Source organism: Rhodococcus sp. LB1, assembly GCF_001583455.1.
In the GTDB taxonomy this organism is placed as follows: Bacteria; Actinomycetota; Actinomycetes; order Mycobacteriales; family Mycobacteriaceae; genus Rhodococcus_F; species Rhodococcus_F opacus.
Genome location: NZ_LTCZ01000041.1, coordinates 1 through 48,279 on the forward strand (window position 1 = coordinate 1; position 48,279 = coordinate 48,279).

Annotated in this window: 50 protein-coding genes and 1 pseudogene; 16 read left to right on the plus strand and 35 right to left on the minus strand. The window is 67.6% G+C overall.

Annotated features, from left to right (window positions below; translation table 11 throughout):
- Window positions 1-54 precede the first annotated feature (54 nt).
- The 9 genes from AZG88_RS07915 to AZG88_RS07955 all read right to left on the minus strand — a co-directional run bounded on the left by AZG88_RS07915 (window position 55) and on the right by AZG88_RS07955 (window position 8,500).
- Window positions 55-792, minus strand: coding sequence for an anti-sigma factor (locus AZG88_RS07915; protein WP_005251028.1), 738 nt, complete (start codon window positions 790-792; stop codon window positions 55-57).
- Window positions 785-1,363, minus strand: a complete 579-nt coding sequence (locus AZG88_RS07920; protein ID WP_011595276.1) for a sigma-70 family RNA polymerase sigma factor — start codon at window positions 1,361-1,363, stop codon at window positions 785-787. Before AZG88_RS07920 ends, AZG88_RS07915 begins: the two co-directional genes overlap by 8 nt.
- A 98-nt stretch (window positions 1,364-1,461) precedes the next feature.
- Window positions 1,462-2,262, minus strand: a complete 801-nt coding sequence (locus AZG88_RS07925) for a DUF1295 domain-containing protein (protein WP_061697390.1) — start codon at window positions 2,260-2,262, stop codon at window positions 1,462-1,464.
- Entirely contained in the window at window positions 2,259-3,569 is a 1,311-nt protein-coding gene (locus AZG88_RS07930) for a class I SAM-dependent methyltransferase (protein WP_061697391.1), read from the minus strand. Before AZG88_RS07930 ends, AZG88_RS07925 begins: the two co-directional genes overlap by 4 nt.
- Window positions 3,566-4,948 carry a class I SAM-dependent methyltransferase gene (locus tag AZG88_RS07935; RefSeq protein WP_005251046.1) on the minus strand — a complete coding sequence of 461 codons (1,383 nt, stop codon included), beginning with the start codon at window positions 4,946-4,948 and terminating at the stop codon, window positions 3,566-3,568. Before AZG88_RS07935 ends, AZG88_RS07930 begins: the two co-directional genes overlap by 4 nt.
- Window positions 4,945-5,685, minus strand: a complete 741-nt coding sequence (locus tag AZG88_RS07940; protein ID WP_061697421.1) for a DUF1365 domain-containing protein — start codon at window positions 5,683-5,685, stop codon at window positions 4,945-4,947. Before AZG88_RS07940 ends, AZG88_RS07935 begins: the two co-directional genes overlap by 4 nt.
- Complete coding sequence (locus AZG88_RS07945; protein ID WP_061697420.1) at window positions 5,682-7,022, minus strand: NAD(P)/FAD-dependent oxidoreductase; 1,341 nt, start codon at window positions 7,020-7,022, stop codon at window positions 5,682-5,684. The genes AZG88_RS07940 and AZG88_RS07945 overlap by 4 nt, the downstream gene beginning before the upstream one ends.
- Window positions 7,015-7,662, minus strand: coding sequence for an alpha/beta fold hydrolase (locus AZG88_RS07950; RefSeq protein ID WP_061697392.1), 648 nt, complete (start codon window positions 7,660-7,662; stop codon window positions 7,015-7,017). The genes AZG88_RS07945 and AZG88_RS07950 overlap by 8 nt, the downstream gene beginning before the upstream one ends.
- A 172-nt stretch (window positions 7,663-7,834) precedes the next feature.
- A complete protein-coding gene (locus AZG88_RS07955; RefSeq protein WP_061697393.1) occupies window positions 7,835-8,500 on the minus strand; it encodes a fasciclin domain-containing protein in 666 nt (221 codons plus the stop codon).
- A gap of 193 nt (window positions 8,501-8,693) precedes the next feature.
- Between AZG88_RS07955 and AZG88_RS07960 the strand changes: the two genes are divergently transcribed.
- A complete protein-coding gene (locus AZG88_RS07960) occupies window positions 8,694-9,296 on the plus strand; it encodes a lipocalin family protein (RefSeq protein ID WP_061697394.1) in 603 nt (200 codons plus the stop codon).
- Here AZG88_RS07960 and AZG88_RS07965 read toward each other — a convergent pair.
- A complete protein-coding gene (locus AZG88_RS07965; RefSeq protein ID WP_061697395.1) occupies window positions 9,275-10,756 on the minus strand; it encodes an SDR family oxidoreductase in 1,482 nt (493 codons plus the stop codon). The genes AZG88_RS07960 and AZG88_RS07965 overlap by 22 nt on opposite strands.
- Window positions 10,757-10,815: 59 nt before the next feature.
- Between AZG88_RS07965 and AZG88_RS07970 the strand changes: the two genes are divergently transcribed.
- A complete protein-coding gene (locus AZG88_RS07970; RefSeq protein ID WP_061041266.1) occupies window positions 10,816-12,168 on the plus strand; it encodes a TIGR01777 family oxidoreductase in 1,353 nt (450 codons plus the stop codon).
- Here the strand turns inward: AZG88_RS07970 and AZG88_RS07975 are convergent.
- Together AZG88_RS07975 and AZG88_RS07980 are read right to left on the minus strand one after the other, a co-directional pair.
- Window positions 12,149-12,517, minus strand: coding sequence for an MmcQ/YjbR family DNA-binding protein (locus tag AZG88_RS07975; protein WP_061697396.1), 369 nt, complete (start codon window positions 12,515-12,517; stop codon window positions 12,149-12,151). The two genes, AZG88_RS07970 and AZG88_RS07975, sit on opposite strands and share 20 nt — an antisense overlap.
- A gap of 75 nt (window positions 12,518-12,592) precedes the next feature.
- Window positions 12,593-13,708, minus strand: coding sequence for an acyl-CoA dehydrogenase family protein (locus AZG88_RS07980; protein ID WP_061697397.1), 1,116 nt, complete (start codon window positions 13,706-13,708; stop codon window positions 12,593-12,595).
- Window positions 13,709-13,876: 168 nt separating this feature from the next.
- On the opposite strand from AZG88_RS07980, the gene AZG88_RS07985 reads away from it, so the two are divergent.
- From AZG88_RS07985 to AZG88_RS07995, 3 genes are read left to right on the plus strand one after another with little or no spacing between them, the layout of a single operon-like run.
- Window positions 13,877-15,109, plus strand: a complete 1,233-nt coding sequence (locus AZG88_RS07985) for an aminotransferase class I/II-fold pyridoxal phosphate-dependent enzyme (RefSeq protein ID WP_156517446.1) — start codon at window positions 13,877-13,879, stop codon at window positions 15,107-15,109.
- On the plus strand, window positions 15,109-16,680 hold the full coding sequence (locus AZG88_RS07990; RefSeq protein ID WP_061697398.1) for an NAD-dependent epimerase/dehydratase family protein: 1,572 nt from the start codon (window positions 15,109-15,111) through the stop codon (window positions 16,678-16,680). The genes AZG88_RS07985 and AZG88_RS07990 overlap by 1 nt, the downstream gene beginning before the upstream one ends.
- 43 nt (window positions 16,681-16,723) lie before the next feature.
- Window positions 16,724-17,143 carry a carboxymuconolactone decarboxylase family protein gene (locus AZG88_RS07995; RefSeq protein ID WP_025433264.1) on the plus strand — a complete coding sequence of 140 codons (420 nt, stop codon included), beginning with the start codon at window positions 16,724-16,726 and terminating at the stop codon, window positions 17,141-17,143.
- Between the two features lie 16 nt (window positions 17,144-17,159).
- Here the strand turns inward: AZG88_RS07995 and aztD are convergent, their stop codons facing one another.
- The 4 genes from aztD to aztB form a co-directional block, all read right to left on the minus strand.
- Window positions 17,160-18,323 carry a zinc metallochaperone AztD gene (aztD, locus tag AZG88_RS08000; protein ID WP_269455033.1) on the minus strand — a complete coding sequence of 388 codons (1,164 nt, stop codon included), beginning with the start codon at window positions 18,321-18,323 and terminating at the stop codon, window positions 17,160-17,162.
- A 66-nt stretch (window positions 18,324-18,389) separates the two neighbouring features.
- A complete protein-coding gene (gene aztC, locus AZG88_RS08005; RefSeq protein WP_061697423.1) occupies window positions 18,390-19,301 on the minus strand; it encodes a zinc ABC transporter substrate-binding protein AztC in 912 nt (303 codons plus the stop codon).
- A 5-nt stretch (window positions 19,302-19,306) separates the two neighbouring features.
- Window positions 19,307-20,581 carry a hypothetical protein gene (locus tag AZG88_RS08010; RefSeq protein ID WP_061697400.1) on the minus strand — a complete coding sequence of 425 codons (1,275 nt, stop codon included), beginning with the start codon at window positions 20,579-20,581 and terminating at the stop codon, window positions 19,307-19,309.
- Window positions 20,582-20,594: 13 nt separating this feature from the next.
- Window positions 20,595-21,449, minus strand: a complete 855-nt coding sequence (gene aztB, locus AZG88_RS08015; protein ID WP_061697401.1) for a zinc ABC transporter permease AztB — start codon at window positions 21,447-21,449, stop codon at window positions 20,595-20,597.
- 18 nt (window positions 21,450-21,467) lie between these two features.
- Between aztB and aztA the strand changes: the two genes are divergently transcribed.
- Window positions 21,468-22,103 carry a zinc ABC transporter ATP-binding protein AztA gene (gene aztA / locus AZG88_RS08020; RefSeq protein ID WP_061697402.1) on the plus strand — a complete coding sequence of 212 codons (636 nt, stop codon included), beginning with the start codon at window positions 21,468-21,470 and terminating at the stop codon, window positions 22,101-22,103.
- Here the strand turns inward: aztA and AZG88_RS08025 are convergent.
- From AZG88_RS08025 to AZG88_RS08035, 3 genes are all read right to left on the minus strand, one after another.
- Window positions 22,084-22,476: a VOC family protein gene (locus AZG88_RS08025; RefSeq protein ID WP_061041277.1), complete on the minus strand. Its 393-nt coding sequence runs from the start codon at window positions 22,474-22,476 to the stop codon at window positions 22,084-22,086. The two genes, aztA and AZG88_RS08025, sit on opposite strands and share 20 nt — an antisense overlap.
- A 26-nt stretch (window positions 22,477-22,502) precedes the next feature.
- The gene (locus AZG88_RS08030) at window positions 22,503-22,979 is read right to left on the minus strand and encodes a VOC family protein (RefSeq protein WP_061697403.1); all 477 of its coding nucleotides are present in this window, start codon (window positions 22,977-22,979) and stop codon (window positions 22,503-22,505) included.
- A gap of 91 nt (window positions 22,980-23,070) precedes the next feature.
- Window positions 23,071-24,348 (minus strand): MFS transporter, encoded by a 1,278-nt coding sequence (locus tag AZG88_RS08035; protein ID WP_061697404.1) that lies wholly within the window; start codon window positions 24,346-24,348, stop codon window positions 23,071-23,073.
- A gap of 194 nt (window positions 24,349-24,542) precedes the next feature.
- On the opposite strand from AZG88_RS08035, the pseudogene AZG88_RS08040 reads away from it, so the two are divergent.
- The 3 genes and pseudogenes from AZG88_RS08040 (at window position 24,543) to AZG88_RS08050 (ending at window position 28,608) form a co-directional block, all read left to right on the plus strand.
- Window positions 24,543-26,584, plus strand: a pseudogene (locus tag AZG88_RS08040) (acyltransferase family protein).
- 16 nt (window positions 26,585-26,600) lie between these two features.
- The gene (locus AZG88_RS08045) at window positions 26,601-27,338 is read left to right on the plus strand and encodes an IclR family transcriptional regulator (protein WP_005251080.1); all 738 of its coding nucleotides are present in this window, start codon (window positions 26,601-26,603) and stop codon (window positions 27,336-27,338) included.
- A gap of 91 nt (window positions 27,339-27,429) precedes the next feature.
- Window positions 27,430-28,608, plus strand: coding sequence for a 4-hydroxybenzoate 3-monooxygenase (locus AZG88_RS08050; RefSeq protein ID WP_005251081.1), 1,179 nt, complete (start codon window positions 27,430-27,432; stop codon window positions 28,606-28,608).
- Here AZG88_RS08050 and AZG88_RS08055 read toward each other — a convergent pair.
- From AZG88_RS08055 to AZG88_RS08080, 6 genes are all read right to left on the minus strand, one after another.
- Window positions 28,584-29,231, minus strand: a complete 648-nt coding sequence (locus AZG88_RS08055) for a TetR family transcriptional regulator (protein WP_061697405.1) — start codon at window positions 29,229-29,231, stop codon at window positions 28,584-28,586. The genes AZG88_RS08050 and AZG88_RS08055 overlap by 25 nt on opposite strands.
- Before the next feature lie 10 nt (window positions 29,232-29,241).
- Entirely contained in the window at window positions 29,242-30,507 is a 1,266-nt protein-coding gene (locus AZG88_RS08060; RefSeq protein WP_061041257.1) for an NAD(P)/FAD-dependent oxidoreductase, read from the minus strand.
- Window positions 30,508-30,512: 5 nt separating this feature from the next.
- Complete coding sequence (locus AZG88_RS08065; protein ID WP_061697406.1) at window positions 30,513-30,698, minus strand: rubredoxin; 186 nt, start codon at window positions 30,696-30,698, stop codon at window positions 30,513-30,515.
- 1 nt (window position 30,699) lies between these two features.
- On the minus strand, window positions 30,700-30,864 hold the full coding sequence (locus AZG88_RS08070; RefSeq protein WP_197487797.1) for a rubredoxin: 165 nt from the start codon (window positions 30,862-30,864) through the stop codon (window positions 30,700-30,702).
- Window positions 30,864-32,096, minus strand: coding sequence for an alkane 1-monooxygenase (locus AZG88_RS08075; RefSeq protein ID WP_061697424.1), 1,233 nt, complete (start codon window positions 32,094-32,096; stop codon window positions 30,864-30,866). The genes AZG88_RS08070 and AZG88_RS08075 overlap by 1 nt, the downstream gene beginning before the upstream one ends.
- A 324-nt stretch (window positions 32,097-32,420) precedes the next feature.
- Complete coding sequence (locus AZG88_RS08080; RefSeq protein ID WP_061697408.1) at window positions 32,421-32,909, minus strand: hypothetical protein; 489 nt, start codon at window positions 32,907-32,909, stop codon at window positions 32,421-32,423.
- A gap of 120 nt (window positions 32,910-33,029) precedes the next feature.
- Here AZG88_RS08080 and AZG88_RS08085 point away from each other — a divergent pair, with 120 nt between their 5' ends.
- A complete protein-coding gene (locus tag AZG88_RS08085; protein WP_061697409.1) occupies window positions 33,030-34,112 on the plus strand; it encodes an NAD(P)H-dependent amine dehydrogenase family protein in 1,083 nt (360 codons plus the stop codon).
- A gap of 32 nt (window positions 34,113-34,144) precedes the next feature.
- Here AZG88_RS08085 and AZG88_RS08090 read toward each other — a convergent pair whose 3' ends face one another.
- The 7 genes from AZG88_RS08090 to AZG88_RS08120 all read right to left on the minus strand — a co-directional run bounded on the left by AZG88_RS08090 (window position 34,145) and on the right by AZG88_RS08120 (window position 38,897).
- A complete protein-coding gene (locus AZG88_RS08090; protein WP_061697410.1) occupies window positions 34,145-34,843 on the minus strand; it encodes an HAD family hydrolase in 699 nt (232 codons plus the stop codon).
- Window positions 34,844-34,895: 52 nt separating this feature from the next.
- Window positions 34,896-35,219 (minus strand): putative quinol monooxygenase, encoded by a 324-nt coding sequence (locus AZG88_RS08095; protein ID WP_005251095.1) that lies wholly within the window; start codon window positions 35,217-35,219, stop codon window positions 34,896-34,898.
- A 41-nt stretch (window positions 35,220-35,260) separates the two neighbouring features.
- Window positions 35,261-35,833, minus strand: coding sequence for a TetR/AcrR family transcriptional regulator (locus AZG88_RS08100; protein ID WP_005251097.1), 573 nt, complete (start codon window positions 35,831-35,833; stop codon window positions 35,261-35,263).
- A gap of 20 nt (window positions 35,834-35,853) precedes the next feature.
- Window positions 35,854-36,324: a nuclear transport factor 2 family protein gene (locus AZG88_RS08105; protein WP_005251099.1), complete on the minus strand. Its 471-nt coding sequence runs from the start codon at window positions 36,322-36,324 to the stop codon at window positions 35,854-35,856.
- 142 nt (window positions 36,325-36,466) lie between these two features.
- The gene (locus AZG88_RS08110; protein WP_061697411.1) at window positions 36,467-38,071 is read right to left on the minus strand and encodes a solute symporter family protein; all 1,605 of its coding nucleotides are present in this window, start codon (window positions 38,069-38,071) and stop codon (window positions 36,467-36,469) included.
- Window positions 38,068-38,421, minus strand: coding sequence for a DUF485 domain-containing protein (locus AZG88_RS08115; RefSeq protein ID WP_061697412.1), 354 nt, complete (start codon window positions 38,419-38,421; stop codon window positions 38,068-38,070). The genes AZG88_RS08110 and AZG88_RS08115 overlap by 4 nt, the downstream gene beginning before the upstream one ends.
- Entirely contained in the window at window positions 38,418-38,897 is a 480-nt protein-coding gene (locus tag AZG88_RS08120; protein ID WP_061697413.1) for a nuclear transport factor 2 family protein, read from the minus strand. The genes AZG88_RS08115 and AZG88_RS08120 overlap by 4 nt, the downstream gene beginning before the upstream one ends.
- A gap of 203 nt (window positions 38,898-39,100) precedes the next feature.
- Between AZG88_RS08120 and AZG88_RS08125 the strand changes: the two genes are divergently transcribed.
- The 6 genes from AZG88_RS08125 (at window position 39,101) to AZG88_RS08150 (ending at window position 45,615) form a co-directional block, all read left to right on the plus strand.
- A complete protein-coding gene (locus AZG88_RS08125) occupies window positions 39,101-39,706 on the plus strand; it encodes a TetR/AcrR family transcriptional regulator (protein WP_061697414.1) in 606 nt (201 codons plus the stop codon).
- 136 nt (window positions 39,707-39,842) lie between these two features.
- Window positions 39,843-41,036 (plus strand): acyl-CoA dehydrogenase family protein, encoded by a 1,194-nt coding sequence (locus tag AZG88_RS08130; RefSeq protein WP_061697415.1) that lies wholly within the window; start codon window positions 39,843-39,845, stop codon window positions 41,034-41,036.
- Complete coding sequence (locus tag AZG88_RS08135) at window positions 41,033-41,839, plus strand: hypothetical protein (protein WP_061697416.1); 807 nt, start codon at window positions 41,033-41,035, stop codon at window positions 41,837-41,839. The genes AZG88_RS08130 and AZG88_RS08135 overlap by 4 nt, the downstream gene beginning before the upstream one ends.
- Window positions 41,836-42,684, plus strand: coding sequence for an alpha/beta fold hydrolase (locus AZG88_RS08140; RefSeq protein ID WP_061697417.1), 849 nt, complete (start codon window positions 41,836-41,838; stop codon window positions 42,682-42,684). The genes AZG88_RS08135 and AZG88_RS08140 overlap by 4 nt, the downstream gene beginning before the upstream one ends.
- On the plus strand, window positions 42,681-44,387 hold the full coding sequence (locus tag AZG88_RS08145; RefSeq protein ID WP_061697418.1) for an AMP-binding protein: 1,707 nt from the start codon (window positions 42,681-42,683) through the stop codon (window positions 44,385-44,387). The genes AZG88_RS08140 and AZG88_RS08145 overlap by 4 nt, the downstream gene beginning before the upstream one ends.
- Window positions 44,380-45,615: an acetyl-CoA C-acetyltransferase gene (locus tag AZG88_RS08150; protein WP_061697419.1), complete on the plus strand. Its 1,236-nt coding sequence runs from the start codon at window positions 44,380-44,382 to the stop codon at window positions 45,613-45,615. Before AZG88_RS08145 ends, AZG88_RS08150 begins: the two co-directional genes overlap by 8 nt.
- 4 nt (window positions 45,616-45,619) lie before the next feature.
- On the opposite strand, the gene AZG88_RS08155 is transcribed toward AZG88_RS08150, so the two are convergent.
- From AZG88_RS08155 to AZG88_RS08165, 3 genes are all read right to left on the minus strand, one after another.
- A complete protein-coding gene (locus AZG88_RS08155) occupies window positions 45,620-46,414 on the minus strand; it encodes an alpha/beta fold hydrolase (protein ID WP_061041248.1) in 795 nt (264 codons plus the stop codon).
- A gap of 72 nt (window positions 46,415-46,486) precedes the next feature.
- The gene (gene catA, locus AZG88_RS08160; protein WP_005251124.1) at window positions 46,487-47,335 is read right to left on the minus strand and encodes a catechol 1,2-dioxygenase; all 849 of its coding nucleotides are present in this window, start codon (window positions 47,333-47,335) and stop codon (window positions 46,487-46,489) included.
- Between the two features lie 21 nt (window positions 47,336-47,356).
- A partial coding sequence (locus AZG88_RS08165; RefSeq protein WP_331712251.1) for a 4-hydroxyphenylacetate 3-hydroxylase C-terminal domain-containing protein occupies window positions 47,357-48,279 on the minus strand: 923 nt, incomplete at its 5' end.

Genomic DNA, 48,279 nt, shown 5'->3' on the forward strand with positions numbered 1-48,279 from the left:
GTCGCCCCCACGTGAGTGGCGAAGCGTGCCCCGGCACGCTTCGCCACTCACGTATCAGGTGAGGTTCACCGTCGCGAAGATGTCGCCGGTCGGCTGGGTGGAACCGCCGGGCGGCTCCACACTGAATCCGAGCGCCGTCGACTGGTCGATGTCGTTCACGACCGCGGTGGTCGACGGTGACACGTCATCGGCTTCCATGATTCCGGCAGACACCGGCTCGTGGGATGGTCCGAGCAGCCACATCTGATAGACGGAACCGGACTCGGGCGGTGGGACGTCGTTCATCACCAGCACTCCGGCGTCGACGTCCTTGGAGTACACGACGGTGGCCGAACCGCCACCGGCGATCGGTGCCACCGCAGTGCGGACGTCGTCGGCCGCGAGGATCTGCGCGGGCACGGGTTGGCCGTCCTCGCTCTGCAACTGCTGAGCGACGGTGATGCCACCCACGGCGAGGACGACGACCGCGGCCGCCGCACTCAACGCCGCCACGAGACGCCTGCGCTTGCGCGCACGAACCTCGTCCAGCGCTATCGGTGCGGGCGCAGCGGCAGTGCCGGGCAACGCATCGAGGATTCGCCCGAGCAGGTGAACGGGCGGCTCGACCGCGGTGGACGCCGACTGGGCGGCCATCGTCTCGTGCACACCGCGGACGGCGGTGTCGAATTCGAGACGAACGTGGGGCGGTGCGTTCTGGACGGCGGTGTCGATCTCGAGGCGCTGCTGATCGTCGACGGCGTCGAGGGCGTACACCTGAGCGAGGTCGAGGATTTCGTGCTGGGACTCATCCATCGAACTGCACCCCCAGACATTGCTTGAGCCTGATCAATCCGTCTCGAATTCGTGATTTCACCGTGGGAAGCGCGACGGACAGCCGTTCCGACACCTCTCGGTACGTCAGTCCCCCGTAATAGGCGAGGACCACCGTTCTCTGCTGGACTTCGGTGAGCGTGCCGAGGCAGTCGACGACGTCGCTGGTGTCGCCGCGTCGGGTGACTTCCTCCGACACCGCGTCGAACGGTCCGTACCAACTCGAGGCGCCGTAGGCGGCTTCCCGTTCGGTGCCGGACTGCTCCGACCGCACCCGGTCGACGGCACGGCGATGTGCGAGGGTGATCAGCCACGACAGCGGCGACCCCTGCTTCGGATCGAATTTGTCCGCGTTGTTCCAGACCTGCAGGTACACCTCTTGGGTGGTTTCCTCGCTGTATCCGGGATCGCGCAGGACCCGCAGCACCATGCCGTACACCCGCGCGCTGGTGCGTTCGTAGAAATCGCTGAAGGCATCCCGCTCGCCCTGCGCGATACGCGCCAGCAACGCCGTCAGCGTCACGTTCTCCGTGTCCCTGTCGACACCGGTCATCGGCCCATTCCGTTCATCGATCCACAGCCTAATAGCAGGTTGCGGCCGGTGTGACCACGATGGGATCCGAGGGGATGCGAGCGATGCCGGCATGGCACTCACCGCTTCGGCGGCAAGGGGAGGAAATAGCTGGTGCGCTGCTGGTATTCGGGGTAGCCGGGACGCTGCGACATCGACTTCTCGAGCAGCCTCGCCCCGGTTGCGAACACCAGGAAATACGTCATGACCACGGGAGACAGCACGGTGACGGGGCCGGGCCACACGCTCGCCGCGATGAGCCACAGCCCCCACCACACGCAGGAATCGCCGAAGTAGTTCGGGTGCCGCGTCCACGCCCACAGGCCGACGTCCATGATCGCGCCCTTGTGGGACGGGTCCGCCTTGAACGCCTTCAACTGGTGGTCTCCGACCGCTTCGAACACGACACCGACCACCCACAGGAGGGCGCCGAGCACCCCGACGACCGCGCCGAGCCCGGATGCGGGACCGAGCACGGCCGACACCTGCAGCGGCAGCGACACGAACCACTGCGCGAGGCCCTGGGTGAGAAAGATCTTCCTGACGACGACACCGGGCGAGTCGCCGCCCGCCCGGTCGAGCATCTCCACGTAGCGCGGGTCCTCGCCCTTGCCCGCGGACTTGGCGTACATGTGCCAGGTCAGCCGCAGACCCCACACCGCGACGAGCACCACCACCAGCCAGCGGCGCAGTGTGTCGCCGTCGCCGATGACGGCGGCCACGAGCGCCACCAGGACGAAACCGAGGCCCCAGGACACGTCGACGACGTTGTAGCGTCCGATCCGCCGGCCGACGAGGAACGTCGCGGCCTGGAGGACGGCGAGCACGAGAACGCTCGCCGCGGTGACGGCGCCGAAGTTCGACCAGTCGAATCCGTTCATCGGAGCACGCCGGATCCCGCGGAGTCGACCCGCACGGCGGGCATCAGAGACCGACCCGCCACGGTCGGCTTCACGGCCAGAATCTGATCGACACCCATGCGGCCCTGCTCGAAGCTCATCCCGCCGCCGACGAGGTACAGCCGCCACACCCGGGCCATCTCGAGCCCGACCATCTCGACGACGTCGTCCCAGCGGGACTCGAACTTCTCCAGCCACGCGTCGACCGTCCAGACGTAATGCTCACGGAGACCATGCACGTCGCGCACCTCGAGCCCGGCTCGTTCGAGGTACGCGACGCTCTCACCGACGGGACGCATGGTCATGTCGGGAGCTATGAACGACTCGATGAACGGGCCGCCTCCGGGATGGCGTCCGGTGCGCGACATCTGCTGGATCAGCACCCGGGCACCGGGCTTCGCGTTGTCGTGGAGGGCCTGCGCGTACCGGGTGTAGTTCTTCTCGCCCACGTGCTCACCCATCTCGAGGGAGGCGACGGCGTCGAACGGGCCGTCGGGGACCTCGCGGTAATCCTGCAGACGGATCTCGACGCGGTCCTGCAACCCGCGCTCGGCGATCCGCTTGTCGATGAATGATTTCTGCTCACGGGAGATGGTGACACCGACGACGTGTGCGCCGTATTCGGCTGCGGCGTGGAGGCTCAGCGATCCCCAGCCGCATCCGACGTCGAGTAGTCGCATGCCGGTTTCGAGTCCGATCTTGCGGCACACCAGGTCGAGCTTGTCCCGCTGGGCGTCCCCGAGTCCGTAGTCCGCATCCTGCGGCGTTCCCGGCGCATTCCGGGTGAAATAGGCGCACGAGTAGGCCATCTGCGGGTCCAGGATCAGGGCGTAGAAATCGTTGGAGAGATCGTAGTGGTGACTGATCGCGGCGCGGTCGCGCAGCAGACTGTGCAGCCGCCCGCGGATGTTCGCCTGTGTGGCGGGTGCGGGGAGCGGCCCGCCCACGACGCCCAGCTTCGCGGCGACGCGCAGCACCTTCGCGACCGTCGTCGGGCTCGGCCGGACTCCGCTGAGCCCCCGCTCGCGGGCCACCGCCCACACGTGTGCCAGGGCCTCGCCCAGGTCGCCCTCGACGTCGATCTCACCCGTCACGTAGGCCTGCGCGGCCCCGAGTTCGCCGGGGTTCCAGAGCAATCGGCGCAGCGCATCGGGACTGCGCAGCACCACCTTCGGCGCCGTGACCGGGCCTGCGGTGCTGCCGTCCCACGCGGTCAGATGCACGGGCAGTTCGCCGCGGACGAGCGGACGCAACGCCTTGTCGAGTTCGGCGGCAACGGTCACGGTCATGCTCCCGTCTTGTCGAGGACGAGCTGCTGGACGTCGATGTAGCCGGAGCGGAACCCGGCCTCCGAGTAGCAGAGGTAGAAATGCCACATGCGGCGGAACGTCTCGTCGAATCCGAGTTCCTCCGCCTGCGCGCTGTGCGCGGCGAACCGCTCCTTCCACAGCCGGAGCGTCTCCGCGTAGTGCTGTCCCATGCTCAGACGTTCCCGCACCCGTAGTGCGGTGTGTTCGGCGGTGACGGATTCGATCGCCTCGGTCGACGGGAGGAATCCGCCCGGGAAGATGTACTTGTGCACCCAGGTGTAGGTGTTGCGGGTCTGCAGCATCCGATCGTGCGGCATGGTGATCGCCTGCAGCGCAACCTTTCCGCCCGGAGCGAGAAGTTTGTCGAGCACCCGGAAGTAGGTGGCCCAATACTGATGTCCGACGGCCTCGATCATCTCGACCGACACGATGGCGTCGTACTCGCCGTCGACGTTGCGGTAGTCGAGCAGGTCGATCTGCACGGTGTCCGAGTGGCCGGCCTCGGCGACGCGCAGACGGGCCAGGCTCTGCTGTTCGCTGGACAGCGTCACCGAACGGACGACGGCGCCGCGTTCCGCCGCCCGGATGCACAGTTCTCCCCAGCCCGTCCCTACCTCGAGCAGCCTGGTGCCCGCACCGACGCCGGCCTCGTCGAGCAGCCGATCGATCTTGCGGCGCTGCGCGTCCGCGAAGTCCTCCCACTTCGGGGTGATCTGTGGGACGGGTGCCCGCAGGACCGTCACGTCCCGGACCTGCCCCACGCGGGTCGGGGTCGACGAGAACAGCGCGCTCGAGTACGTCAGCGTCTCGTCGAGGAATGTCTCGAACATCTCGTTGGACAGGTCGTAGTGGCGGGAGATGTTGGAGCGGGTGTTCTGCTCGGTGTTGCGTTCCTGGGCGGGGTGTTTGGCGACATACAGTGCGCGCAACCGTTGCAGCGGGCGGGGAATGAGGGTCGCCATCCGTGAGGCGAACACGCTCAGCACCGCGGCGAGATCCGGCGACGTCCAGTCGCCGGCCATGTACGACTCGCCGAAGCCGATGAGGCCGCTCGTCCCGACCCGCCGGGCGAATGCGTCCGGGTTGCGGATGATCATGCGAGGCAGTATTTCCTGCTCCCGGCGTGCCCCCACCAGGGTGCCGTCGGGGTACTCGATGCGGACGTCGAGGTCGGCGGCCGCGCGGCGGAACAGGCGGTCGGCAACCTTCGCCGACACCGAGGCACGCGGACCTGTTGGCACGTCGGCCAGGCCAGGCCAGATCCGGTTGTCGATCCGCGGATCCTCCCCGGTGAACGCGAGGTCGGCGGTACTCACGGCAGGCGATGCGTCCATGTCGGTGTCCTTGTTCCTTCTCACTGAACTGTCTCCTTCTGCCGGCCGTCGGGCCGAGCCGTGACGGGGAGTCCACGGGCCCACAAAGTGATTCCCTGGATACGAATGCGAGCCGACACCACGAGAGGTGCCAGGGGAGTGCGTAGTTGAGTCCTCAGGACCGTCCGGCGGGTGGCGGGCTGCCGCGTTCCCCGCACCGTCGCGGTGAACGGGGCGTGCCCGTCCCGGTGGAGCACCACGTTCAGCGAGAGCGTGTCGCCGGGCTCGGGGAACCGCATCTCGTAACGGCCGCTCACGTCGTTGAACGGGGAGACGTAGAACTGCTTGTCCACCTCGGCGCGGTCGCTGCCGTCGGGCCGGATCAGGTAGCTGTGCCGCTGACCGTAGGTGTTGTGCACCTCGGCGATCACGCAGCGGAGGGTGCCGTCGACGTCGTGGCACCAGTACACGCTGAGCGGGTTGAACACGTAGCCGAGCACCCGCGCGTTGAGGAGCGCCGTCACCGTCCCGCCGCGGAGGTCGACTCCGTGGGTGGCGAGGAACGCATCCACCCTCGCGCGCAGCGTGTCCGCGCCGGCACCGGAACCGGGTTCGAAGTGGTCCTCGGCACGGAAGCGGGCGAACGGACCGAGCCACCCGGGTAGGTGCGGAAGGTCGTCGACGTCGACGTACCAGCTGTAGCTCGAATACTCGAAACTGTTGCGGACAGGTTCGGTGCGTGCGTGCCGGATCGTCGTCGAGTAGATCGCCGGCGCGGTCACGACACCGTCTCCCGTTCGCGGTGTCGTCCGGCGTGCGTATCCCACGATCCGCCGATCCGTTCGGCGGCGCGCAGGCCCGAGAGCGCTCCGTCCTCGTGGAACCCCCAGCCGTGGTAGGCGCCCGCGAAAGCAAAGGTGCTGGAACCGAGTTCGCGTAACCGCGACTGCGCGGCCACGGAGTCGGGGGTGTAGACGGGGTGCTCGTACGTCATCTCGGCGACGACCTTCGACGGGTCGACGAGGTGCTTGCCACCGAGTGTGACGAGGAACCGCCGGTCGTGCACCGTGTCCAGGCGCATGAGCCGGGTCATGTCGTAGGTGACGATGACGCCCGTCGCGTCCGTGCTGTCGGCGGGAGTCAGGTAGTTCCAGGACGCCCGGGCGTTCTCCGCGCGGGGGAGCAGCGACTCGTCCGTGTGCAGCTGGGCGTGATTCACCGAGTACGGCATGTCGCCGAGGATCTCGGTCTCGCGGTCCGAGGCGTCGCCAAGCAGGGCGAGCGCCTGACGGGGGTGGACGGCCACCACCACGGCGTCGAAGTACCGGACGTCGCCGCTGCCGTCGACGACGCACGCGCCGCCGTCCAGGGTGCGTTCCACCTGCTGCACGGGGGTGTCGAGAAGTATCTCGTCGAGGTGTGCCGCCACCTTCTCGACGTAGCGGGCGGAGCCACCTGTCACGGTGCGCCACGTGGGTGACCCGAAGACGGTGAGCATTCCGTGGTGCTCGAGGAACGTGAACAGGTAGCGGGCCGGATAGCGCGCGGCTGTCGTGGGATCGCACGACCACACCGCCGCGACGAGCGGAGTCATGAAATTTTCGACGAAGTACAGACTGAAACCGTTGCGGCGCAGAAACTCGCCCAGCGGTTCCTGCGCGCCCGCCTCGTCGGCCGGGGTGTCGAGCACGGCGCGGGCGCAGCGGTGGAACCGGAGAACCTCGCCGAGCATCCGCCAGTAGCGCGGCCGGGCCAGGGTGCGCGCGGTGGGGAACAGTCCGCGGATCCCCTTCGCGCCAGCGTATTCGAGCCCGCTCGCATCGGATCGGATGGACATCGACATGTCCGAATCCTGGGTTGCCACGTCGAGTTCGGCGAACAGGCGCAGCAGGGTGGGGTACGTGCGGTCGTTGTGCACGATGAAGCCCGTGTCGACGTCCACTTCTGCGCCCGAGTCGAGTGTCAGGTGGTGCGTGTGGGCGTGACCGCCGAGACGGGCGTCGGCCTCGTAGAGGGTGACGCGGTCGCGGCGGGACAGAACGTAGGCGGCGGTCAGCCCTGCGACGCCGCTACCGATCACTGCGACGTTCCTGCGTTCGAGCTTCTCCGAATCATGCATGGCGACCTGCTTTCCGGTCAGTCGGTGCGGCGACGACACCTTCCGCAGCGAAGGCGTCGAGAACGAAATCGGCGGTCATGCGATGCCACCAGCGAGGCCGGGTGAGCATGAAGTGTCCGGCTCCCGTCAGGGGAGTCCACGAGGCGTTCACCCCACGAGCCAGCGCCTGCTCGGTCTGGACTCGGGAAGAGGTGGGATCCGTCCAGCGGTCGGCGGTTCCGTGCGCGACCATCAGGCTGCGGTCGGCGGGCACCAGTTCGCCGTCGGACTCGGGCCACCAGGGTGCGAGCGCGGCGATCGCCCGGATGGTGTCGAGCGCAGCGAGGTGAGCGGCGACGCGGCCGCCCATCGAATGTCCGACGACGGCGACGGGGACGTCCCCGAACCGCAGCCGGGCCCGCTCGACGGCCACCCGGGCGTCCTGCACCGGGCTGGCCTCGGGGGCGTTCCATCCGCGGACCCGGTACTGCAGCCGCTCCACGACGATTCCGTGCCGCCCGAGCGTGGACCTCAGAGACCAGGTCATCCAGGTCATGCGCAGATTCGACAAGTGCCAGAACCGCGAGTGTGCCTGACTGCGTGGTTTGCCGCCGGGCAGCACGAGTACGTACGCCGGGGCGGTGGGTGAGCCTTTCTCCATATCAATTATTCGGAGCTGACTTTGCGTCGGATGGGCGGACCCGCACCCGCTCACGTGAGTGGCGAAGCGTGCTCGAGCACACCGTGGCACTCACGTGGGAGCACGCAAGAACCCGGCGGCATCGGTGTGGGACCGATGCCGCCGGGTGCGGAGAACTGTGAGACGAGCGTGCTTACTGGGGCATCAGGACGGTGTCGACCAGGTACACCGTGGCGTTGGCGGTCTGGACGCCACCGCAGATGACGCCGGCGTCGTTGACCTTCAGATCGTCGCCCGAACCGGTGACGGTGACGGTGCCACCCTCGACGGTCGTGTGCTGGCCGTCGATGTCACTCGGCGCGATCTGGCCGGGCACGACGTGGTAGGTCAGGACCTTGGTCAGCAGCGCCGGGTCGGTCTTCAGGGTCTCGATCGTGGCCGGGTCGACCTTCGCGAACGCGGCGTCCACCGGCGCGAACACCGTGAACTGTCCGCTGTTCAGCGTGTCCACCAGGTTGACCTGCGGGTTGAGCTGACCGGATATGGCGGCGGTGAGTGTGGTGAGCAGCGGGTTGTTGGACGCGGCCGTCGCGACGGGATCCTGCGCCATGCCGCTGACCGAACCGGCACCGTCCGGCACCGTCTTCGCGTACTCGGCGCAGCCCGGACCGACCAGGTTGGCGGCGGGATCGGCCATCGCGGACGAGGTCATCGAACCGGACGACATCGACTCGGACGTCACCGCCTCAGGGGCCGAGCCGCTGCTCGACGAGTCGCTGTCGTCCGACGAACACGCTGCGCCCAGCAGGACGAGGGACGTGCTCGCTGCGACTGCCAGAACTCGTGTGCTGATGTTCATGGGTTATTGCCTCTCTCCGGTGTGGGTGCGGATGAGCACCATCGACAGGCATTCGGAGCGGTCTCCGGAACGGATGGGTCGAAGGTTTTCGAGGATCGACCCATCCGATCCGGAAGAGGCGTCGAATGCCCCGAGAGAGGGTGCTGCGCAGGCCCTCTGCTCCGGCTGCCCGTTTATCGTGAAAGGATCCGAGATGACGCTCTCGAAGGCACGTGGATTCGCCGCAGGACTGCTGACCGCCGCTGCGGCCGTGGTGCTGGCGGCGAGCCCGGCACAGGCTCAGCCCGGTGCGCTCGCACCCGTCCCGTCCCTCGACGTCCAGAGGTACCTCGGTACGTGGTATCAGTTGGCCGCTGTGCCACAGCCGTTCAACCTGGACTGTGCGCGGGACACGAGGGCGACGTACGGGCTCGTCGACCCGTCGAACGTCAGCGTCGCCAACACGTGCACCACCTGGGCGGGAGGGACGAACGGAATCAACGGCAATGCGCGCGTCACCGACCCGGTCACCAATGCACAACTCCACGTGAGCTTCCCGGACGTGCCATTCCAGAGTTCGCCGGACGGTCCCACCAACTATGTGGTCACCTACATCGCCGACGACTACTCGTGGGCGCTCGTCGGTGACCCGGCACGGGCTTCGGGTTTCGTCCTCTCCCGCAACCCCGCGGTCGACGACGCGGGATGGAAGCAGATCCGGCAGGTGGTGGAATCGCGCGGCTACAACTCGTGCCTGTTGCTGACGTCCCCGACCACCGGTGGCCGAGAAGGAATTCAGCCGCTCTGCACGGTGTGACGGGCAGCGGAGCCCGTGATGTTCTCCATCATGCCTTTGAAGATGATTCCGTGGAACGGCATGATCGAGTACCAGTACAGCCGTCCGGCGAGGCCTTTCGGGAAGAAGATGGCTCGTTGATCGAGTCGGGACCGGTCGGAATCGACACTGTGGACTCGCCATTCGAGCCACGCCCCGCCCGGTGCCCGCATCTCGGCGCGCAGCCGTAGCAGGGACCCCCGGTCGATGCGTTCGACCCGCCAGAAATCCAAGGGGTCACCGGTGTTGAGCTGCTTCGGGTTCCGGCGTCCGCGGGTGAGTCCGACACCGCCGACCACGCGGTCGAGCCAGCCGCGCACCGACCACGCGAGTGGGAACGAGTACCAGCCGTTCTCGCCGCCGATGCTCTCGACGACGCTCCACAGCGTTCCGGCGTCCGCGTCGCAGTCCCTGGTGCGTTCGTCGGTGTAGACGACCTCGCCGGCCCAATCGGGATCGGACGGCAACGGATCGGACGGGGCGCCGACCGGCGACGCACTGGCCCATGTCGTCTCCACCTCGCCGTTGTCGATGCGCCGCAACGCCAATCGCACGGCGTCCCGGTACGTGGTCAGGCCGGCCTTCGGCGGTGGGATGACGTCGTCGATGTCGTGTTCGGAGGCGACGGCGTCGTTCTGCAGCGATTCGATCAGGGCCCGCCCGAGCGAGCGGGGGATCGGGGTGACCAGACCGATCCACAGACCGGCGAGCTTCGGGGTCAGTACCGGAAGGACGAGGATGCGACGCTGACGCAGGCCCGCGACCTCGGCGTACGTCTGCATCATCTCGCCGTAGCGGATGACGTCGGGGCCACCGATATCGAAGGTGCGGCTGCGCGGCAACGGCGCCTCGGCCGCGGCGACGAGGTAGTGCAGTACGTCGCGGACCGCGATCGGCTGGATCCGGTTGTTCACCCACCGCGGGGTGGTCATCACGGGGAGCCGGTTGGTGAGGTGGCGGATCATCTCGAACGACGCCGAACCTGAGCCGATGACCACCCCTGCCTGCAGAACCATTGTGGGAACACCGGAGTCGACGAGGATCTGCCCCACCTGTGTGCGGGAGCGCAGGTGCGGAGAGAGGTCCACCGAGTCGGGATGCAGCCCGCCGAGATAGACGATCCGGCCGACACCGGACGTGCTGGCCGCCTCGGCCACGTTCTCCGCGCTGACGCGTTCGGCCTCCTCGAACTCCTCCGAACCACCCATCGAATGCACGAGGTAGTAGACGACATCCACGTCCGTGAAAGCGGCAGAAAGGGATTCGGGATCGCTCAGGTCGCCGCGGGCGATCTCGACGTCGGACGCCCACGGAACGTCGGTCAGTTTCTCGGGTGAACGCACCAGAACCCGCACCCGGTAGCCGGCTTGCGAAAGCCGGGGAGCGAGGCGTCCGCCGATGTATCCGGTGGCACCGGTGACCAGTACACGTAACTGCGTCATTCCCACACGCTACCCGTCGTTGTCACCGCCTCGCCCGCCATCGCGGCTAAGGTCGGGTCATGGGCATCGTGCATTCGAGTGTGGTCGAGGCCTCGCGGGACGAGTTGTTCGCCTGGCACACGAGGGCCGGGGCGTTCACCCGGCTCTCACCGCCCTGGCAGCCACTGAGCCTCACGAAGGAGTCCGAGTCTCTGGAATCGGGTCGTGCCGAACTGCGCATGCCCGGCGGCCTGACGTGGATCGCGCAGCACGACGCGAAGGCGTACGACCCTCCGCACCGGTTCGTCGACTATTCGGCCGCGCTGCCGCTGCGACTGCTGGTGCCGTGGCGGCACACGCACACGTTCGACGTCGTGTCCGAGGGCCGGACCCGGGTCACCGACCAGGTCGCCACCATCGTGCCCGGCCACTTCCTCCGATCGACGTTCGTCTACCGCCATCGCCAGCTCGCCGACGACATGGACCGGCACCACTGGGCGTCCACCCTCCTGCCCGGTCCCCTCACCGTCGCCGTGACGGGAAGCTCCGGTCTCGTCGGCTCCGCCCTCACCGCGTTCCTGAGCACCGGCGGGCACCGGGTAATCCGTCTCGTGCGCCGCGCTCCCAGCACACCCGACGAGCGGCGCTGGAACCCGGACGCCCCTGCCGCGGACCTGCTCGACGGAGTCGACGCGGTGATCCACCTCGCCGGCGCGTCCATCGCGGGACGGTTCACCGACGGTCATCGCCGGGCGATCAGGGACAGTCGTATCGAGCCCACCCGTCGGCTGGCGGAAGTGGCGGCCGCGTCCGGGCAGGGACCGAAGATCTTCGTGAGTGCGTCGGCGATCGGGTATTACGGCCCCGACCGGGGCGACGAGGTGCTGCACGAGCAGGACCCGCGGGGTCACGGCTTCCTCGCCGACGTCGTGGCGGACTGGGAGGACGCGGCGAAGCCGGCCGCCGACGCCGGATTGCGGGTGGTCCACGTCCGCACCGGGATCGTGCAGTCGCCGAGCGGCGGCGTGCTGCGCCTGCAACGGCCGCTGTTCGAGGTCGGACTCGGAGGTCGTCTCGGTGCCGGAACGCAGTGGCTGTCGTGGATCGACATCGACGATCTGATCGACGTCTATCACCGCGCCGTCGTCGACTCGGGGTTGAGCGGTCCGGTCAACGCGGTGGCGCCGAATCCGGTTCGCAACGAGGAGTACACCGCGGTCCTGGCGTCGGTGCTGCACCGCCCGGCCTTCCTCCCGGTCCCCGATTTCGGGCCGAAGCTCCTGCTCGGCGAGCAGGGCGCACGCGAGCTCGCCCTGGCCGATCAGCGCGTCACTCCGGGCAAGCTGCTCGACCGCGGCCACCGGTTCCGGCGCCCCGACCTCGACACGGCGCTGCGCCACCAGCTCGGTCGGTTCAAGACCGACGAGGGGTAGCGTGCCCCGCGTCGTACGCCGCCACGACCCGCTTCGGGGCGGTGAGACGCCACGCCTCCTCGACGAGTTCGGCCAGTTCTTCGGCGTCGACTCGGTCGAGGACGACGTCGATCCAGCCCCACCGCCCGAAGAACGGTGCGACCAGGAAGACGTCGGGATCCTCCTGCAGCAGGGCCGCCTGCGTTTCCTTCGTCGCTTTGAGGCAGACGGTGGGGGCGCCGTAACCGACCAGACCGAACAACTTCTTGCGCACGCGGAACGTCGGCTGGTCGCCCCAGTTGGCGATCACCACCTCGTGCGCCTCCGGCAACGCCAGCATCATCGCGCGCACGTCGTGTTCGGTGGGCATCACAGCTCCTGGGCAGCCGGTCGGTGGTCCAGGACCTTTATATCCCGGATCACCGACAGCCCGGATCGCGGCGGGTCAGACGAAGGCGAATTCGTCTCCGGCGTGGAACTTGGCGAGCGATTCGGAGACCGATCGCCGTGACGGCGGGTGGAAGGCAAATGCGTGGACGGCGGCGGTGAGGTAGCCGATGTCGGAGGATGTGATGAACGCGATCCCGCCGAGTGACTCGACGGCCGCCGCGGACGCGCGGACGAGCGCGTCGCGAATCGCTATGCGCGAGAACAGTAGTCGCACCGAAATATCCTGTCCGCGTTCACCTTCGTCGACGGCGCGGGCGATGTTCTCGATCGCGGCCATCGCGTTCTCCACGTCGGCGGCGGCGCGCACGTAACCCTCGTAGTCGTCCTTGCCTGCTGCCAGTAGCCGCTCGAGCAGTGCGCTCGCCGCACCCAGGTAGTTCGCGGTGACGAGCATGCCGAACCACAGGTACCCGGTCATCTCGTGTCGGCCGTCGGGGTCGTCGGCGCCGTTGAGGAGGACGAGGTCGGCGGGCACCTCGACGTCCTCGAGGTGCACCTCGTCGCTCTCGGCTCCCGCGAGGACCCAGCTCTCCCAGAACGGTCGCACCGAAATGCCGGGGGTGCCGGCGGGGATCAGCGCGATCGCCCGCTCACCGGTGTCGACCTCCACACTGGCGGTGAGCAGGTCCATCGAACTCGACAGGCTGCACGGCTTCTTGCTGCCGTTGACGATGTAGCTCGACCCGTTCCTGGTGGCGGTCATCGTGGGGACGAAGACGTTGCCGCCGGTGACTCCCTCGGAGAAGCCGGAGGCGACGACGGCGCGTTGTTCCACCAGGCTCGTGATCAGCGCGCGGTCCTCGTCCGTCGCCTCCTGCGCGAACTCGTTGAGGGTGGCGAGCGACAGATGGTGCATGGTGGTGGCGGCGCCGAGAGAGGGCGACCTGCTCCCGATCGCCCGCTGGACCCGCACGGAGTCCAGCGCGGAGGCGCCCAGCCCGCCGGACTCCTTCGGGATGGTCAGTGCGGTACCGCCTGCGTCCCGGAAGCGGCCGATCGCCCCGCTGTCTCTGCCCTCCAGGGTGAGCAGTGGTGTCTCGTCCAGGTAGGTGGCGAGGTCGGGCAGATACGACTTCAGTGCTGCGTGTTCACGGGCCATCAATGCGGTCATGACACTCCTCGAATGTGTTCGCGGAAATTCCGGATCTCCAGGGAAATCCATAGGGACATTCGGAGTGGGGAGTAATCCGGTTTGGTCGGTGCCACCAAACCGCATCGGCGGCCGCTCCGAATCAACGGAGAAATTCCGATCATGCACACCGCGAGGAGATTGGTATCGATGGCTGTGAACAGATTGATCCAGAGGCTGGGTGGCGACGACCGGGTAGATCTACTCCGGGCAGTTCGTGAGTCCGACGTGAGTCCGTACTTCCGGGTGATGGAGTCCGCCACCGCACCCGTCGTCCAGGTGGAGGGCGCCGACCGGATCATGCTCGGTTCCAACAACTATCTCGGACTGGCCGATCACCCCGCCATCCGTCGGGGAGCGCAGGACGCCCTCGACACGTTCGGTGGCGCGATCACCGGAAGCCGGCTCCTGAACGGCACCATGGACCTGCACCTCGACCTCGAATCGGAAATCGCCGAATGGCACGGCACCGAGGACGCGATGGTCTTCACCACCGGCTATCAAACGAATCTCGGCACCATCAGTGCCGTCGTGGGCGCGGGCGACGTCGTCGTCGTCGACTCCGCCGCCCACGCGTCGATTCGAGACGGATGTGCTCTGTCCGGTGCCACGGTCCGCAAATTCCGTCACAACGATGTCGCCGACCTGGAGAGCATTCTCGGGGACACGGCAGACGGGGACGGCGCGGTGCTGGTGATCGTGGACGGGTTGTATTCGATGGAGGGCGATCTCGCCCCACTCGGCGCGGTCTCCGAACTCTGTGGCCGCTACGATGCGGCCCTGATGGTGGACGAGGCGCACAGTCTCGGCATCTTCGGCGAGGAGAGGACCGGCGCCGCCGAACTGCTCGGCATCGACGGCGACACCGACATCCGGATGGCGTCGCTGTCCAAGAGTCCCAGTTCCACGGGCGGATTCATCGCGGGGTCGCGTGACCTCCTGGACTCGCTGCGAGTGAATGCCCGTGCCTTCCTGTTCACGACGTCCGGTGTTCCCGCCGCGGTGGGGGCGTCCCTCGCCGCGGTGCGGCTGATCCGCAGCGAGGAGGGGGAACAGCGCGCACGACGCGCGCTGGACAACGCCGCGGTCCTGCGGTCCGGACTGGCGGACAACGGACTCGACGTGGGTGCGCTGTCGCCGCTGCCCGGTGGTGGTGAGACGGTGACGCCCATCGTGTCCGTCCACGTCGGCGACGACCTCGAGGCGATGAACCTCTGGCGCACCCTGTTCGACAAGGGCGTGTTCACCAGCGCGGCACTCTATCCCGCCGTTCCCCGCTCGGGCGCGATGCTCCGGTTGTGCGTCATGGCCACCCACACGGACGCACAGTTGCGGCGGGCGGTGGAAGTGATCTCCGAGACCGTCACGGAGGCCGCCGCGTGATGAAGGTGGCCGTCACCGGGGCGACGAGCGACTTCGGCGCCGCGATCCTCCCTGTGCTGCTGGCGGATCCTGACATCGGCGCGGTGGTCGGGCTCGGCAGGCGGGAACTGCCGATCGAACATCCGAAACTCGAGTCCGTCCGGATGGACATTCGTGACCCGGGCATCGAGGAGGTGTTCCGTGGCTGCGAGGCCGTGGTCCACCTGGCGTTCGTGGTGGAGGAGATCCGGGACAAGACGGCGACCCACGACATCAACCTGAGGGGTTCCCGCAACGTCATCGACTCCGCGTACCGGGCAGGCGTGCTGCGCGTCGTGATCGCGTCGAGCATCAACGCGTACGGACCGGAGTTACGGCCGAAGCCGGTGAACGAAGACGTCTATCCCGCAGGTGATCCCGACCGATACTATTTCCACGACAAGGCCGAGGTCGAGCATTACGCGGAGTGGTGGCTGCGCCGCCACCCGGGGGAGATGGCGATCTCGATGCTGCGTCCCACCTACATCATCGGACCGGACTTCTCCAACGACGGCATCGACCAGCTCACCGGCCCGGTCGGGGCGTTTCCGCGGGCCGACGACGCCGCGTATCAATTCCTGCACCAGCGGGACATGGCGGACGCGTTCCATCGCGCCGTGAAGCAGGATCTGGTGGGCCCGTTCAACCTCGGACCGCGGGACTGGGTGGGTGTCCGCGAGCTCGCGGCAATGCAGGGGCAGCGGATGTTCGACGTGCCCGAACGACCGGCGGTCGTGGCGGCGAACGTCGCGTTCCGGCTCGGACTCACCGCGTTCTCCGGCCAGTGGGTGACCGCGGGCGAGACCGTCGTCGATTCGACGCGCCTGACCGAGGCGACCGGCTGGGCACCGACGCTGACGGCCCGGGAGTCGGCGGCCGTCATGATCCTGCTGCAGGGGAAACCCGTCTTGCGCAGGGAAGATGCCCTGGAACGCCGCATCGCCTGCGAGGCGGCGCTGGAGCCGGCGTCCGAATTCGTCGGCGTCGACGGCCGCGGACTCGAACACGTCCAGATTCCCGCGGCGACCGGGGCCGTGCACGCCGAGATTCACGCGGCGCGGTCGGGCAGCGCAGCCACCGTGAAGTCGGGCGGCGCAGCCACCGTGAAGTCGGGCGGCGCAGCCACCGTGGTCCTGCCCGCGCCACCCGGACTCCACGCACGGTATCTCACCCCGTTCGCCGCCGAGTTGGCGGAGAACGGGGTCGACGTCGTCGTCGTGGACCTCCCCGGGCACGGGTTGAGCACGGGGAAGCGTGGTCGCGCGACGGTGGCCGGGGTGAACGACGCCCTGGCGGTTGCTCTCGGCTACGCCCGCATCCGGTTCGGTGCCACTCCGCTCGTGGTGAGGGTCGGCGACGCGACCGAGCGCGCGTCGCGGCCGGGAAGATGGCGATCGAGAGTGGCCCGCTCGCGGACCCATGCGTCGGTCAACCCGGCCGACGGGTTGCTCCCGCGGAGGCTGCGGTACGAGGGTGGGCTCGGGCACATCCCGCACGCCCACTCCGTCCGCGACGTCGTCGCACTCACCCGCGCCGATCGCGTCGACTCGTAGAGTGACTCCCGAACACGTAGACGCTGTGAACAGGAGTGAACCCATGACCAGTGCAGAACCCGGGAAGCGGAGTCCGGCCGTCGAGGCGGGTCTGACGGTGCGGCGTGAGGTGATGGGCCCCGACTTCGTCGAGCGGGCACTCACCCGAACCGCCGGGACCGACAGCGAGCAGCTGCAGGAGTTCGTCACCGAGCACGTCTGGGACGCCGTGTGGAACCGGCCGGGGCTGGACCGGCGCAGCCGCAGCCTCCTCAACCTCGGCATGCTCATCGCGCTCCGTGCGCACGGTGAGCTGAAGGGTCACGTGCGGGGTGCACTGCGCAACGGTCTGACCCGCACCGAGATCGTCGAAGCGGTGATCCACGCGAGCGCCTACTGCGGCGCCCCCGCCGGGTTGTCGGCGATGACCGTGGTGCAGGAGGCGCTCGACGCGGAACTGGGACCGCTGGAAACCGACGGCTGACGCTGCGGTCAACGAATCAGCCCGTGACGCCGGTGATCTCGTTCGGGGTCTCCGGCAGTTCCGCCTGCCCGGATACGGTCCAGGTGTCGAGGTCTATCGTGTGGATCTTCTTGTTCGCGGGGTCGGTCACGTAGGCGGTGTGGTCCTGCACGTACAGCGCGGGCCGCGGCGACTGCCACTTGTCCGGCTCCGTCCACGGATCGAGGACGTCGACGGTGCGGCTGACCGCCTTGCTGTCCGGGTCGATCACGTGCACGGTGCCGTCGGTGCCGAGGACGAGGGCCTCACCGTGCGGGGCCCGCCCGAGCGAGCGGAACGTGTAGCTGGTACCCAGGTCGACGAGGGTGAGTTGTCCGGTGGCGGTGTCGGTGAGCGAGACCCGTTCGGGGCGCTCGAGTTCGGCGTCGGGGTCGGTCTTGTAGTCGCCCAGCAGTATCGGTGAATCCTCGTCGCCGGCCTGGTTGCCGATGCGCCCGTAGGGATCGGGGCTGGTGACCTTGGTGATGACGCCGTCCCGGTAGATCAGCAGGCCGTTCTGGCATCCCACGACCACCGTCTCGTCGGCGGCGACGGCCTCGCCGTGCACACCGGGGCAGTCCTCGTTGCGTGCGATCTCCTTGCGGTCGCGGTCGAGTACGACGATGCCGGTGCGCTCGTCCTCGTTGCCGACGGTGGTGAGCAGGCTGCCGTCCGAGAGTTCCACGGCCACTCCGTGATGCGCCTCGGGCGTCGTGAACTCGGTGGTGTCGGGTGTGCCTTCGGAGAGTCCGGCCGGATCGAACACGCGCACCAGTCCGGTGCCGTCGTCGAACAGCACCGTCTTGCCGTCGTGCCGGACCACGTGTCCGGGCGTCTTCGCCTCGAACGCGACGTCGGTGAGGGCGGGTTCGGTGGTGTCGAGGGCGGTGAAACTGTTTCCGGTGCTGACCAGCACATGCCGGCCGTCGCCTGCGGGGTTGAGCCGGGTGAAGCCGTCCACCTCGGCCGAACCGACCACGTCGAGGCTCTGCGCGTCCAGAATCAGCACACCGCCGTCGTAGCTCAGTGCCAGCCGCGGTGTGGCCGAGTCTGTGGTGGTCGCTTCGGCCGCGCCGGAGTCGGTGGAGCAGGACGTGAGAAGTGTCGCCGAGAGTGCCACGGCGGCAACGGCGGTGGGGAGAGGTCTACGGGTAAGGGTCACCCAGGAGAATTAACTCTTATTGCAAACGGTTGTCAAAGTCGGAAGTGTGCATGTGTGAATGCATCGCTACGTCAACCCCTCCGCAATCGCCAGGGAATTCGAATCCATCATCTCGATGTACGTGCCCGCGCCCGAGCCGTTCTCGCCCAGTGATTCCGTGAAAAGCGAGACGACGTCGACGGGAACACCGGCCTCCGAGGCCAATACCTGCGCGAGCCGATCGGGCTGGGAGGAGTCGACGAAGATCGCGGGAACCCGCGCCGCGGTGATCGTTGCGGCGAGGTCCGAGAGGTCGGACGCGCTGGGCGACGCCAGGGTGGTCCCGCTGGGAATCACCGCCCCCACGGTGTCGAAGCCGAAACGTTCGGCCAGATAACCGAAGACGTGATGATTGGTCACCAGCTTTCGCCGACCTGCGGGGACGGTCGCGAATCTGTCCGTCATCCGAGTGGTGAGTTCCTCGAGTTGCCGGGCGTAGCTGTCCGAGTTCGTGCGGACACCTCCCGCGTCGATCTCCGGCACGTGCTCGATCACCGCGTCGCGGATCAGTGCAACAGCCTCGCGTACCCGGTCCGGATCGGTCCAGATGTGCGGATCCAGGGTGCCCGTCGACTTTCCGGAACGGTACTCGATCGGCCGCACGGCCTCACCGACCTGCAGGATCGGGACACCCTCGGAGCGTGCGGTGTCGACGGTCTTGCCGATTCCCTCCTCGAGTCCGAGACCGTTCGACACGAGAAGGTCGGCGCGCTCCACCCGCGCGGCGTCCGATGCGGAGATCTCGAACGAATGGGGATCGGCGCCTCTCGGCATCAGCACCGTCACGTCGGCCTGGTCGCCGACCACGTTCTGCACCACGTCGCCCAGAATGTTCGTCGTCACGACCACCACCGGCCCGTCGGATGCGCCCGGCGAACATGCCGTCACGGACAGCGCCGCGAGTGCGGTCAGCAGGGTCAGCGGCAGCAGGCGGCGCATCCCGCTCACAGCCCGACCACGCCGAGGGTGGACGCGGCGACTCCGACGTCGAGAGTCCGCGCCACCCGCGCGTCGTCCCGGAAGTCGATCTCGGTCACCGTCTTCGACGCGGGATCCGAGACGTACGCGCGAGTGCCGCCGACGACGACGGCAGGCGGGGTCGCGAACTCGGTGCTCCAGTCGTAGGGGGCGGCCAGTACGCGCGAGGAGGCGGTCTCCGCGCCGGTCGTGGTGTCGTACACGCGGAAGGTGCCGTCCGCGAGGACCGCGAACACGGAGCGACCGTCGCCCGCCGGTGCGACGCTCAGCGCGCGATCCGGGGTCCGGACGTGCGTCCACCCGCGGGTGCGCGCATCGAAGACCAGCACCCCGTCGTTGGTGGCGGCGGGTCCCGCGGCGGCGACGTGGATCGGCAGGCCGTCGTGTCCGCGGAACGACGTGGGTCGGGTGGCGGCGCCGATGCCTGCCGGGTACGGAACCTTCTCCGACGTCCACGCCCGGGCCGCAGTGGTCGCGAGGAACAGTCCGTCGTCGCACGCGGCCAGCACGTCCGTGTCGGACACCGCCGTGCCGTGCATGTTCGGGCAGGCGGTGTCGAAGCCCTGCTCGACCTGCCCGTCCGCCGTGTGGACCTCGAACGTGCCGGGGCGGGAACCGGTTCCGTCCGCGGCCGAGCGCGACACCACGAAACCGTCGGCGATCGGCAGCGCGACGCCGCGGTGCGGTGCGTCGGCCTCCACGACGGCCCCGACGTCGATGCTGTCCTTGCGGAGCGCGGCGAAGTCGATCACGCGGGCGAGTCCGTCCCCGTCGAAGAACGTCGCCACCTTGTCGTCGCCTTCGATCACGTGCACCGGCTTGCCGCCCTCGAGCACGCCGAGTTCGACCGGTGGCGTGGTGTACGAGTGGCTGTGGTCCCCGTGATCGATGGTCCAGGAACCGGCGTCCACGACATGCACGGCGCCGCCGGCACCGTCCACGGCGAACGCGTAGCGGTCCTTCACCGTCGTCACCCGCGTCGGGTTGTCGAACTCGAACGAATGGAGAGTCTCTGCCGTCGCGAGGTCGAGCACGTCCACGCGGCCGGAGTCGGCGTCCGACACGACGAGCCGGGGTTCGGGCCCCTCGACCTCGGTGGATCCCGCCTCGGCGGCAAGGTCGCTACCCGGTTGGCTCCGGCCGTCGGGGGAGGCGGCCTCCTCCGGTGGGGATGCGCAGGCGCCGAGGGTCAGCGCGGCGACCGCGGCAATTGCTGCGCGGGCGAGGGTCGTGTTCGGCATTCATGGTCTCCATCTATCGAACGGGAATCGGAGTGGGCAAGAGGGCAGGCCGAAGTCGTCGCACCGCCGACCGGGCCAGGGCCGCGACGAAGAACTGGAGCACGGCGATTCCGGCGATCGTCGCGCCCGCGGCGGTGTCGGCATTCCACGACACGATCAGCCCGGCGAACGTGGCGGACCAGCCGAGGAGCACGGCAATCGCCATCGTCGCGCCGATCGACCTGCCGAACAGTGCTGCGATGGCGGACGGGGCGACGAGGAGACCGAACACGAGGAGGGTGCCGACGATGCGGAACGACGCGACCACCGCGAGGACCACCAGAGCGAGCAGTGCGAGGTGCGCCCACCGTGGTTGCAGGCCCAGGGTGTGGGCCTTGCGTTCGTCGAAGACGAGGGTGACGAAGGGGCGGTACGCGATCACCGAGACGATCCCGGCGACCGCGGCCGCCGCCGCGAGCCAGATCAGATCTCCCCGCGTCGCCGACAGGACGTCACCGAACAGGAAGGCTGTGAGATCGACCGCGAACGACCGTGCGCGCGAGACGATCACGACACCCAGCGCGAGCATGCCGACGAACAGCAGGCTGATCCCGGTGTCCTCGGACAGTCGCGAGTTCTTCGAGACCCAGGCGACTCCGAGGATCATGACGACCGCACTCGCGGCCGCGCCGACGAGGAGATTCGCGCCGGCGAGATAGGCGACGGCCACCCCGGGCAGCATGCCGTGTGAGATGGCCTCGCTCATGAAGGCCATGCCGCGCAACACGACCCACGTGCCCACCAGGCCGCAGAGGACGGACACCAGCATTCCCGCGAAGAGCGCGCGCCGGACGAAGGACACCATCAGGGGGTCGAGTAGCCACTGCACTCTGCTAATCTAACGATAATGATTGTCGTAAGCGAAATCGCGGTCCGGTATGGCCCGACCCCGGCCTTGAACGGTGTGAGCGTGCGGCTCGCACCGGGTACCGTCACCGCCGTCGTGGGGCACAACGGTTCAGGGAAGTCGACGCTCCTGCAGTGCCTCGCGGGCATCGCGCGACCGACGACGGGACGGATCGACGGCATGAAGGGGTTGGGAACGGCATATGTGCCGCAACGCAATGCGGTGAGCGATCAGCTACCGCTGACCGTGCGCGAGGTGGCGGCCATGGGGGCCTGGCACCGACGTGGATTGTGGCGGCGGCTCACTCCCGGCGACCGAGACGCCGTCGACAATGCGCTGAACAGGCTCGGTCTCGCGGATCTCGGCCGGCGGCGGATCGGCGCACTGTCGGGCGGCCAGCGTCAACGCGCCCTGCTTGCCCAGGCGCTCGTGCAACGCGGCGACCTGCTGCTCCTCGACGAGCCCACCACCGGTCTCGACGCGGAGGCCCGCGCGGTGATCGGCGACGTCGTCGGCGAAGAGGCGGCGCGGGGTGCGATCGTCGTCGTGGCCACGCACGAACCCCGCGACGCGGAACGCGCCGACCAGGTGCTGACCCTGTCGTCGGGAGTGCAGCTCACCCCACTTCGACGATGACGAGCTTGTTGCCGTCCGGATCTCGGAAGTAGAACATGGGCGGCACGTAGTCGCCCATCCGCATGACCTCCGCGTCCACGTCGACGCCGTTCGCCGACAGCGTCGCATGGTCGGCGTCGGCGTCCGAGGTGGTGAGGCGGATACCGGTCTCGACGCCCGCGGGGACGCCGTCGCGTGCAGGTACGAGCGCGATCGACGTCGCCGATCCCGGTGGCGCCACCTCCACCCACCGCTGTCCGGGGCTGAACTCCGCATCCATGCGACGTTCGAAACCAAGTGTGCCCACATAGAATTCGAGCGCCCGATCCTGATCGGTGACGGGGACCGCCACCGTGTGCACTCCGTTGATGTGCGTCTTGCCGTCCTCGGTCATGCCGTCCACCTCCTCGTCGGCAGGCGTCACGCCTGCTCGAACGCCTTCTCGAGTTCGGCGACGTCGAGTTTGCGCATCTTCAGCATGGCCTGCATGGCGCGCTGCGCCTTCTCGGTGTCCGGGTCGCGCATGAGTTCGTACAGCCGCTCGGGGACCACCTGCCAGGAGACGCCGAAACGATCCTTGACCCAACCGCATTGGCTTTCCTCGCCGCCGTCGCCGGTGAGGGCGTCCCAGTACCGGTCCACTTCCGCCTGATCCTTACAGAGGATCTCGAAAGAGATGGCCTCGTCGAACGTGAACTGCGGGCCGCCGTTGAGCGCGATGAACGGCTGCCCGTTGATCTCGAAGGACACCGTCAACACCGCCCCCTCCGGCCCGGGAGTGTTCGGACCGTAGTGGGTGACCTCCGTGATCCGCGAATTCGGAAACAGGGACGTGTAGAACTTCGCGGCCTCTTCACCTTCGGTGTCGAACCAGAGGCAGGGGGTGATCGGTTTCATGGCGCAGTTCCTCTCGCAGGTCCTCGTCGATTCATCCTCGCCGATATAGACCGCGCCCACGCCCGAAACTCATCGAACGGCTGTCAGGAGTTCAGCGCACCGTCCGGGTGGAGGAGATGGCGATCGCTCCGAACAGCCCTACCAGGGCGAATGCGTAGAAGCCCCACGGGACGGCGTAGCCGGCGCCCAGCAGGACGCCGCCGAGGATCGGTCCGCAGATCGCGCCGACCCGGCCCACACCGGCCGACCAGCCGAGCGCGGTCGCGCGGATCTGCGGCGGGTGGTTGGCGCTCGTGAACGCGTAGACGAGGACCTGTGCGCTGAACACGAAGCAGCCGGCGAGGAACACCAGGGCGTAGATGCCGAACGACACCTTGACGCTGAGCAGGGCGAGGAACACCGCGGCGCCCGCGAACCAGATGATGGCCGCCGTGCGCGGGCCGATCTTGTTGGCGACGCCGCCCGCGATCAGCAGGCCGACCACCGCGCCCGCGTTGAGGATCAGCAGGAACGTCAGCGACGCGCCGAGGTTGTAGCCCGCCTCACGCATGATCGTCGGCAGCCACGTGTTGAGGCCGTAGACGAGTAGCAGTCCCATGAACGAGGTGACCCAGATGGCGATGCTGTTGCGCAGGAACGGACGCGAGAACAGGGCGCGCACCGGGTTCGCCGAGGCCGCGACGGGAGCGTCGTCGGCGGGTGCCGCTTCCAGTTCCAGGCCGTACTGCTTCGCGACGGCCTCGGCCTCGGCGCGCTTGCCGTGCGCCAGCAGGTACGAGGGGGACTCGGGGAGGTAGCGCAGCATCAGCGGAATCAGGACCACGGCGGGCAGGGCGCCGACGACGAACATCGAACGCCAGCCGAACGGTTCGATCAGCACGATCGCCAGCGCAGCGGTTGCGACGGCACCCACGTGATATCCGGTCATCAGCAGCGTCGACGCGGAGCCGCCGCCCTGCCTCTTCGAGAATTCGTTGACCAGGGCCAGTGCTGTCGGCAGTGCGCCGCCGAGTCCGACTCCCGCGAGGAAGCGGAACAATCCGAAGAAGAACGGGTTGGGCGCCACCGCGCAGAGGAGTGTGAGAACGGAGAACGCCGCAACGGCATACAGGAGGGCTCGCCGGCGTCCGATGACGTCGGTGAGCGTGCCGATGACCAGTGCGCCAATGGTCATGCCGACCAGGCCGAATGTCGAGATGAATGTGATCGTTCCGGTGGTCAGACCCCAGTCCTCGTAGTCGAGGAGTGAAGGGATGACGGCGCCGAGGACCACCAGGTCGAAGCCGTCGAGCAGCACGGCTACCCAGCAGAGGGGCGCGACCCAGAGGGCGGTGGAGGCGCGGACGGCGCTTCGTTGGGAAGTGGGCATGATGTCCTCGACATTCGGTGGTGATGTGCGCGGGGTGTTCGCGATGCGAACCCTAGTTCTATACGCGGACTTATTGTGTGGCGCGCCATAGTTGCCTGTCAAACATCGGCTACTCCACACCCCGGCAGGTCAAGAACTGGTAAACCCGGTGTGGATAATCGATCGGGTACCGAATCGATGAGCCAGGACGGATTGTGAGACTCAACCCCCAGGTGGCTGCGAGCCGTCCGAGCCACGCCGCGGCGCCACCGTCGGTTGCGGGCGGTTACCGGTACGACCTCGACGGACTGCGCGGAATCGCGATCGCGCTGGTCGTGGTTTATCACGTGTGGTTCGGGCGGGTGTCCGGCGGCGTCGACATCTTCCTGGTCCTCTCCGGGTTCTTCTTCACGGGCATGCTCGTGCGACGCGCCGGGGCGGACTCGGGTCCGTCGATACCCGCCGTCCTGCGGCGCACCGCCCGCCGGCTGCTGCCCGCGCTCGTGGTGGTGTCGGCCGCGACCGCGGTCGTGACCGTGATCCAGCGGCCGTTCACGCAGTGGTCGGGGATCGCGGACCAACTCCTCGCGTCACTGCTGTATGTGCAGAACTGGCAGCTGGCCCGGACGGCATCCGACTACGCCGCCGCCGACGCGTCGGTCAGTCCGCTCCAGCATCTGTGGTCGATGTCCGTGCAGGGTCAGTTCTATCTGCTCGCCCTCGCGGTGGTGGCCGGGATCGCGCGGACGTGCCGTCGTCGCGGCCGACCGGACCTCCTCCGGCCCGTGCTCGGCGGTGTCCTCGTTCTCGGGTTGGTGGCGTCGTTCGCCTACGCGGCCGTGCTGTCGCAGGACCGGCAGTCGTGGGCGTACTTCGACACGTTCGCGCGACTGTGGGAGCTGCTCGCGGGGGCGCTGCTCGCGCTCGTCGTGCACCGGGTCGCGCTACCCGGGTGGTCGCGGACCGTCCTCGCGGTGTCGGGGTTCGCCCTGGTCCTCGGGTGTGGGTTCCTCGTCGACGGCGCCGCCCTGTTTCCCGGTCCGGTGGCCCTGATCCCGGTCGGTGCGGCGGTGGCGCTGATCCTCGCGGGCGCAGGCCCGTCCGAGCAGCCGGGGATCGTGACGATGATGGCGTCCCGGCCGTTCGTCGAACTCGGTGGCCTGGCGTATTCGCTGTACCTGTGGCACTGGCCGATCCTCATCTTCTACCTCACGTGGCGGGAGCGGCCCGCGGTCGGAGCGCTCGTCGGACTCGCGGTGATCGTCGTGTCGCTGGTGCTGGCGTGGCTCACCCGGCGGCTGGTCGAAGCGCGGTTCCAGACCGGGTCGGCCCGGCCGAGGCGAGCGCTGACCGCGCTGGTCGCGATCCTCGGCGTCGCCGTGGTGGGGACCGCGTCCGGCTGGCACGTGTATCTGGTCCGNNCCCGTGGCTGTACCCGGGCGCGGCGTCGTTGACCGACGGCGCGTTCGCGCCGCGCACGGACATGCGACCCACCCTGCTCGAGGCGTCGGGAGATCTTCCGCAGCCGACCCTCGACGGCTGCATCTCCGATCTGAGCACCCGCGACGTCGTCACCTGCGTGTACGGCGACCTCACCGCGGACCGGACGATCGCCGTGGTGGGCAGTTCGCACGCCGAGCACTGGGTGCCCGCGCTCGATCGCATCGGGCAACAGCGCGGCATCCGCGTCGAGACGTACCTCAAGATGGGGTGCCCGTTGACCGTCGCGGACGTTCCGCTGCTCGCCGGTGAGCCGTATCCCGACTGCGGCGACTGGTCCCGCGACGTCCTCGACCGGCTCCGTGATCACCGACCGGACTGGGTGTTCTCGACGTCCTCGCGTCCCAACGAGGAGGGCGCCGGCGACGTCACCCCCGACGACTACGTGGGCCTGTGGGCGCGGCTGGCGGACTTCGGGCTCCCGTTCCTCGGCATCCGCGACACGCCGTGGCTGCACAACGACGGCGTGCCGTATTCGGTCGTCGACTGCCTCGCCGACGGCGGCGACGCCGAAAGTTGCGGGATGCCCCGGGACGACGTGCTGGACCCGGACAACCCGACGCTCGAGGCGGCCCGCGACCTGCCGTCGGTGCATCCGCTCGACCTCACGGACGCCGTGTGTGACGTGGCGATCTGCCGTGCGGTGCAGGGAAACATCCTCGTGTACCACGATTCGCATCACCTCTCGGCGACATACGTCCGGAGCCTCGTCCCCGAACTCGACCGGCAGATCGGCATGGCCACCCGCTGGTGGTGACCGGGATACTGGCGGCATGTCCGAAGACGACCGCAGCATGCTGGGACGCGCCTTCCTGGTGCTGGGTTCGTTCACCTCGGAGCGTCCTCGTCTGTCGCAGTCGGAGCTGAGCCGGCGCACCGGACTGCCGCTGCCGACGGTGCACCGGCTGTGCCGTCAACTGGTTGACAACGGCGCGCTCGAACGCGTCGACGACGGGCACTACGAGATCGGGGTGCGGCTGTGGGAGTTGGGTGCGCTCGCGCCCCGCGCCCACGGATTGCGGCAGGTGGCGTTGCCGTACCTCGAGGACCTGTACGAGGCGACGCGCGAGAACGTGCAACTCGTGGTCCGGGAGGATCTCGAGGCGCTCTACATCGAACGGTTGTCGGCGCGCGGTGCCGTGACCGTCGTCGGGAGGGCCGGCGGCCGGCTGCCGCTGCACGCGTCGAGCGGCGGCCTGGTGCTGCTGGCGTTCGGCGGCAAAGTCCTGCTCGACGAGGTTCTCGCGGCGGGCCTCGAACGCTTCACGCCGTCGACCATCACCACCGAACATCGCCTGCGCAGCACCCTCGACGACATCCGCCGGACCGGCTGGGTCACGTGCCGCGAACACCTCAACGTCGGGACGCTGGCCGTGGCCGCGCCGGTGTCGCGGTCGACGGGTGAGGTGGTGGCTGCGGTGTCCGTCGTGGTTCCGGCGGAAAAGGATCCCGCGCCCCTGATCCCGGCGGTGCGGGCGGCCGCGCGCGGCATTTCCCGCGGCGTCGCATAGCTCGTCTTTCACTCAGTGAAAGAGGGGGTGTTGCGATCACACGTCGGGCAGCACAGTGACTGGTGTCTCGAACTACGCGAGGAGTCTGCTCATGAACACACAGGTCGGGATCGTCGGCGGGGGTCCCGCAGGACTGATGCTGTCCCATCTCCTGCACCTGAAGGGCATCGATTCCGTCGTGCTCGAAAACCGAACCCGCGAGGAGGTGGAGGGCACGATCCGGGCCGGTGTGCTCGAACAGAACACCGTCGACCTGATGGTCGACACCGGACTCGGCGACCGCGTCAAGCGTGAAGGACTCACCCACCACGGCATCGAATTGCGGTTCGGCGGCCGCGGCCACCGCATCGACTTCGACGAACTGACGAACGGCCGCGCCGTCACCGTCTACCCGCAGCACGAGGTCCTGAAGGACCTCATCGCCCGGCGTCTCGAAGACGACGGCGACATCCGCTTCGGCGTCTCCGACGTGCAGGTTCATGACCACACGTCCGACAACCCGAAGATCACCTACCTCGACGCCGACGGCAACGAGCAGACGCTCACCTGCGCGCTCGTCGCCGGCTGTGACGGCTCGCGGACCTCGACTCGCGGTCTCATCCCCGAGACCACCGTGCGCACCGACCACTTCCGCCAATACCCGTTCGCCTGGTTCGGCATCCTCGCCGAGGCCCCGCCGTCGTCCGAGGAACTGATCTACGCCAACCACCCGCGCGGCTTCGCGCTCATCAGCACCCGCACACCGGAGGTCCAGCGGCACTATCTGCAGGTCGACCCGGACGACTCCGTCGACAACTGGTCCGACGACCGCATCTGGTCGGAACTGCACGCCCGCGTCGACGGCGAGGGCGCGGAGATCAAGGACGGCAAGATCTTCCAGAAGTCGATCCTGCAGTTCCGCAGCTTCGTGTGCGAACCCATGCAGCACGGCAACCTCTTCCTCGCCGGCGACGCCGCCCATACCGTGCCCCCCACCGGCGCCAAGGGCATGAACCTGGCGATCGCCGACGTCTACTTCCTGTCCAAGGCGATGGCCGAATACTTCGCCACCCGCAGTCGGGCCGGGCTCGAGGGCTACACCGACAGTGTCCTCCCGCGCGTGTGGCGGACCCAGCACTTCTCCTGGTGGATGTCCTCGATGCTGCACCGACTCCCCGACGACACCGGATTCGGTCACAAGCGGCAGGTCGCCGAACTCGACATGGTCACCCGCTCCGTCGCCGGCCGCACCCTCATCGCCGAGAACTATGTCGGCACCCCGTTGGGCTGACACCCCTTCACGGGTGGCGGAGCCGCAACGAACGGGGCGAAGAGCCGGGCGGTGTTCGCCGACGCCGCCGCGGTGTCCTCGGGTGGGTTGGCGATGAAACTCAGCGCGAGCCGGACGATGGCGTGCGCGATGATGTCCGCGTCGTCCGGGGACGAGTTCACCCACGACCGTTGCAGCGTCTGTGCGAGCCGATCGGCCGCGGGGCGGATGATGATGTTGCTGTCCGTCGTGATCAGGCGCAGCAGATCTTCGGGTGCCTTCCCCTGGTGCAGCGACATCACCAGGGGATCGGCTCCGCTGAGTTCGAAGAACGTCGCATAACCTTCCCGCAGAGCAGTTGTCGCGTCGCCGGGGTTCTCGTACAGAGCGGATTCGATGACGGTGACGAGGCTGTCGGTCAGCCGAAGTGCGTACCCCTCCGCCAACCCGCGCCGCGATCGGAACTCTTTGTAGATCGTCTGCCTGCTCAGCCCCGCGGCGACCGCGACATCGGTCATGGTGATTGTCGGCCACGGACGTTCGAGCAACAGTTCCCGAAGCGCATCGAGGGTTGTCTCCCGCATCAGCGACGTTGCGGCCAGCCGGTATCGACTCTGTCGCTCGGTGCGGTCGTCTGCGGACATGACCTCGATGCTAGCGGGCGGCCGCGACCCGGCCTTCCCGCTCGTCGGCGAGCACGTCGGTCAGAGCAACCGACTCGTCCGCCAATGCGGCACGGTCGACGGTGCCGCCCCGGGCGATCATCGTGCGCACGGTACGGAGGTCTTTCGGGCGGCCCACGGCGATGACCCCGACCGGCGTGTCCTCACGCACTGCGACCGCTGTGAAATCGCGATCGTCGATCGAACCGCGGGTCACGAAGTCGTCGTCGAACCGGGTCGCGCCGGCGAACTGCACGGTGTGGCCGTACTGCGTGGACCACCCCCAGGGAACGTCGGTGAACGGCGTGGGCTTTCCGAGGATGGAATGCGCGGCGGCAATCCCCTGGGCCTGAGCGCCGTTCCAATGTTCGGAGCGGTAGCGCTCGGAGTCACGCGCACCGGGGATATTGGCCGCGTCTCCGGCTGCGTAGACGCCGTCGGCCGAGGTGCGAAACTGCCCATCGACGGTGATGCCGTTGTGGACGCGCAGTCCCGCCGCGACCGCGAGCGTCACCTCGGGGACGGTGCCGACCGACACGAGGACGGTGCCGGCACTCCAGCTGCGACCGTCGTCCGCGGTGGCGCGGGCGGAGCCGTCGTCGCTCACGTCGAGCGACGACAGTGCGACATCCGTGCAGACGTCGACGTCGTTCTCGGAGTGCAGCGAAGCGATCATCGTCGAGATGTCCGGGGGCACAATTCGACTGAGGAGCGACGGGTCGCGTTCGAGGACGGTGACCTCCGCGCCGAGCGACCGCGCCGTGGCCGCGACCTCGCATCCGATGAGACCCCCGCCGATCACGAGCAGGGAACCGGTGCGTCGAATCGACTCGCGAAGGGAATCGGCGTCGGCCATCGACCGCAGAGTGAAGACGTGCGCACCGGAGAGACCGTCGAGTCTTCGGGCCCGGCCGCCGGTCGCGAGCAGCAGAGCACTGTACGACAGGGTCTCTCCGGAGGAGAGCGTCAGCAACTTCCGCCTGGTGTCGAGTTCGACTGCCGTTGCACCGGTGATCAATTCGATATCTCTCTCGTTCCAGAAAGAGTCCGGCTTCAGTGCGGTCTTCTCCGCCGCCGTTGCACCCGACAGGAAGTCTTTCGACACCGTCGGACGCCGATAGGGCGGTGCGGGTTCGTCTCCGATCACGACGACGCGCCCGGTGAAGCCTTCCGACCGGAGCGTCAGCGCGGCGCTCGCCCCTGCGATACCGGACCCGACGATGACCACCGTCGACAGTTCCGTGGAGTGAATCGGCATTGCGCTCACGCCCGGCTGACCTCGACCATGTCGAAGTCCGCCTTGGCGGCCCCGCAGTCGGGGCACGACCAGTCCTCGGGAATGTCGTCCCACCTGGTGCCGGGCTCGATGCCGTCCTCCGGCCAGCCCTGGGCCTCGTCGTACTCGAATCCGCATTGGACGCAGCGGTAAAGCTTGAAATCGGTACTCATGTCACGCCACCTTCGGGTCGAAATCGATCTTTTCGCGGACCCCGCAGTCGGGGCAGCACCAGTCGTCGGGCACATCGGCCCACGCGGTGCCGGCGGGGAATCCCTCACGCGGTGCGCCGGACGCCTCGTCGTAGACGTAGTCGCAGACCGGGCACTGGTAGGCCATCACAGAACTCCGCCGCTGTACTTGGCCAGCACCTTCTCGCGCTTGCCGGGTTGGATGTTCACCCGGGTGATGTCGCCGTCGTAGTGGTCGAGCACGCGGTGATCCATCACCTTGCGCCAGAGCGGCGGGAAGTACGCGAGCGTAATCATGCTGGCGTAGCCACTGGGCAGGTTGGGGGCGCCGTCCATGCTCCGGAGCGTCTGGTAGCGCCTGGTCGGGTTCGCGTGATGGTCGCTGTGGCGCTGCAGGTGGTACAGGAAGATGTTGGTGACGATGTGGTCGGAGTTCCAGCTGTGTGCGGGAGCGCATCGCTCGTAGCGGCCGCTGGCGGTCTTCTGACGCATCAAGCCGTAGTGCTCGAGGTAGTTGACCGTCTCGAGGAGGGAGAATCCGTAGACGGCCTGAATGATCAGGAACGGGATGACGACCGGACCGAAGATGGCGATGAGCGCACCGAACAGCACCACCGACATGAGCCAGGCATTGAGCACGTCGTTGTGAATGCTCCAGGTGCTCTTGCCGAGTCGCTGCATCCGCGTCTTCTCGAGCTCCCAGGACGACGTCAGGCTTCCCCAGACGCTGCGGGGCAGGAAGGTCCAGAAGCTTTCTCCGAATCGTGAACTCGCCGGGTCCTCCGGTGTGGCGACTCGGACGTGGTGGCCCCGGTTGTGCTCGATGTAGAAGTGGCCGTAGAAGGTCTGCGCGAGAGTGATCTTGGCCAGCCACCGTTCGAGTTCGGTCTTCTTGTGACCCATCTCGTGTGCGGTGTTGATGCCGATGCCGCCCATGACGGCGACGCTGAACGCGACGCCGATCTTCGACGCCAGTCCGAGGCCGCCGTCGATGCCGAGCCAGGAGAGATTGTCCGCCGACCAGAGGTAGCACGCGAAGACGAGGCTCGCCAGCTGGAACGGGATGAACACGTACGTGCAGTACCGGTAGTACCTGTCGTTCTCGAGCTGTTCCATCACTTCCTCGGGAGGGTTCTGGCCGTCGGGCCCGAAGAACCTGTCGAGGAGGGGGAGCAGTCCGAACAGCAGTAGGGCGCCGATCCACCACCACACCGGTGCTGCCGCCGACCATCCCAGTTGGTTGAAGGCCCACACGAGACCCGCAGCAAGGAACAGTGCGGTCGGGGGAATCAGTCCCATCAACCACAGGTAGCGCTTGCGGTCACGCCACGCTTCCGGTGGCGCCTCTCCCGTCATCCTGCCGATATTCGACGTCGTCACGATCCGAACCTCCTCGTCCAGTAGCCGTGCCGGTATGAACCAGCTCACTCTCATTTGGACAGTACACGGACTTAGATCCAGCGTCTAGACAAAAATAGAGATTTGTAAATCTGACAGGATGCCGTGCATTAACGCCGGGGTCTTCGCTGCCGATAGACAGGTCGACACCGTTACACCGTGCTGAGGAGGCCGTCGATGTTCCGAGACCCCGGACTTCCCGACTGGCTCGAATTCGTCCTGGGCCTGCTCGGGTACCGCTGGTAGCTCCGCCTGTGAGTACTTATTAACCACGGGCGGTTAATAAGTACTCACGGGCGAAGCATTTCACCGCCTTCCGCGGTCCCATACCCGCCGCGTCTGCTCGGCGATGTCAGGGTGGTGGGTCCGCTGGAAGTTGCGGCCACCGCGGGCGAAGGTGTGCACGGTCGCGGGCGGTACGTCGAGCTCGGCGACGGGTACGTCGAGCCACTCGCAGTCTCGGAGGTGCACCAGATCCACAGCCGCGGCCTCCGGGCTCGAGTCGTAGCGCCACGGACCGTCGATCCGGCCGAGGAGGTAGAGCCCGTCGGCGTCACGCGACCAGACGAACGATCCGTCCAGCACCTGCGTGAAGCGTTCGAGCCGGCGCGCGGCCGGATCACCGTAGGTGCGCTCGGTCGCGTCGAGCGCCTCACTCAGATCGACGGGAGGTGGGGCCAGCAACCCGCCGATTCCACACACGTCCATGGCGAGCGCGCGCTGCACCGCGAGCCCTGGGTCCACTTCGTCGCGACGGGAACGCATCGGTGCGCGGTAGACGTCGGTGGGTGTCATACGTATGGATTCTCCCTGACGCCGAACCGCGATAGCACTCTTCGGCAATCGTCCACCCGGTAAACTAGAACCTGTTACATTCGCGGGAGGGGTGCTACTTCTGGAACTCGGAGAGAACTCATGAGATACCGCGTCGTCGAATGGTCCACCGGTACGGTCGGGCGTCACGCCATCGCAGGGATCGACGCCCGCGACGACCTCGAACTGGTCGGCGTGTGGGTGTCCAATCCGGAGAAGGTCGGGAAGGACGCCGGGGAGCTGGCCGGTCTCGGAAGAGAACTCGGCGTGGCGGCGACCGACGACAAAGCAGCACTTCTCGCCCTGAAGCCGGACTGCATCGTGCACACCGCGATGACGGACGACCGTATCTTCGACGCCATCGAGGACCTGATCTCCTTCCTCGAGGCGGGCATCAACGTCGTGTCCTCGGGACCTGTTCTGTTGCAGTACCCGATCGGTGTGGTCCCGGACGAACTCGTCGACCGCATCCGCCGCGCCGGCGAGCAGGGAGACGCGAGCCTCCACGTGAACGGCATCGACCCCGGGTTCGCGAACGACGTTCTGCCGCTGGCCATGACGAGCCTGTCGCAGCGGATCGACGAGGTGCGCTGCGCCGAGATCGCCGACTACTCCACCTACTACCAGCCGGTGGTGATGAGTGAGATCTTCGGTTTCGGAAAACCCGTCGAGGAGGTGCCGATGCTGTTCCAGCCGGGCGTGCTGTCGCTGGCGTGGGGGAGCGTCGTCCGCCAGATCGCCGCGGGACTGGACCTCACGCTCGACGAACCGCTGGTGGAGAAGTTCGAACGCATCCCCGCCGAGGAGGATCTGGACATTCTGTCGTGCCACATCGCGAAGGGAACGGTGGCGGCGGTCCGGTTCGAAGTCGTCGGCACGGTCGACGGGGTGCCGCGTGTGGTCCTCGAGCACGTCACCCGCACCCACCCCGAACAGAAACCGGACTGGCCGAAACCGACCCGCGGCGACGGGTGCTACCGCATCGACATCACGGGCGAGCCGATGATGACCGTCGAGTTCAACCACCACGGCGAAAACGGCGACCACAACGTGTCGGGGATGATCGTCACCGCGATGCGGCTGGTGAATTCGGTGCACGCGGTGGTCGAGGCGAAGCCGGGGCTGGTGACCGCACTCGATCTGCCTCTCGTCACCGGCCGCGGATTATGCGCTTCGCACCCGTGAGTACTTATTAACCGCCCGTGGTTAATAAGTACTCACAGGCCGAAGGCACTGAGCGCATTTCGGAGGCCGTTGGGGCGCTCCGCGAGGGGAACGGGTTCGACGAGTGCGAACGCGCAGCCCACCTTTCGTGCCGCACCGTCGGCTTCCTCGCTGTCGCCGATCATCAGAGTACGTTCGGGCTCGGAACCGAGTGCGGCGAGAGCGTGCTCGAAGATCTTCGGGTCCGGTTTGATCGCACCCACCTCGAACGACAGCACGAACGCATCGACGAGATGCTCGACTCCCAGATCCGCGAACGCGGGCCTTATGTCGAACGCGATGTTGCTCAGCACCGCGACCTTGATTCCACGGTCCTTCAGTGACGCAAGCACTTCCGCGGTGTCGGGGTATGCGCTCCAGCATCCCGGGTCGATGACCCGCTCGTACAGCCCGACCGCCTGGTCCTCGTGTGCGACCCCGGACTTGCGCAGAACGTCGAGGTACGCCTGCCGGTGGAACCGAGGGTCGAGGTCGCGGTTGGTCCACGCGTGGTGCTCGGCGGCATCCATCTCGACGGTCTGGCCGACCGGCGCCGTCATGCGCCGCATCAACTCGGCCTGCTGGTGGAGGTCGAACGGTTCACCGTCGTGATCGGTGAGGTCGGCCATCCAGCTGTCGTCCTCCTCCAGCCGGAACAGCGTGCCGGAGAAGTCGAAGATCACTGCGTCGAATTCGGTGAGATCGGAAGCCACGTTTCCAGGCTAACGCGCGGTGCACGCGACTTCAGCGTGAAGCCGGACGGGGTCAGTCGACTTCGAGTTCGCCCATCAGCGACCACTCGGTGCCGTCGATCTTGGTGTTGATGATCCGAGGTGTCTGCGCGAGGGCGGGTTTCAACTCGCGCAAGGCGTTCTGGAAGTGCTCGCTCTGCACGTGGGCGACGGCGGCGTCGTCGTCACGGAACGCTTCGACGAGGACATACAAGTTCGGGTCTTCCACCGCACGCGACCAGTAGAACCACAGGTTGCCCGGTTCGTTTCGGGTCGCGTCGGTGAACGGCTGCACCAGGTCGAGCCAGCCGTCCGTGTGGTCCGGTTTCACGGTGAAGTTGACGACGATGAAGATCACGGCTGCCTCACTTCTCGAGTTCCCGCATTCCGTGACGAATCCTACGCGCGCGGCTGCGTGGGATCCTCGACCGAGCGGCGGAGCCGGGTGAGGATGCGCGTGAAGCTGCCGGGGTCGTCCAGGGCACGCGCGAGGACCAGCGCGCCCTGGATTCCCGCGACGACCTCCTCGGCGAGTGGACGTGACTGCGTGCCGTGGCCGGCGTCGGCGAGAGCGCCGGCGAGCGAATCGACCCAGTCGGTGAAGTAGGCGCGGACCCGGTGGGCGAAGCGATCACGTTCGAGGCCGAGCGCGAACGCGCCGAACAGGCAGATTCGGCGGCCCGACCGGAAGTACGTCTCGACCTCGTCGAACATCCGCTCGAGACGGATAGCGGCGGGCTCGGGCTCACGCAGCCGCCGGTACACGGCGGTCTGGAACCAGGCGTCGACCTCGTCGAGGACTGCCTCGGCCATCTCGTCCTTGCCGCGGGGGAAGAAGTTGTACAGGCTTCCTTTCCCGAGCCCGGTGTGCTCGGTGATGACGGCCAGGCTCGCGCCGTCGAACCCGTGGGATCGGAACACCTCGGCCAGCACGGGGACGACGTCGCCGCGCTCGGCTACTGCTCGGGGCATGACTACTCCTCGTGTGCCGGTCAGAGGCCGAGATCGCTCAGCCCGGGATGATCGGACGGCCGCACGCCGGACATGTCCCAGAAGAATGTGCGGTCGGATTCGTCGATCGGCACGTCGTTGATGCTGGCGTGACGCCACCGCATCAGACCGTTGTCGTCGAACTGCCAGTTCTCGTTGCCGTACGCGCGGAACCACTGCCCGTCGGTGTCGTGGAACTCGTACGCGAACCGGACCGCGATCCGATTCCCGTCGTGCGCCCACAGCTCCTTGATCAGACGGTATTCCAGCTCGCGGTCCCACTTCCCGGCGAGGAAGTCGACGATCTCGCGGCGCCCCTGCAGAAAGGTGGACCTATTGCGCCACCAACTGTCCTCGGTGTAAGCCTGCGCGACCTTCTCGGGATTGCGGGAATTCCAGCCGTCCTCGGCGGCGCGAACCTTCGAGATCGCGGTGTCGCGCGTGAACGGTGGGACGGGTGGTCGAACGGACATGGTGAGCGCTCCTCCGGGAGGGTCTTGTACCTTTCAGTACAGACTGTACCGATAGGTACAAGCGCTGTCCAGGGTCGCGCCGCACACGCCTCGCGGCCGATGCCCCCGCCGTGACGGAGAGGGCATCGGTCGAGTGTGAAACCTAGTGCGTTTCGGCGAGTTCCGCGCCGATGCCGGTTTCGGCGCGCACCAGCATCTCGGCGAACTTCTCGTCCCGATCGGCCGAACCTCCGTGACGGCGTTCGGCGGCGAACGAGCCGATCACGGCAGCGGCCAACCCGAGCGGCATCGTGATGATCACCGGCAACTGAATGGTCAGCGGCGCCGGGCCACTTCCCAGCCAGAGCGCCTCCGTGAACATCAGGCTGACCACGGTGGATGCCAGTCCGACCGAGATGCCCCACACCGCGCCTGTGCTGTTGAACCGCCGCCAGTTGAGACTGAGCAGCAGGCTGGGCAGGTGCGCACTGCCGGCGACCATGAAGGCCATACCCATGAAGTAGGTGATATTTGTAGTGTCGCCGATCGCCATCGTCAGTCCGATCGCGGCGACGCTGAACGCGACCGCCGCGTACCGGGCGACCTTCGCCTCGCGGGCATCCGCCGTCTCCGTGCCGGCGTCGGCGGACTTCGGGCGGATGAGGGTGGGCCACACGTCGTGGGCGAACGTTCCCGCAGCCGAGATCACGACGCCCGCGACGACGGCGACGATGCTCGCGAACGCGACGGCAGCCACCATGGCCAGCGCGATCGAACCACCGATGGTGCCGACGCCTCCGCCGAGTTCCGTGACCAGCGTGGGTGCCGCGAGATTGCCGCCGGCGCCGACGCGATCCGCCCCGTCGGGACCGAGAAGTGCTGCGGTGCCGAAGCCCATCACGATGACGATCAGATAGAAGATGCTGCACAGCGCGACGGTCCAGCCCAGCGACTTTCGTGCCGTCGCGGCCTCGGGGACGGTGAAGAAGCGAATCAGGATGTGGGCCATGCCGGCCGTGCCGAGCGCGAACGCCAGGGAGTACGAGATCAGGTTGATCGCACCGGTCTGCCCGAAGATCAGGCCCGGCGAGAGGATCGCATCTCCGGCCGCGGCGTTCGAGGTTGCCGCCCCGAGCATGCCGGGGATGCTGAAGCCGAACTTCGCGAGGATCCCGAGGCACACCACGATCGCCAGGATCGACAGGATGGACGACTTGATCACCTGAACCCACGTGGTCGCCAGCATTCCGCCGACGAAGACGTAGATGCCCATGAGTGATCCGGCCACCACGACGGACAGGCCGAACGGGATCCCCGAGACGGACTCGAGCAGGACACCCGCCGCCACGAGCTGCGCGAGCAACACGAACGTGCCGGTGACGATGGTGCTGAGCGCAACCACCACCCGGACGCGACGTGCACCGGTCCGGAACACCAGAACATCGGCGAGCGTGAACTTTCCGACGTTCCGCATCTTCTCGGCGAGAAGGAAGAGGACGGGGAGGAAGGAGACCACCGACGTGCACAGAATGACGGCGCCGTCGACGCCCTTGTAGAAGATCAAGCCCGTGGTGCCCAGAAAGCTACCGGCGGAAATGAATTCGCCGGCGATCGCGAAACCGTTCTGCCAGCCGGTGATCGAGCGTCCCGCAGCGAAGAATCCGGTGGCGCTACGGCTTCGGCGCGATGCGGCGAACGTCACCCACAGGGTGAGCGAGATGACGGCGGCACAGATGCCGATGGCGAGGAAATCGGCGTCGCCGGTCACGAGGCACGCTCCTGATCACGTTGCGCGATGGCCCGGACGGCGGCATCGGCGGCGGGTTGGATGAAGGTGCGGGAGAGTCGGAAGTACGCGTACACGAGCACCCAGGTGCCGGCGAACTGGGAGAACACCACCCACAGCGACAGTGGAATGCCGAATGCCGTGTTGTTGCCGAGGGGTTCGGGGAAGAAGGCGAATCCGACGAGAAACCCGGAGAACAGCACGATCGCGATCAGGCCGAGTCCGGTGGTGACGGCCCGCCGTCGTCGCCGCAGTTCGACGAACTCCGGCAACGCGAGAATCGGTGACCAGACGGCTGCGCTCGCCGCGGTGGTGGGGGACTCGGTTGTCACGCGTTCACCGCCGCACGTCGCGCCGAGTCGAGGGCGAACTGGTTCTCGTCCCAGCCCTCCGTGAGCGGACCGAAGTAGTGGAAGCGCACCTGCTTGACGCGGTACAGCCAGCGGCCGTCGACTTTGACGGCCTCGTCCGTGTAGCGGCCGGCGGCGATCGAGGCGTTGCCGTCGGATACGCAGGGCTGCCAGAGGAACGAGCGGACGGTGGCGCGATCGCCGTCGAGGTCGATCTCCAGGTTGGTGATGAAGTGCCAGAACGCGGTGAGCCCGGCGGGTGCGAGGCCGGCGAAGAACGCCCGCATCTCGCTCTTGCCCTTCGGGTGGGACAGCCCGTCGAATTCGCCGTCGTCGGTGAACAGATCCATCAGGGCGTCCCAGTTGCCGTCGTCGAGATGGCGGCAGTACTGCGCGTCGAGGTACCGGATGGCCTCCAGGTCTTCGAGGTGGCGGATTCGTTCTTCGAGGGTGCTCAAGGTGGCATACCTCCACGGTGTGAGGAGCGGAATGCGCGAATCGGCAATTAACAACCGTTCACGTGATCTGGACCATAACGGACCCGCTATCGTCGGTCAACACCGTGCGCCGTTCACCCCCTTCGACGTGCGTGAAGGCTGGTGAGCTGCACTTTCTGCAGGGTGTATTGCCCGCGCCTCGCACGGCACCTACCCTCCGAGGGATGAACACTCGGTCAAACGGTGCAGTGATTCCCTCCGTCCGGCAGCGGATCCTGGACGCGGCGCTGGAGGAGTTCTATACCGCCGGCTTTCACGCGGCGACCATGCGCACCATCGCCAAACGTGCTGGCTGCAGCGCCGCCAACGTGTACAACCATTTCGAGGACAAGGACGAGCTCCTGGTCGAGATTCTGCGGTCGGCCAGTGACGAGCAGTTCACCGCCACCCGGACCGCCCTGCGGAGGGCAGGGTCCGCACCGGCGGAGCAGTGGACGGCCGCGGTGGTCGCGCATTCGCTGTACACCGCCCGCAACCAGCAAGCCTGCCTGGTGGCGAACACCGAACTGCGGTACCTCGACGAGGTGGACCGCAAGCGGGTCGTGGGCTCGCGCGACGCGCAGGAGCACCTGTTCGTCACCATAGCGGAGGCGGGTGTGGCCGGCGGCGACTTCGACGTCCCCCATGTTCACCAGGCGGTGACTGCCGTGCTCACCATGTGCGCGGGAATCGCGCTCTGGTACCGCCCGGACGGACCGTTGTCCGCGCAGGCGGTCGCGGACTCGTACGGCGTCTATGCGCTCAACCTGGTCGGATACCGTCCCGCCTGAATCAGGGAGATTCGGCATTGACGGTGCGTTCCCGTCCGTGCTCTACTGGGTGAACAAGCGTTAATGTGATCCGGGTGTGGAACCGCGAGTTCCCCCGAGTCACGCGCCCCGTAGTTCGAGTGGATGAGGAGTGTCCATGACTCACCGGCCGTCACAGCCGCGTACCGACTCGCCGCGGTATCTGACCGAGGATCGGGTGGCGATCCGCGACCTGGCTCGCGAGTTCGCGATGAAGCAGGTGCTCCCGGTCGCCAACGAACTCGACCCGGTGCAGGGCGCCATCCCGGACACGGTGAAGAAGGCGATGGCCGAGGTCGGGTTCTTCGGGATCATGATCCCCGAGGAGCACGGCGGTCTCGGTCTCGGCGTGTTCGAGTACTGCCTGGTCGCCGAGGAGCTGTCGCGGGCGTGGATGAGCGTGTCCGGGCTGCTGGCCCGCGGCAACGGGATGGGCGGCGGGTTCACCCCGGAGCAGGAGGCGGCGTTGCTGCCGAAGGTCGCCCGCGGTGAGTACCTCGGCGCGTATGCCCTGTCGGAGGCCGAGGCCGGCTCCGATGTGGCGAACATTTCCTGCCGTGCGACCCGCGACGGTGACGAGTGGGTGATCAGCGGCACCAAGATGTGGTGTACGTACGCCGACGAGGCCGACTACCTGGTGTTGTTCGCGCGCACCGACCCGAACAAGGATCCGGCGAAGCCGCACCGGGGGATCAGCGCGTTCCTGATCGACAAGCAGCGCGGCGGGTTCCCCGAGGGGATCAGTGGGACGAAGATCCGCAAGATCGGGTATTTCGGGTGGAGCACGTGGGAGCTGTCGTTCGACAATTTCCGGGTGCCGGCCACGGCCATGCTCGGTGCGGAGGGCAAGGGTTTCTACCTGGCGGTGTCCGGTCTGGAGGTGGGGCGGGCGCATACCGCGGCCCGGGCGATCGGTCTGGCGCGGGGGGCGTTGGAGGATTCGATCGCGTATCTGCACACCCGCCGGCAGTTCGGGCACGAGTTGGCCGATTTTCAGCATCTGCGGTTCAAGGTCGCGGCGATGGCCGCCGACATCGAGGCGGCCCGGCAGTTGATGTATTCGGTGGCCACCGATATCGACACCGGCCGGCGGTGTTCGCTGGAGGCGTCGATGTGCAAGCTGGTGGCGACGGAGATGGCCGAGCGGGTGACCAGTGAGGCGGTGCAGATTCACGGCGGCGCCGGGTACACCACCGACTTCCAGGTGGAGCGGCATTGGCGTGATGCGCGGTTGACGAAGATCTTCGAGGGCACCAGCGAGATCCAGATGCGGATCATCTCCGACGAACTCCTGGGAAGGGCGGGCGAATGAGCACACTCACGAAGCACCGGTGCTTTGCGGTCGGCGATCGCAGCGTGAGCGACGCCCGGCGCGTCTCCGAACTCGGACTGTCACTGCCGGAGGCGTCGTTGACGGGAATCGCCGTGGCGGGAGTGCTCGCTCCGGCCACGTCCGGTGCCACCCGGACGGGGCTGCAATGGAATTCGCAGTCCGCGGTGGCGGACGACGTCGTCGTCCACGCCGAGTCCGTCGTCACGCGCATCGAACAGTCCGAGACCGGAGCCGTGTTCGATCGCCACGTGCGGCTCGTCGACGAGGCCGGGTCGATTCGCGAGGAGGGAATCGAGACGTGGCGTTCGCCCGAACCGTCCGACGTTCGATTCGATCCCGCTGTCGACTTCTGCACACCGGCCTGGGGAGAGCGTCTCCGCGAATCCCTCTCCACCGATACAGCCTTCGCGTCCTCACTGTCGACGTGGGACGGCACCGTGGGCCTGCGTTGCACCGACTCCTCGGGCCGGGCCCGCGAACTGCAGCTGCGGATCTACCGCGGAACGATCATCGACGTCGCCCGCCGCGTCCCGGGTGGGGCCACGTTCACGCTCATCGCTCCGGCCGTCACCTGGGTCGACCTGGTGTTCGCCGAACGGAACGAGTTCATGCGCCGCGCCATCAGTGGTGAATTCTCCTCCAGCGGTGACGGGTACGAGTACCTGCGCCTCACAAAACCACTCGACATCATCATCGCCCACGCCCGCAGCGCCGCACGTGAGTGGCAAAGCGTGTCGGGGCACACTTTGCCACTCACGTGCGGAAGGGAGGCCCGGCCATGATCGAGGCCCGATACCTGGAGATCGACGGAGCGCTCGGCTTCGTCGAGATCATCACCCCCGACAATCACCCGGATACCGACGTGCCCACCGTTCTGTGCCTGCACACCGCAGGCCAGAGCGGAGTCCAGTGGCGGCACGTCGCGTCCGAACTGGCAGGCCGGGGCTACCGGGTGATCGTCCCCGACCTTCCGGGGCACGGACGTTCCGAGCCCGCGGTCGACGGTCCCGTCACCAGTATCGTCACGTTCGGAGACTGGCTCGGGAAGGTCCTCGATGCGCTCGCCGTCGAACGACCCTTCGTCGTCGGGTGTTCCATTGGTGGCAAACTGACACTCGAGCTCGCCACGCGGTCGTCGAGGCCGCTGGCCGGAGCGATCGCGATGGCAGCGGAGGCCGGTCCCGGCCGCGTCAACGTGGGTGGGCTGCGCCGCGAACTCGAGGATGTCGCCGGGCCAAGCCGTGCCGACCGCACCTACCTGGGCACGCTCGCCTCCGTCGGACATGCCGTGCCCGAGGCGAAGGCGCACCTGATCGCCACGATGCACAAACGCGAGGACCCGGAGATCTCGTCGTCCGACCTGATCGGCTGGGGGACGCACGACGTGCGCGACCGAATCGCCGAGATCACCTGCCCTCTCAGGCTCGTCGCCGGAGCGCAGGACCCGTGGATCGACGCCGGACGCGTCGAGCAGACCGTCTCGGCGCTCGACGCGGCCCGTCCCGGACTTGCGTCGTTCACCCTGCTCGAGGGTATCGGCCACTACCCGATGGAGGAGATCGACGACTTCGCCTCGGTGGCGGACGAGTGGTTGACCGAACTGCGTGCGGCGGTGGTGCTCTCGTGACGGCGCACGACACGGCGACACGTCGTGACACACTCGCCTCGCTGCTCGACGAGCTCGTGACCGCAGACCCGGGTGCCGCCGCCGCCCTCGACGTCGTCGACGGCGAGCCGATCGTCACCAGCCGCACCGAACTCCGTGCCCGCGCCGACGCCCTGAAGTCTGAACTCCTGCGCGTCGGCGTCCGGCGCGGCCAGTGTGTGGCCGTCCTGCTGCCGAACTGGTCGGACGCGATCGTCTGGCAACTCGCCGCGTCCGCCGTGGGCGCACACGTCATCGGCGTCAACACCCGCTACAACACGCACGAGATCGCACACATCCTCACCTCGGCGCGTCCCGCGGTGGTGGCCGTGGCCGACCACTTCCACGGTCTCGACCTGTTCGGACGACTCGAAGAGGCACAGCACTCCCTCGACCTCCCGGCACCGGCAGTCGCCGTCGTACACGGTCCCGGAACGACGGGCGACGCCCCCGACCCGGCGCGATTCGACCTCGGCGGTGGCGCCTGGACAGCGGGCAGCGCGGACACCGGCACCGTCCAGGTGCCGGATACACCCGACACGGCGACCATCACCGCGGCGGGCGAGCGGGCTGCCCCGGACGACGTGCTCGCAGTCGCGTTCACGACGTCCGGATCCACCGGTGTTCCCAAACTCGCAGCCCATCGCGAATCGGCGGTGGTCCGGCACGCGCGAGCCGACGCCGTCGTCCTCGCCGTCGAACCGGGAGACGTCACCCTGTGCGTGCTGCCGGTGTCCGGGGTGTTCGGATACTCCACTGCTCTGGCCACTCTCGCGGGCGGTGGAACGCTGCTGATGGAACCCGTCTTCGACGCCGCGGTCACGCTGGCCCGGATGGAGTCGCTGAAGGTCACGCACGTGGTCGGCGGCGACGATCTCTTCACCCGGCTCCACGACACGTGGCAGGGGGGTGACCGTGTCGACCTGTCGTCGTTGAAGCGCCTCGGGATCGCCGACTTCCTCGGCCGGTCGCACGAGGTGGCGGCGTGGGTGCGTGACGAATTCGGCGCCGTCACCACGGGCGTCTTCGGGTCGTCCGAGGTGTTCGCCCTGATGCTGCTGTGGAATGCCGCGGACCCGGAATCCCTGCGCTGGAACGGCGGTGGGCGTCCGGTCGAACCCGGCATCGAGGTTCGCATCGTCGACCCGCTCGACGACTCCGTCCTTCCGGAGGGTGAGCAGGGTGAGCTCCAGGTGCGCGGACCGAACGTCGTCGACGCCTATCTCGGCAATCCGGATGCGGCCGCACGGGCGTTCACGAGGGACGGGTGGTTCCGCAGCGGCGACCTGGCGGTCGCGACCGGCGACGGAGGCTATACGTATGTATGCCGAATGGGGGACGTGCTTCGGCTACGCGGGTTCCTGGTGGACCCCGCGGAGATCGAGCACCGGTTGGCCGATCACGACGCCGTCCACCTGACGAAGGTCGTGGGCGTCACCGGCACCGGCGGATACACGGAGGCCGTGGCGTTCGTCGTCCCTACCGACGGTGCGTCGGCCGGCGCCGCCGAGCTCAAGGCCTGGTGCGCAGAGTCTCTGGCGGCGTTCAAGGTTCCGGCCGCGGTGCACGTGATCGAGGAAATGCCGACCACCGTGGGCGGCAACGGAGCCAAGATCCGAGCGGTCGAACTGCGTGAATGGGCGCAGCGCTGGACCGATCACGAAAGGGATTTCCGCAGTGCCTGAAAATACGAATGCCCAGGCGGACGACGTCGTCGTCTGCGAGCCCCTGCGCACCCCCGTCGGCCGATACGGCGGGCAGTTCAAGGACGTGCCCGCCGCCGACCTCGGCGCTCGGGTGGTATCCGAACTGCTCGCGCGGACGACGGTGGATCCGGGCCGCGTCGACGACGTGATCTTCGGTCAGTGCTACCCGAACGGTGAGGCGCCTGCCATCGGCCGCGTCGTGGCCCTGGACGCGGGAATGCCGGTGACGGTTCCCGGTCAGCAACTCGACCGTCGTTGCGGATCCGGTCTGCAGGCCGTGCTCGACGCGGCGATGCGGGTGCAGACGGGGATCGCCGAACTGGTGATCGCCGGCGGCGTGGAATCGATGAGCCGCGCCGAGTACTACACCGAATCGATGCGCTGGGGAGCCAACGGTGCACCGGCAGCACTCCACGACAGGCTCGCCCGCGGTCGTGTCACCGCAGGCGGACGCAATTATCCGGTGCCGGGCGGCATGCTCGAGACGGCGGAGAACCTGCGCCGCACGTACGGCATCAGCCGTCGAGAGCAGGACGAGCTCGCGGTGAGTTCCCACCAGCGGGCGGTCGCCGCGATCGACTCGGGCAAGTTCGCCGAGGAGATCGTGCCGGTGGAAGTTCCTGTTCGGAAGGGTGATCCGCAGGTCGTCGATCGGGACGAGCACCCCCGTGCCGACACGACGATCGAGTCGCTCGCTCGGTTGCGGCCCATCATGGGCGGCACCGACCCCGACGCGACCGTCACCGCCGGCAACGCCAGCGGACAGAACGACGGTGCGGCAGCATGCCTCGTCACCACCCGGGCGCAGGCGGAGCGTCTGGGGCTCCGGCCCCTCGCACGCCTGGTCACCTGGGCGGTCGCGGGGGTGGAGCCGTCCGAGATGGGTATCGGACCGGTGCCGTCCACCGAACGGGCCCTGAAACGCGCCGGGCTGACGCTCGCCGATATCGACCTCATCGAACTGAACGAGGCCTTTGCGGCACAGGCGCTGGCTGTCACGCGCGAATGGAACTTCGGTGCACAGGATTTCGACCGCACCAATGTCAACGGCTCGGGAATCTCGCTCGGGCACCCCGTCGGCGCCACGGGAGTCCGGATCCTCACCACACTGCTGCGCGAGATGGACCGTCGCGGAGTCCGTTACGGCCTCGAGACGATGTGCATCGGCGGTGGCCAGGGACTGACCGCGATCTTCGAAAGGGCCTGACAGCTCAGCTGTCGAGAGCCCGAATCCAGTCGGTGAGCGCCCGCACAACCTGTGCGGGCGCTTCCGGCATGAGCGCATGGCTCGCATTCGGGACGACGGTCACGGTGACCAACTCGCCGAACCGATCCCGCAATTCGTTCTCCGTCTCACGCGGACGGAACGGGTCGAGAGCGGACTGCAGGTCCAGGATCGGCTGGTGCGCGACATCCCACCACTCCTCCTTGGGTGTGGCGGACGAGGCGGCGAGCTGCCGCTTCGACACCTCCGGATACCAACCGGTGAGCCACTCCCTCGGATCGTTGCCGGGGGCGAAGAATCCGATCTGCAGGTAGCCGATCCGCTCTTCCTCGGGCAGTGACGAATCGGAGCATTTGACTGCCAGCGCCGTCAGTGCGGCCGGGTAGTTGCGGGCACCCGCCGCAGCAACGACGACGCCGCGCACCAGGCCGGGCCGCTCGGCGGCGAGCATTCGTGCCACGTAGTGCCCGAAGGCATGACCGACCACGACGGCCGCACCGTTGTCCTGCGCCTCGATCACCGCTCCGATATCTGCGGCCAGGTCGTGCAACGTGATGTTCTCCAGTGGTCCCGTGCTCCGGCCGATGCCGCGCGGCTGTGGTCGGGAGACCCGGAACCCGTTCTGCGCGAGTCCACTCGCGACGTCGTCGTAGTCGTACGACTCGCGTCCGAGCGAAGGGAGCAGGATGACCGACGGACCGCTGCCCTCGACGACGACCTCGATCACGGCCGTCGCGGTGTGCACGAATTCCGTTGTCCGCGCCGGTGATGTGCTCGGCATGATGATTCCTCCACAAACGTCGATCCCCCGGGCGACACGATCTTTCGCGTCGCCCGGGGGATGGTGGGTGTCTCAGTCCGCGGCGGGATCGAGCGCGAAGTCGTAGCTGACAACCTTACGCCCGGCGTCGTCGAGTTGCGGATCGAGGAGGAGTTCGGGTTTCGTTGCGGTGGCGACGTCGTCGTCGATCCAGTCTCCGCCGGCGAAGTACAGTTGGGTGATGATCGGCTGCTTGCCCGGGGACGTCACCCGCAGGTGCAGGTGCGCCGGCCGCCACGGGTGCCAGCCGGCCCCCTCGATGAACTGACCGGTCGGGCCGTCGGTCGGGATCTGGTACGGGGCAGGCTCGATGGTGGTGATCTCGTACCGCCCCTCCGGGTCGGTGACGATGGTGCCGCGCAGGTTCCATTCCGGTAGGTGCGGCGCGAACTGCGAATAGTAGCCCTCGTCGTCGGCGTGCCACAACTCGATGGTGGCGCCGCCGAGGCCGGCCCCGTCGAGGTCGGTCACCCGGCCGCGGAGGACAAGCGCGGGGTGGGCCCGGTCCTCGTCGCGCATCGGCAGGGTGCACCGCGCGGGCAGTTCCGGTGCCCCGGGCACGTAGTACGGTCCCTCGATGCTGCCCTTGGTGCCCCGGAACCTGGTGGAGTTCACCTCCTCGATGTCGTGCTCGACGAACACGTCGAGCAGCAGCGGCCACTCGCCGCCCTCCCCGACATCGATGAGCCACTGCTTGAGGACCCGGTACTCCGGGTAGGTGACTGCGTGCTTGTGGATCAGGGCGCTCAGCCCGGCGAGCGCCTCGGTGGCGATCGCGGACAGGCGTTCGGGGGAGGTGTCGGCGGTGAATCGGGCGCCCTTGAACTTGTCGGTGGCGGCGTTGCCGGAGCCGACCGCGGTGGGGCTGTCGATGGTGGTCATGGTTTCTCCTGGTCTGCGGGGCTAGCTGCGGCCGAAGTAGGACACGTCGTCGTTGCCGATCAGGTCCGGCACCGTCCACCCGTCGAGGTCGTACTCGGCCAGGCACTGCTCGGCCAGACCCTTCATGGAGCTGACGGTTCCCCGGTTCTCGGCGAACATCAGCAGTTCCGCCTTCACGCCCTCGTGGTTGCCGGCGTAGTTCCGCTCGTACAACTCGTGGCGGCCACCGAATTCGCTGCCGATCGAATCCCACAGCGCCTTCATGATCTTGACGCGTTCGACCGCGGTCATGCCCTCCGAGCCGCGGACGTACTTGTCCAGGTACGGGCGGACGTCGGGGCTCTTGAAGTCGGCGGCCGAGGACGGCAGGTAGATCAGCCCGGACGCGACGTCCTGTTCGATGATCTCCTTGATCCGCGGGTAGCCCTGCTGCATGAACATCCGGTACGTCAGCCCGTACTCGAGCTTCGGGATGACGGTGTCGCCCACCCACGGTTCCGGGTCGCGGACCATCGATTCGGTCAACGACCAGAACAGGTTCCGCCAGCCGATAACCTCACCGACGCGGGTCTGCACCCCACGGAACCCGCCCGCCCCGGTGGCGTCGAGGGCCTTCATCAGCAGCCCGGCGATGAAGTCCAGTTTCACCGCCAGGCGGGTGCAACCCTGCAGGGTGAAGCGGGGCAGGAACCCGGACTGCGGGAAGAACGCGTTGATCTTGTCCACGTCGCCGTACATGAAGACGTTCTCCCACGGCACCAGCACCTTGTCGAAGATGAAGATGGTGTCGTTCTCGTCCATCCGCGACGAGAGCGGGTAGTCGAACGGGGAGCCCATCACCGCGGCCTGCTGGGTGTAGGAGGTGCGGCAGATCAGCTTCACGCCCGGCGCGTCCATCGGGACGGTGCAGATCAGGGCGAATTGCTTCTTCTTGATCGGCAGGC

What these genes read in the sequence shown, in the direction of transcription:
- AZG88_RS07915 (WP_005251028.1), bottom strand. Translation starts at nt 792, where the DNA reads ATGGATGAGTCCCAGCACGAAATCCTCGACCTCGCTCAGGTGTACGCC.
- AZG88_RS07920 (WP_011595276.1), bottom strand. Translation starts at nt 1,363, where the DNA reads ATGACCGGTGTCGACAGGGACACGGAGAACGTGACGCTGACGGCGTTG.
- AZG88_RS07925 (WP_061697390.1), bottom strand. Translation starts at nt 2,262, where the DNA reads ATGAACGGATTCGACTGGTCGAACTTCGGCGCCGTCACCGCGGCGAGC.
- AZG88_RS07930 (WP_061697391.1), bottom strand. Translation starts at nt 3,569, where the DNA reads ATGACCGTGACCGTTGCCGCCGAACTCGACAAGGCGTTGCGTCCGCTC.
- AZG88_RS07945 (WP_061697420.1), bottom strand. Translation starts at nt 7,022, where the DNA reads ATGCATGATTCGGAGAAGCTCGAACGCAGGAACGTCGCAGTGATCGGT.
- AZG88_RS07950 (WP_061697392.1), bottom strand. Translation starts at nt 7,662, where the DNA reads ATGGAGAAAGGCTCACCCACCGCCCCGGCGTACGTACTCGTGCTGCCC.
- AZG88_RS07955 (WP_061697393.1), bottom strand. Translation starts at nt 8,500, where the DNA reads ATGAACATCAGCACACGAGTTCTGGCAGTCGCAGCGAGCACGTCCCTC.
- AZG88_RS07960 (WP_061697394.1), top strand. Translation starts at nt 8,694, where the DNA reads ATGACGCTCTCGAAGGCACGTGGATTCGCCGCAGGACTGCTGACCGCC.
- AZG88_RS07965 (WP_061697395.1), bottom strand. Translation starts at nt 10,756, where the DNA reads ATGACGCAGTTACGTGTACTGGTCACCGGTGCCACCGGATACATCGGC.
- AZG88_RS07970 (WP_061041266.1), top strand. Translation starts at nt 10,816, where the DNA reads ATGGGCATCGTGCATTCGAGTGTGGTCGAGGCCTCGCGGGACGAGTTG.
- AZG88_RS07975 (WP_061697396.1), bottom strand. Translation starts at nt 12,517, where the DNA reads ATGCCCACCGAACACGACGTGCGCGCGATGATGCTGGCGTTGCCGGAG.
- AZG88_RS07980 (WP_061697397.1), bottom strand. Translation starts at nt 13,708, where the DNA reads ATGACCGCATTGATGGCCCGTGAACACGCAGCACTGAAGTCGTATCTG.
- AZG88_RS07985 (WP_156517446.1), top strand. Translation starts at nt 13,877, where the DNA reads ATGGCTGTGAACAGATTGATCCAGAGGCTGGGTGGCGACGACCGGGTA.
- AZG88_RS07990 (WP_061697398.1), top strand. Translation starts at nt 15,109, where the DNA reads ATGAAGGTGGCCGTCACCGGGGCGACGAGCGACTTCGGCGCCGCGATC.
- AZG88_RS07995 (WP_025433264.1), top strand. Translation starts at nt 16,724, where the DNA reads ATGACCAGTGCAGAACCCGGGAAGCGGAGTCCGGCCGTCGAGGCGGGT.
- aztC (WP_061697423.1), bottom strand. Translation starts at nt 19,301, where the DNA reads ATGCGCCGCCTGCTGCCGCTGACCCTGCTGACCGCACTCGCGGCGCTG.
- AZG88_RS08010 (WP_061697400.1), bottom strand. Translation starts at nt 20,581, where the DNA reads ATGCCGAACACGACCCTCGCCCGCGCAGCAATTGCCGCGGTCGCCGCG.
- aztA (WP_061697402.1), top strand. Translation starts at nt 21,468, where the DNA reads ATGATTGTCGTAAGCGAAATCGCGGTCCGGTATGGCCCGACCCCGGCC.
- AZG88_RS08025 (WP_061041277.1), bottom strand. Translation starts at nt 22,476, where the DNA reads ATGACCGAGGACGGCAAGACGCACATCAACGGAGTGCACACGGTGGCG.
- AZG88_RS08030 (WP_061697403.1), bottom strand. Translation starts at nt 22,979, where the DNA reads ATGAAACCGATCACCCCCTGCCTCTGGTTCGACACCGAAGGTGAAGAG.
- AZG88_RS08035 (WP_061697404.1), bottom strand. Translation starts at nt 24,348, where the DNA reads ATGCCCACTTCCCAACGAAGCGCCGTCCGCGCCTCCACCGCCCTCTGG.
- AZG88_RS08045 (WP_005251080.1), top strand. Translation starts at nt 26,601, where the DNA reads ATGTCCGAAGACGACCGCAGCATGCTGGGACGCGCCTTCCTGGTGCTG.
- AZG88_RS08050 (WP_005251081.1), top strand. Translation starts at nt 27,430, where the DNA reads ATGAACACACAGGTCGGGATCGTCGGCGGGGGTCCCGCAGGACTGATG.
- AZG88_RS08055 (WP_061697405.1), bottom strand. Translation starts at nt 29,231, where the DNA reads ATGTCCGCAGACGACCGCACCGAGCGACAGAGTCGATACCGGCTGGCC.
- AZG88_RS08060 (WP_061041257.1), bottom strand. Translation starts at nt 30,507, where the DNA reads ATGCCGATTCACTCCACGGAACTGTCGACGGTGGTCATCGTCGGGTCC.
- AZG88_RS08065 (WP_061697406.1), bottom strand. Translation starts at nt 30,698, where the DNA reads ATGAGTACCGATTTCAAGCTTTACCGCTGCGTCCAATGCGGATTCGAG.
- AZG88_RS08070 (WP_197487797.1), bottom strand. Translation starts at nt 30,864, where the DNA reads ATGGCCTACCAGTGCCCGGTCTGCGACTACGTCTACGACGAGGCGTCC.
- AZG88_RS08080 (WP_061697408.1), bottom strand. Translation starts at nt 32,909, where the DNA reads ATGACACCCACCGACGTCTACCGCGCACCGATGCGTTCCCGTCGCGAC.
- AZG88_RS08085 (WP_061697409.1), top strand. Translation starts at nt 33,030, where the DNA reads ATGAGATACCGCGTCGTCGAATGGTCCACCGGTACGGTCGGGCGTCAC.
- AZG88_RS08100 (WP_005251097.1), bottom strand. Translation starts at nt 35,833, where the DNA reads ATGCCCCGAGCAGTAGCCGAGCGCGGCGACGTCGTCCCCGTGCTGGCC.
- AZG88_RS08105 (WP_005251099.1), bottom strand. Translation starts at nt 36,324, where the DNA reads ATGTCCGTTCGACCACCCGTCCCACCGTTCACGCGCGACACCGCGATC.
- AZG88_RS08125 (WP_061697414.1), top strand. Translation starts at nt 39,101, where the DNA reads ATGAACACTCGGTCAAACGGTGCAGTGATTCCCTCCGTCCGGCAGCGG.
- AZG88_RS08130 (WP_061697415.1), top strand. Translation starts at nt 39,843, where the DNA reads ATGACTCACCGGCCGTCACAGCCGCGTACCGACTCGCCGCGGTATCTG.
- AZG88_RS08135 (WP_061697416.1), top strand. Translation starts at nt 41,033, where the DNA reads ATGAGCACACTCACGAAGCACCGGTGCTTTGCGGTCGGCGATCGCAGC.
- AZG88_RS08140 (WP_061697417.1), top strand. Translation starts at nt 41,836, where the DNA reads ATGATCGAGGCCCGATACCTGGAGATCGACGGAGCGCTCGGCTTCGTC.
- AZG88_RS08155 (WP_061041248.1), bottom strand. Translation starts at nt 46,414, where the DNA reads ATGCCGAGCACATCACCGGCGCGGACAACGGAATTCGTGCACACCGCG.
- catA (WP_005251124.1), bottom strand. Translation starts at nt 47,335, where the DNA reads ATGACCACCATCGACAGCCCCACCGCGGTCGGCTCCGGCAACGCCGCC.